Below are 57,671 nucleotides of genomic sequence, written 5' to 3' on the forward strand. Positions count from 1 at the left end.
TCCGGCATATTCGGCGTAGCCTTGGGAAAGTGGCTGGCCGTCGGCGCCCTGATCGAAGACGATCCGTGCCGGCATGCTGCCGCCCAGCGGCCCGAATGTCAGCTTCAGGTCCATGCGGCCCGGTCGAGGCCCTGCAAGGTCTATCCTGGCCATATATGTCGAGTTTCCACGGGGATTGGGCAGGGTCACTTCGCGCCCCGAGAAGACATTCAGACCGTCGTCGCTGAAGTTGGTATAGACTTTTTCGACTTTCTCCGGCGTGCGATCGTAGTCGATATGCCCGGAGGTCCGGCCGTAGACCCTGACATGGATGTCGCGGCTGGAATGCGCATAGGCCTTCACCGCAGAGAGATCGGTGATGCCGTAGGAAACCTTCGGAGGGGTGCGCCTTGCCGGAATGGACGGTCCGGGGCGGTAGTCGGGAAGGCGTACGATCTGGATGCGCTGTGTGCCCCCGTCTCGGCGGCCCTCCATCCACATCGCCCGTCGGCCGTCGGGGTGCCAGGACATCGGAGAATAGTAGACCCAGTCCGGGTCGGTGTTCAGGTTCGCGCCGAGATAGCCTGCCGTGGATTTCGATGCGGCGATGTCGATGAGGGCGGGGCCTACGTTGCCGGGCCGCTCCCGCCTGACGCCGGTGACGGAGTAAGTATAGGCGAACATGCTGAGCGCCATGTTGAGGCTGTCGGGATATGGGCGCGGCAGCAGGCCCAGCACCGCCAGGTCCGATCCGGCCGAGAAGCGTGTCGTCATCGTGATGCCGAGCTTCTCGTCGGGCGAAAAGATGGTCGTTTCCGTATAACCGGGGGTATCGGTAATGGCCTCGTTCCGGCCGGCGGGCAGGTCCAGCACCACCGATCCGGGCAGATCGCGGCGGACGGCCCCTACCGCCGATATCGCCGTGCCGCCGCCGACGAACTGTTTGACCTCGCCGCCCCGGATCGGGGAGGGCAGGACGCCGTCCGCATGGGCGGGATCAGGGCGGAATGGGTCGAGCGTGCTGACGATCTGGGAATTGACGATCACATAGCCCGCACCGCCGCGCTGCAATTCGCCCGTGAAGACGAGGGCGGCGTAGTTGGCCAGAAGCGAGGTCCAGGCGATGTGGCGGTTGTCCGGCGCCATAATCGGTTCCGACCAGCGATGTCCGACATGATCGCCGTCGGCTATCTCGGCGGGGTATTGCACCGGAAGCAGCCGGGCATCCGTGCAGGCCTCCAGCGGCGCCGTGCATTCGATTACGAAGTCGCCCATGAAGATGCGGCGATTGTCTGGAAAGACCATGTAGCGCAGGCCGTTGTCTTTCGGGCGTTCGGGGATCTTTCCGGTGAAGAAGACATGGAGCCCCGTGCCGTCGTCGTTCATGGTCGCCAGCGTGATGTCCCGCTCGGGCGCATCTGCCTGCTTCGCATAGCTTACCAGCACTTTGCCCGAGGGTGTGTAGGTGGCCGATCGCACGATCATGCCTTCGGGTGTGGGCACGGTCGATATCTCGTGCCGGCCGATTTTCAGGCCGGTTTCCGCCGAGGGGCCTTCCGGGTTGGGTAGGGGCGCTTGCGCGCAGGCGGGAAGACTGCCGAGCACGGCGGTGACCGCCAGGAGATTGCGTACGATTGCCAAAGATGCCGTCCTTCCGAGTGCCGCTTGATGCGTTCCGGCTCGTGCTGAAGGATTGCGGCTTGCAGACAACTGCAAATCCGTAACGTCGATTGTCGGCTACGTGAACGGCGCGGAATTGCGCGATCCGTTCGGTTCACGCTTCGCGAAATGGATCGCTTCTATAAGGATGAATACGGGATGGCGGGCAGGAGGGTGCCGATCGAGGATCGGTTTGCCCCCTGCCGGACCAAGAGCCTCAATGCGCTGCGATGGTCTCGATACGCAGGGTAGCGCCGCCCTCCGCGATCGCGATCAGCAGGTCTATGTTGGGATGGGCGCCGGGGCGTTGGCGGGCATCGGCGGTATGTTCGCCGAACACGGCCAGGCCGTGCTCCGCAGCAGCGGCGTCCAGTGCGGGAAAGCACTGGTTCAGGTATTGATAGACCGCCAGTGAGCCCTGTTTGCCGGGCTTGTTCTCTATCTCGGCAACCACGGCGCCCGTCTTGTCGACGAGGTCGATGCGTTGGAGGCCTGCGATGGAGGGCAATTGCTGGAGGTTGTCCTTGAACGCCGGGCCTTGTTGTATCGTCGATAGCATCTTGGGGATCTTCCTGAGTTCGTGGGGCGCGCGCCTGTAACACCTCGACGCGGGATCCGCCAAGGGAAGGGTCAGGCGATCCCGCTGCCCTCTCTTGCCGCGAGGCGCGCAAAGAACGCTACCGCCAGGAAGCAGGCGAGCGGCAATGCCATGGCCACCTGCAAGTCGGTCTTCTCGCTCAGAAGCCCCATGATCGGCGGAAAGACCGCGCCGCCCATCACCGCCATGACCACGAGCGACGAGCCCATCGCGGTTCCTTCGCCAAGGTCGCGGATGCCGAGGGCGAAGATTGTCGGAAACATGATCGACATGAAAAAGCTGGTGAATGCCAGGCAGGCTATGGCGGCAGGTCCGCTGAGGGACATTGCCAGCGCGACCATGACGATATTGGCGAGCGCGAAGACCAGCAGAAGCCGGGGAGGAGATCCCCGGTGCATCAATGCGGCTCCGGCGAAGCGTCCTGCCATGAAGAGAAAGAGACTGGCGGAAAGCAGGAAGGCGGCGGTGCGCTCAGGGGTTTGCGGCGCCAGATGCTTGGTGAAATCGACGAAGAAACTCCAGATGCCGACTTGCGCGCCGACATAGAAGAACTGGGCGAAGACGGCGCCCCGCAGCAGCCGATTGGAAAGCACGGAGCGCAGGGAGCCGGTTCCCTCGCCAAGGCTCCTCTCGATATGCGGAAGGCGCACGCGGGCAAGGCCCACACCAAGGAGCAGGACGAAGCCTGCCAGGCAAAGGTAGGGTATCTTCACCATGGCAGCCTCGGAGGCGCGCCAGGCCTCAAGCTGGGCATGGCTCATGGCGGAGAGATCGGCGGCGGTATGTTCCACCCCCGAAAAGATGAACAATCCGCCCAGGATCGGGGCGACGACCGCGCCGAGACCGTTGAACGCCTGTGCGAAAGTGAGGCGCTGCGGGGCGCGCGAAGGGTCGCCGAAGCGCGCGACGTAAGGGTTGGCCGAAGTCTCCAGGAACGCCGCACCGGAGGCGAGAACGAACAGAGCCAGAAGGAAGGCCTCGTATCGGTGCAGCGCCGCAGCCGGAAAGAACAGCAAGGCCCCCAGGGCATAGAGGCCCAGTCCCGTCAGCAGACCCGCGCGGTAGCCGAAGCGCCTGAGCAGGAGGCCGGCCGGAAGCGCCCAGACGAAATAGGCGAGGTAGAACACGAACTGGATGAACCCCGCCTCTCCGCGCGTGAGGGCGAGCGCCTTCTGGAACTGGCGAATGAGGATGTCGTTCAGGTTGTTCGCCAGCGCCCAGGCGAAGAAGACGCTGGTTACCAGCAGGAACCCCGGCCAGAACCCGGCGAATACGAACCGGGCGCGGCTATCGGATGCGCCGGAAGTCGGCGGCCGTCTGTCAGACTGGTCCATCGACAGGGACGTCGGCAAGCCTGCCGCCGGGATCGTCTCCATTCTCATCCTCTCCGTCCCGCTTCAGGGACCTTGGCGCCGACACCTTATTGTGTGCAACCGATATCGGAAAGATTGCGGCTTGCGCATGGTGCGATCGCTCGTTAGATTTTCACATATAGAATAAGCTGTCAAATACGGCAGTAGATGAGAGGACCGCCGATCGATGACATCGGGCGATATCGATGCGCACCAGCATTTCTGGGCTTACCGACCTGCCGATTTCCCATGGATCGGAAAGGGCTCCGGCCTCGACAGGGATTTCGCGCCGCAGGATGTGGGGGACGATCTCTCGGCTTGCGGTATCGTCGGCACGGTCGCGGTCGAGGCCCGGGAGAGCGAGGCGGAAACCCGCCGCCTGCTGGACCTGGCGGCGGACGATGACGGGATCGTCGGCGTGGTCGGTTGGGTCGATCTCATGGCCTCCGATCTGGCGGATCGACTGGAGGCCTTGGCCTGCGAGCCCAAGCTCGTGGGTTTTCGGCACCATGTGCAGGACGAGCCCGATCCCGATTTTCTGAGGAACCCGGTTTTCCGGCGCGGGGTGCGGCAGGTCCTGGAAGCGGGCTATGCCTATGACCTGCTGATCCACGCATCGCAGCTTGCCGAAGTCCCGGCGTTTCTGGATGCCGTGGGGCCGGGAACCCTGGTCATCGATCATGGCGCCAAGCCCCTGATCGCGCCCGATGCATGGGAGCCGTGGGCCAGTCTTATTGCTCAGGTCGCGAGCACTTACCCGGTATTCTGCAAATTGTCCGGGCTCGTGACCCAGGTGCAGCGCCGGGATGGGCGATCGGATGGGAACGAGCCGCCCATCCTGCGCTACATGGAGCACCTGCTCCAGTGCTTCGGCCCGGCACGCCTGATCTACGGCTCGGACTGGCCTGTGTGCAATCTCGCGGCCTCCTACCGCGAAGTTCATGCGCTGGCGCTGCGGTTGATGGAGCCGCTCGATCGCGGCGATCGTGACGCGATCATGGGCGGTAACGCGCGGCGCGCCTATCGTCTGGAGCCGGCATCCCGCCACAACGATCCGTCGATCTACCGGGAAACGGCGCCGGGCGGGGCTTCGTAGCCCTGCGCCGCCGACCGAATCCGATTTCATTCATGCGAGGTAACTGATGAGACTTGCCGGTAAAAGCGCGGTGGTTACCGCTGCGGCCGCGGGGATTGGCCGGGCGATCGCCGAAAGGTTTCTGGCCGAAGGCGCCGTCGTACACGCGGTCGACCGGGACGGAGAGGGGCTGACGACACTGGCGGGCGTGCAGGCTCACGTTCTCGATCTGACCGATCCCGAGGCGATCCCCGTGCTGGCGCGTACCACGGGTCCGTGCGACATCCTGGTGAACTGCGCGGGGATCGTTCACCCCGGCACCCTGCTCGACTGTACCGACGAGCAGTGGGCGCAGTCCTTCGAACTGAACGTTACTTCCGCCTTTCGGATGACGCGGGCCTATCTGCCCGCGATGGCGCGCAGCGGCAGCGGTTCCATCGTCAACATCGCCTCGGTCGCCTCCTCGATCATCGGCGTGCGCAACCGTTTCGCCTATGGCGCCAGCAAGGCGGCGGTGATCGGGCTGACCAAGTCCGTCGCGGCCGACTTTGTGGAGGCGGGAGTCCGCTGCAATGCCATCTGCCCGGGAACCGTGGAGAGCCCCTCCCTACTGGGCCGCATGCGGGCGCAGGCGGAAGCTACCGGCACGAGCTTCGAGGAAACGGTCGGCGCCTTTGCCGCACGGCAACCGATGGGCAGGTTGGGGCAACCGCCCGAGATCGCGGCGTTGGCGGTCTATCTCGCCTCCGACGAGAGCGCCTTCACGACGGGCACGACAGCCGTGATCGACGGCGGGTGGACAGTAGAATGAGCCGCATAACGGGCCTGCGCACGGCCGACATCCGTTTCCCCACCAGTCTTGCACTGGATGGGTCGGACGCAATGAACCCCGATCCCGATTACTCGGCGGCCTATGTGATCCTGGAAACGGACCATCCGGGAATCGAGGGGCACGGCCTGACGTTCACGATCGGGCGCGGCAACGAGATCTGCGTGGCGGCGATAGAGGCGCTGCGCCCCATCGTGGTGGGTATCGAACTCGACTGGGTAAGGGAAAACCCCGGCCGTTTCTGGCGCCGCATCACGGGCGACAGCCAGTTGCGTTGGATCGGCCCGGACAAGGGCGCGATGCACATGGCTGCCGGGGCGGTCGTGAATGCGGTCTGGGACTGGTGGGCGAAAGTGGAAGGCAAGCCGCTCTGGCGGCTGGTGGCGGACATGAGCCCGGAGGACATCGTCCGCGCCATCGATTTTCGCTACATGACGGATTGCATCGATCCGCAGGAAGCGCTCGATCTGCTGACGCTGCGTTCCGAGGGCAAGGCGGGGCGGACCGAGCATCTGCTTGAGAACGGTTTCCCCTGCTACACCACGTCCGCCGGTTGGCTGGGCTATCCCGACGACAAGCTGCGCCGACTGGCGCAGGAAGCGGTCGATGCGGGGTTCGATCATATCAAGCTTAAGGTAGGCCGCGATCTGGATGACGACATTCGCCGCGTCCGCATCGCGCGCGAAGTGATCGGCCCGGATCGGAGGCTGCTTATCGACGCGAACCAGATCTGGGAGCGCGGGCAGGCGATCGACTGGATCAAGGCACTGGCCTTCGCCGAGCCGTGGTTCATCGAGGAACCGACCAGTCCCGACGACGTCGAGGCGCATCGCGCCATTCGCGAGCAGATCCGTCCGATCCGCGTTGCCACGGGAGAGATGTGCCAGAACCGCATGCTGTTCAAACAGTTCATCATGCGCGAGGCGATAGACGTGGTGCAGATCGACGCCTGCCGGATCGGCGGGGTCAACGAGATACTCGGCGTGCTGCTCATGGCCGCGAAGTACGATCTGCCGGTCTGGCCTCATGCCGGCGGGGTCGGTCTCTGCGAATATGTGCAGCATCTTTCGATGATCGATTATTTGTGCTTTTCGGGAACGATGGAAGATCGGGTGATCGAATATGTCGACCATCTCCACGAGCATTTCGTGGATCCCTGCGTGATCCGCGACGCGGCCTATATGCCACCTGTCCGGCCCGGCTTCTCGATCGAGATGAAGGCGCAATCCATAGCACGATATCGGATGGACTGATGGACCTTGAACTGAAAGGCAAAGTGGTGGTCGTGAGTGGCGGCGGCGCCGGTATCGGCGGCGCGGTATCCCTCGCGCTCGCACGGGAAGGCGCGGTTCCCGCGATCCTGGGACGCAGCCCCCTGGCCGCCGGTTTCGAGGAGGAACTGCGCAGCGTGCAGCCGGAGGCTGTCTTCCATCTGCTCGATGTGTCGGACGATGCCGCCTGCCGCGACGCGATCGATCAGGTTGCGGCGCTGGGACGCGGCATCCACGGCCTCGTCAACAATGCCGGCGCGAACGACGGCGTCGGGCTGGAGGCCGGAACGGAAGCCTTCATGGCCTCGGTCCAGGCGAACCTTGGGCATTACTACGGCCTGGCCCATCATTGCCTGCCGCACTTGCGCGAGAGCCGCGGGGCCATCGTCAACGTATCGTCCAAGACCGCGCTGACCGGGCAGGGCAATACCAGCGGCTATGTCGCGGCCAAGGCGGCGCAGCTCGGCCTCACGCGCGAGTGGGCGGCGGCGCTGCTGAAGGATGGAATTCGCGTCAACGCCGTGGTTCCCGCCGAAGTCATGACCCCCCTCTATGCCCGCTGGATCGAGAGTTTCGACGATCCGCAGGCCAAGCTGGCGGAAATCACCGAGCGGGTTCCGCTGGGTCGCCGCATGACGACCGCGGCGGAAGTTGCCGACAGCGTGGTTTTCCTGCTTTCGGCGCGGGCCGGACATACGACCGGGCAATGGATATTCCCCGATGGCGGCTATACGCATCTCGACCGCGTGTTGACGTGATGCAGGAAGGACGAAAATAGTGGGTGGCAGTCGGTCCGGTCGAACGTCCGATGCGAAAGCGGAAAGCGGCAAGCGTAGTTATGCGGCGCCCGCCTTGGAGAAGGGGATCGAGATCCTCGAACTCTTCGCGCGCGATCCCGGCGGCCTCACCATCAGCGAGATCGCGCAGCGGCTGAAACGCTCGATCAGCGAAGTCTTTCGCATCATCATCGTGATGGAGCGGCTCGGATGGCTGCGCAAGGATCCGGCGAACGACCGCTACACGGTGTCCTACCGCGTGCTGGACGTGGCTTTTCGGGCCACACCTGCCCATACGCTCAGCAATGTCGCGGCGCCGATCATGCACCGCCTGTCGGTCGATACCAACCAGTCCTGCCATCTCGTGGTCCGTACCGGCGGCAACGCCACGGTGATCCACCGGCAGGAAAACATGGGGCCGGTCAGTTTCGGGATCAGGCTCGGCACCAGCGTCGACATGATGACGAGCTGCTCGGGGCATGTCCTGCTTGCCTTTACCCCGGTGGAGCGCCGCGCATCCGTGATCGCAGAATTGCCGGGCGCGGCCAGCGCGACGCTTCGCCGGTTGGAAAAGCGCCTCGAAGAGGTGCGCGGGCAGGGCTATGAAATGCAGCCCAGCGCCCGCGCCGCCGGCGTCACCGATATCAGCTTCCCCGTCTTCGGGTTCGACGGCCAGGTGAGCGCGGCACTGACCCTGCCTTTCCTTACCACCATCGACGGATCGCAGCGCAGCGACCTCGATGAAACGCGCCGGATGCTGGGTGAGGCGGCCCAGCGCATTTCGGAGGGGCTGGGGTGGCTGCCGCAATCGGGAAATGTGACAGACTAAAAAGCCTGGAGCGGCCGAGCCGATGCAATCGGATCGGCCGCTCCAGACGACGTCAGACCAGACGGTTCGTGCGGATCAGTTCCCGATACCAGTCGGCGCTGAGCTTGGGCGTGCGCTTCTGGGTCTTGAAGTCGACGTGGTGGATGCCGAACAGCTTGGTATAGCCGTCTTCCCACTCGAAATTGTCCATCAGGCTCCAGAGGAAGTAGCCGGCGATGGGATAACCTTCGCGCGCTGCGCGGTGCATGTGGGTGATATAGTTGCGCAAGTACATGACGCGGTCGGCGTCATAGACCTTGCCGTCCTTGGCCACCGGATCGTCTGCCGAGCATCCGTTTTCGGAGATGTAGAGCTTCCTGGGCTTCCACAACTCGCTGACCAGCCGGATCGACCAGTAAAGTGCCTCCGGGCTGACGTTCAGCCAGGGAGAGGCCATGCGCGGGGAGTTGGCGAGGTGGGGCAGGATCTCGTAGCCGCCCGGCGTATCCGCTGCGCGGACGGTGTTGGCGGTGTAGACATTGAGCGAGACGAAATCCAGCGCGCTGCCGATGGCCGCCATGTCTCCGGCCTGTACCTTGGGCGCATCCTTGCCCTGCGCCGCAAGGTAACTGTCGATATAGCGGCCTTCCATGATCGCGGTGAGGAACATGGCGTTCTCCTCGCGCATGGCTTTTCGGGTCGCGTCGATATGTTCGGGTGTCTCGATGGCGGGCACGAAGATCGTGGCGTTGTCGGCAAGGCCGACCTGGGTTCCGGCTTTCGCCTGCGCGCGGATCGCCTGTACGCCGAGACCGTGCGCCAGGACGCCGTGGTGCCGCACCTGGTTGACCTGGTCCATCGGCAGCCTGAGCGCCGGCGCCTTGTTGCCGTTCCAATAGGCGAGATCGGTGAAGCAGCGCAGTTCGTTCACCGTCATGAAATGCTTCACGCGGTCGGACGTCTTTCCTGCCATGAAACCGGCATAGTCGGCAAAGGCCAGCGCGGTGTCGCGCGATTGCCAGCCGCCCTTGAGGCCGGTCGGAAGGTCCCAGTGGAACAGGGTCATGTGCGGTTCGATACCCGCTGCGAGCAGGCCGTCGATCAGGCGGTTGTAATAGTCGAGGCCTTTCTGGTTCGGCTTGCCGCTGCCGCTGGGGAAGATGCGCGACCATGCGACGGAGAAGCGATAGGCCTTTACGCCCAGCGCCTTCAGCAGCGCGATATCCTCGGCATAGCGATGGTAGCTGTCGCAGGCGACATCGCCGTTGCTGCCGTCCGCGATCTTGCCCGGGGTACGGGCATAGGCGTCCCAGACAGTCTCGCCGCGCCCGTCTTCCTTCACGGCGCCTTCGATCTGGTAGGAAGCCGTGGCGCAGCCCCACAGGAAGTCGGCCGGGAAGGAGAGCGCGTCTTTCGCGGACGCCGCTGCGGTTCCGGGCCCGGTCCCAGGCGCCTGTGCCGCAGCCGCCCGCCCGCCGAGGGCCGCGCTCAGCGTGGCGGCGCCCAGTCCCAGCCCCAGTTCGCGGCGATTGATGCCCGTCATTGTCCTGCTCCTCGTGTCGTTTCGTTCGGGCTCATCACGCGGACCAGACCGGAAACCGACTGTCCGGTGGGCAATTTGCTCTTGCTGGTCAAGGTTCTTGCGGCCTGGTTCCACACCAGTTCCGCCTTGCGGCCGTCGTTCTTGCGATAGCCGTTGGTCGTGCCGTCATCGTCATAGAGCGTGAAGCGACCGTCCGCGCCGGGATAGACGCGGATGCTCTCGATCGCCTGGGTTTCGGCGGTGGACTTTACGGCAGCGCCCATGGGCACGATCGATCCGGCCTTCACGAACAGGGGAATGCGCGCAATCGAGGCATCGACTTCCACGCTTTGCCCGCCTTCGTAGCGCTGGTTCGTCCAGTAGTCATACCAGGCGGTGCCGACGGGAAGGTAGACCGTCTTGCGGGTCTGTCCCTGCTCGGTCACCGGCGCCACCAGGAAGGCGGGGCCGAACATGTATTCGTCGCCCAGCGTCGCGGCCTTGGGGTCGTTCGGGAAGTCCATGAACAGTGCCCGCATGAACGGCGTGCCGGTTTCGTAGGTATGCCGCCCCAAGGAATAGATATAGGGCATGAGCGCGTAACGAAGGCGCAGGTAGTCCGCCAGGATCGGCTCGGCCGCGGTGCCGTATTCCCAGATCGCGGTGGCGGGGCGCTGGCCGTGGATGCGCAGTGTCGGCGTGAAGACGCTGTACTGGAACCAGCGCACGAAGAGTTCGGGATAGTCGGGATAGTCCGGTGCCATCGCCGTCGCCCCGGCGGGGTCCACCAGCACGGGATGCTCCGCCTTGGGGCCGCTCGGCCATTGCCAGCCGCCGATGTCGCTGCCCCAGTAGGCCAGCCCCGAAGCCGTGAAGTTCAGCCCGGTCGGAACCTGACGGCGCAGCGCTTCCCAGGTCGATTTGACGTCGGACGACCAGAACAGGCTCCCGGTCCGCTGGGAGCCGAGATAGGCAGCGCGCGAAAGGATCATGTTGCGCAAGTTGGGCCGGTCCCGTGCCGAGCCTTCCGCTGCACCGGTCGTATGCACGAGCGGGAAGAGATTGTGATAGCGGTCGCCGGAACCGATGGAGTAGAAGTATCCGTCGGGGATCAGGTCGGGCTCGGTCTCGTCCAGCCAAAGCCAGTCGAAACCCTGGCTCAGGATGTTGTCGCGCACCGTATTCCAGAACCATGCGCGTGCATCGGGATTGGTGCTGTCGATCAACGCACCGGCACGGTCGAACCGCATCGGCAGACCGTCCACCGGCTTGCCCTCCTTGTCCTTAAGGAACCAGCCTTTGCCCTCCAGCGTGTCGAAATAGCGCGATTCCCGTTCGAAACGCGGCCAGACGCTGATGATCGAGCGCATTCCCAGCGATTTGAGGCGGTCGTTCATGCCCTTGGGATCGGGGAAGAAGGTGCGGTCGATGTCGATCTGGCCCATGCGCGTCCAGTAGAACCAGTCCAGCACCATCACGTCGAGCGGATAGCCGCGCTGGCGATAGCCGTCGGCGATGCCGAGCAGTTCCTGCTGGGTTTCGTATCGGGCCTTGCTCTGGATAAGGCCGAAACCCGCCTTTGGTGGCAGGGGCGTGGCGCCCGTCAGTCGGGCGTAACCGGCATAGAGATCGTCGCTGGTATTGCCGGTAATGACGAAGAAGGAGACCCGCTCGCCCACTTGCGATTGCCAGCGCGTGGCCGAGTGAAGTCCGGGCCAGACCAGGGTTCGGGACGGGTTGTCCCAGACGATGCCCCAGACTTTGCCGTTGCCCTTGCGGGTGACCATGAACGGCACGCAGACGGTTTCTCCGGCAGGCGCGTCATAGTAATGGGCGCAGTCGATCTGGCGGCCCTTCAGGTCCAGAGTGCCTTCCTGGTTCTGGCCAAGTCCGAAGTAGTGCTCGTCGGTAGCGGCTTCGAAAGAGGCTCCGACCTTGAAGGTCTTCTCGCCGTTGACGGTGACGGGGGCCATTTCCCAGCCGGACATCCTGGTCAGCAGCTCGCCCTGACCGTCACGGATGGCAAGGCTGACCGGCGGCAGCGAGGGCGCGAAGTAGCGCTCCATCTGGGTGGGTGCCTTGGGCCAGGGCTTGGTATCGACGGTCAGGCTGAGCGCGGCGGAGGAGAAGACATCGCCTTCGGAGGTGCTGCTGTGGTTCCAGCCGGCGTCGTCGGGTTTGGCATTGGGGCCTTCACCCGGAGCCGCTTCGGCCAGTTCGGGGTCGAGCGCGATGGTAACCCGCACGATATTGGGCGCGTAAGGCTCCACGGCCACGCGGGTGCCGTTGCGGTCCAGCAGGGCCATCGGCGCCGCGAATGCGGGTGATGCCAGGCCGAGGCAACATGCTCCCGCCACACCGGCCAGGATACGGGCCTTGAAGTTTCCTGCCATCATTCGTCTCATCCCGTTTTAATTGCAGTGTTCAGGAGCAGTCGGCGCCTGTCGATCGATAATGTGAGTAAGAAAGTACTGGGCCTTTACAGCCTCTTTCCGAGAGCCTTTTCGATGGCCGGTTCCGCAATGGGTGCCATGACGGCGCAGCCGTTGTCGAGAGGATGGACACCGTCTTCCGTGAAATGCGCAGCCATTACGCCCTGGCGTCGGTCAGGGGCGAACAACAGTCGGCATGAACGGTCCATCGATCCTCTCCGATTTCCGCTCCGATGTTCTTTGCCGACCGGTTTCGGAATTGCCATGCCTCATCCAACATAATCCACCTATGAAAGCAATTTTTATATTTCACAATATTTCGATTGGGAGTAATGAGTCGGACATCGTTCGCATCCGAGCTGCACGGAAAGACCCGCTAGCCGCAAAGGCCGGGCAAAGCGTCACGCCGGGCGGGCGATATGGATTGTGAGGATGCGCTCCGGTCAGGAGCCAGGGAGAGGAAGTCCATGAGGACGATTGTTCAGGCATCGCGCCGCGCGCGTCTGCTCGCCGGCATTTCTGCCGCGACTGCGGCGCTGGCAATGATCGCACCGGCGAGTGCGCAAGAGACCGCACCGGATCAGGGAAGCGGCGACGGCCCCGCGCAAGTGGGCGAGGCTGAGGCGCAGGACATCATCGTCACCGGTGTGCGTGCCAGCCTCAGCAGCGCGCAGTCCATCAAGCGCAACTCCGATGTCATTGTCGATTCCATCGTGGCCGAGGACATCGGCAAGCTGCCGGATCGCAACGTCGCAGAAGCGCTTCAGCGCATTACCGGCATCCAGATCCAGCGCAGTTTCGGTGAGGGCAGCTCGGTCTCCATTCGCGGTCTCAGCCAGGTGCGCACCGAAGTGAACGGCCGCGACGTGTTCACCGCCAACGGCGGCCGCACGCTGAGCCTGGAGGACGTGCCTTCCGAACTGCTGGCGGGGGTGGATGTCTACAAGAACCCGTCTGCCGACCAGATCGAAGGTGGCATCGGCGGTCTCATCAACCTGCGCACGCGCAAGCCCTTCGATTTCGACGGTTTCAAGGCTTCGGCCAGCGCCAGCATCAACTATTACGACCTTTACGGAAAATCGACGCCGCAGGCCAACCTGCTGCTGTCGGATCGCTGGGATACCGGCATCGGTGAAATCGGCGTGATGGTGGACTTCGCCTATCAGAAGACCGCATTCCGGCAGGACCAGATCTCCAGCCAGCCCTTCTACGAACTCGACCAGTCGCTCGACGCGAACGGCAATCCCAACGACGCGACAGACTATGCGGTGGCCGCCGGTCTGGGCCGTCTCGGCAAGGACACCTACATGCCCCACGGCGTGGGCATAGGACAGTATCTGGGCGACCGTCGGCGCCTTGGGATCGACGCGGCGGTGCAGTGGAAGCCGACCGATACCCTGCTGTTCACCGGCGAGTATGTTCGTTCCGATTACAAGTTCCAGTACGGCGACTACAGCTTCTTCGCCTATACCGGCGACAATCCGATCACGCCGGACTACACCCAGCCCTTCAGCTTCGATGACGACGGCAATTTTCGCAGCGGCACGTTCGTGAACGTGCCGATCGATTCCAACACCAGTCTCGAACGGCGCAAGTCGGTGACCAACGACTTCTCGGTCAACATGAAGTGGACCCCGACCAACAACCTTACGGTAAACGGCGATTTCCAGTATATTCGCGGCACGACGGACGGCCAGCGTTCGATCGTGATCCTTCATTCCAATGCCGAGCGACTCTACCAGGTGGTCGGCAGCGGGGTGCCGACCATGGACATCCTGCCGGACAACGACCCGACCAACGGCAACGGCTCGGTGACCGACGTGGCCAATTACGCACCGCTCGGCGGCGGTTACCTCGATTACATCGAACGTTCGGTAGGCAAGGAATATGCAGGCCGGCTGGATGCGGAGTACCGCTTCGACGGCGGATTCCTTCGCTCGATCTCGGCGGGACTTCGCTATACCGATCGCTCCGCCGTCACCGATTCCAGCACTTATGCCTATTACGGCACGACGGCGCTGGCCGACAATCTCTACGAAGTCCATCCGTTCCGTGGAGACCTCTATCGCGGCTATCAGGGCGTGCCGGACGGCGGCGTCTTCTTCAGCCGCGGCATCGTGCTGGACTACGATGCGACGCGCCAGGCCCTGGCACCCTATGTCAGCGATTCACAGCGGCAGGCCTTGCTCGACGGTGTCAGCTACGTCCCCAGCGACCGCAATACGCAGGGTGAGAAGACCTACACGGCCTACGGCCTCGCCAAGTTCGATTTTGCGGATTCCGGCCTCCCGCTGGACGGCAATATCGGCGTGCGGGTGATCAAGACCAAAGTCTCGACCGACGGGTTTATCGTCCAGACGCCGCAAGCCATCATCGATGGACAGCCTGGCAACGGCCCGATCTCCTATGTGCCGCTCGGCGTCAATTCCAGCTACACCAAGGCCTTGCCCAGCCTCAACTTGCGCTATCACTTCAACGACAAGCTGCAATTGCGCCTGGCCGCGTCGAAGGGGCTGACCCGGCCGGACTTCTCGCAGCTCAATCCCAACATCAATATCGTCGAGTTCAATTCCGGCAGCGGGCTGCGTACCGCTTCAAGCGGCAATCCGTTCCTGAAGCCGCTCGAGGCCAATCAGTTCGACGCTTCGCTGGAATGGTACTTCTCGCAGACGGGCTCGCTCTACGGCGCGGCCTTCTACAAGAAGGTGGACGGCTTCATCGCCAACATCACCAGCACCGAGACTTACGATTTCGGCAATGGTCCTTTCAACGTCGACGTGACACGCCCGCTGAACGGTGACAACGGCAAGATCAAGGGCTTCGAGATCGGCGGCAATACCTTCTTCGATTTCCTGCCCGGCTGGCTGTCCGGCTTCGGCGTCCAGGCGAACTTCACTTACGTCGATAGCAAGGCGCCAAGCCCCGATGCAGCCGATAATGAAGGCAACAAGCTGTCGGTGCCGCTCGAACTGCTTTCCAAATACAGCTACAACCTGATCGGTTTCTACGACCGCGGGCCGCTCTCGGCGCGTGTCGCCTACAACTGGCGCAGCAAGTATGTCGTGACCACGCGCGGCAACGGCAGCGGCAATCTGCCGATCTTCAACGACGCACGCGGCCAGCTCGACGCATCGATCACGTATACCGTGACGCCCAACTTCGCGCTGACGCTGGACGGCGTGAACCTGACGAATACCGAGAACCGGACCTACTACGGCATTGCAAGCAGGCCGCAGTCCAACGTTCTGAACGATCGCCGCATCAGCCTGACGGCGCGTCTGACTTACTGATCCGCCTTGCAGTGACGACTTCGCCTGCTACCGCTACGAACATGCCGGTAGCAGGCGAAGTGTGAGAAAGAGTGCCATGCGACAGGTTCTGCTCATAGATCTGGAGGACGAAGCCGAGGCCATTGCGCGCTATGAGGCCTGGCATGCTGCCGGCGCCGTACCGGGTGCGGTGGTGGGCAGCATATGCGCCGCCGGGATCTCCGACATGGAGATCTATCGCAGCGGAAACCGGCTGGTCATGGTGATGGAAACCGATCCGGGCTTCGATCCGGCTGCGAAGGCTGCGGCGGATGCGGCCGATCCTGCGATGCAGGAATGGGAGACGCTGATGGACAGCGTCCAGCGCCCGCTCTCCTGGGGAAGCGCCGAAAGCAAATGGACGGTGGCTACGCGCATCTTCTCCCTTCAGCAACAGACGTCCGGCAAAGGCTGATCAAGGCTCCGGCCGATCAGCGCCCCTGGCCCAGGCCGGTGGCCGCCCAGTAGATTCCGCCCATGAGGTGGGAAAGATACTGCGGATCGCGGTAGGCTTCGCCGTTGTGGCCCAGCGTCGTGACGAAGACGCGGCCCTTTTCATAGCGATGGAACCAGGCGACGGGATGGTCCTTGCCCATTGGCCTAGCGACTTGTCCGGGCCAGATGCGGGTCGGGTCGTAGCTTGTCTCGTCGACGCCCAGCACGGTTTCGATCCTTACGCCGTGCGGATTGGAGGTGACGTAGAACTCGTCGCTCCAGATCCAGCGCTGCGGCAGGCCGAAAGTGGCCGGGAAGCGGGGATCGACCGTGGTTACCACCCCGGTCTGGAGCATCGGATGTATCACGAAGCTGCGGCCGACCAGTTTCTCGTACCAGGGCCAGTTGTCCGGCGGCATTATCAGTGCGCGGTGAACGACGATCGCATTGCCGCCGCCCTGCATGTAGCGTTCGAAGTTCTGCCGCTGCGCCGCGTTCAGTTCCTCTCCGGGGGTGTTGAGGAACATCACGGCGGCATATTGTCGCAGGTCGCCTTCGAACTTGGTCGGATCGTTGGTGAAAGTCAGGTCGAAGTCGTGGATCCGGGCCAGATGTTCCAGGCTGTCGCGCGCGATCGGAATATATTCGTAGTGGTACTTGTTCGCGATGGCGAGCACGAGCAGCCGGTACTGCGGGTCTGCCCAGGCGCTTGCCGGGCACAGGAGTGCCAGCAGCACCAGCAGCGCGCGGAGGGCGCGCCTCACTGGCCGATCCTTGCGGCATAGAGCGCGTGGTGCGTCAGGATGTAGAGCGTCCCACGATCCGCGCCGCCCAGCACCAGCTGAAGGGGACGTTCGGGCACGTCGATCCGTCCGATTTCCTGTCCCTCCGGCGAATAGACGAAGACCTGTCCATTGGCGACATAGACCCGGCCCCGGGCATCCTTGGCCACGCCTTCGCCGCCGCGCTCCGCGAAGGGCTTGAGCCCGGTCAGGGTTCCACCCGCACCGACCACGCCGCTATAGGTCCGGTTTTCCGAGGCATTGGTCACGAACACGCGTTCGCCCGGCTTGCCCTGGATGAAACCGTAGCTGTCCAGCGAGTCCGAGAAACGTAGGCCGCGATGATCGGAGGGGCCTTGTGCGAACACGCGCCAGGCGGGAAGGACCACGCTGCCGTCCGGCGAGGCATATTCCTGGGCCTGGGGCTTGGCCATGTTGCGGGTGAACATCTCTGCCAGCGTGGTAAACTCGTAAGTTCGGGGATCGATCTGGTCCCTGAACTCGCCATTGATCCACCAGTTTACCGGAAGCACCGTGGCGGCACTGCCCGGTTTCCCGGCCGGGCGGGGCGCGATCATCGTCAGTTCGGTATCGGGCGATCCGGGCTTGAGGCTGTAGACCGTTCCGTTGCGCCCAAAGGAGGACAGGACGAGAAGATTGCCCGAGCGGTCCACCGTCAGGTTCACCGGATCGAGCGCGGCATCGCGCACGATCTCCAGCTTGCCGCCTTCCGACCAGCTCCAGATCCGCTGGAACTGACGGTCGATGAAGTAGAGCTTGCCTTGCGCATCCACGGCGCCGCCGCCGATGGAATGGAAGCCATCGGCCAGCTTGTCGACGCGCGCGCCTTCGAAGGTGACGGGCGCTACGGGCTCCGGCGCGGCCTTGACGTCCAGCACGGCGAACTCGCGTTCGCGCACGTCCAGGCCGTGCGTTACGTCGCGAAGTGCGTTCTCGAACGGGAACTTGGTCAGGCGCAGGAAGGTGGCGCAGCCGTTCTCATCGCAAGTGCCGAGCCCGCTTTCGGCATTCACATGGACGTTGCGGAAGCGGATATCCTGCGAATTGTAGAGCGTGACGGCGGCGGGCGCAGCCTTGCGGGTGCGGGTGACGCGATAGGCGTGGAGGTTGGCGACCAGGATATTGCTGGAATCGCGGATCTCCAGCGCGACCGCATCGCCGCTCTCCCCGGCTTCGCCTTCGGTCTGCGGGGCGAGCAGTTCCCAGTTGGAGACGCGGTTGAGCCCGATCTCGGTGCGGACGTGATGCTCGACGGAAGCCTGGATGATCCGGCCGGGGGTCGCGGTGTCGGAAATCAGGATGCCGGGATGGGCAAAGGTACTGGGGCTCCAGATATTGGCAAAAGTACCGCCGCCGCCCTGGGTGACCCAGAGGCTGGCATATTGGCCGTCCCAGCGGCGGGAGGCGTCGGGGTCGGCGGTGGCATTGTTGTTGTAGGGATCGGTGCGGGTGCCGTCGAAACGATTGGTGCCGTGGCCGCCCTGGAACTTGACGTCATTCACCATCGAACGGGCGCCCGCCTTCCACAGCAGGGCCGTGGCGCGGGGGTTGTTGCCATTGGTATCGAGCCCGATCCCGGCGACGATCGCTTCCCCGCCGGCCGCGCTTTCCACCAGCGCTTTCGGCGCGCCGATCCCGGCATAGGCAGGCGAACCGTCGGGCAGGACGATCTGGGTGAGGCTGGGATGGAGGCCGATCAGTACGCTATCGGGGCGCAGGCGCAAGGTCTCGCTGACCCTGTAGAACCCGGAAGGAAGGTAGACCACGCGGTGCGTGTCGATCGCTTTCTGGAGGGCGGCGGTGTCGTCGCTCCTGTTGTCGCCCCTGGCGCCGAGGCTGCGGACGTTCACCCAGTCGGAGACCGGCGGCAGCGCGCGGATGGCCGAGGTTGCGGCGGCGGGCAGGGCCGATATTGGTGCCGCGTCCATCTGCGTGCGATACTCGCCCATCTTGCCGAATGCCGGCAGCGTCAGTCCGTGCGTGAACGAGGCGACCTTGTAGCTCTGTCCCGTGCCGGGAACCGTTTTGCCGCTTTCGCGGAAGCGGGCGAAAACCGGCGTGCGCGAGGCCAGCGCATTCTGGAAGCCGACCTGGGTATAGACGTTGTTCTCGTTGGAGACGATCACGCCCGCCTTCGAGACGTTTTCGAACCGCACGTCCTGGCCCCAGAGCCAGTCGCCGTAGCCCTTGTCTATCTCGATGCCGACGGGCGTGTCGCGGATCGAGACGTTGAGCAGGGTCAGCCCGGCTTCATGCTCGCGAATGGCGGCGTCGCGCTGGCCTTCGAATGTGGAATCGACCAGGGCGAAGGGCCAGGCGGGGGAAGGCTTCTCCGCGAGGATGCCGTAGCGGCCGCCGCGAAAGTGCAGGTCTTCGGCCTCGTTGGCGACATGGTAGAGCCCGGCCAGACCGGATCCGATGTCGAAATCGGCATGGCTGACGAAGCTGTGCTGGGCCGAGTGGAAGCGGATGGCGGTGGCGGCGGGATTGCCTTCGAGGATGCGGAAATCGATATTGCCGAGCGCGGAGTAGAACGTGCCCGGATTGGCGTCTGCCACATCCTTGTTGAACGGCACGGAGCCGGGCGGCGGGAAGGCCACTTCGCGCGCGTCCTTGGGATCGCGTTCCCGCGCGGAGCCGGCAAAGACGAGCATGTGGCCCACCCCGCGCTGGAAACCTGGCGTCTTCGCGCCGAGCACGATGACCGGGCGTTTTTCGCCGATGCCGAAGATGCGCACGCCGGGCCAGAGGAACAGGGTGCGGCTGATGCGGTAGGTGCCCTGCGGCAGGAACACGATGCCGCCGCCTACGCCTTTGCCTGCAGGGCCTTGTGCGGCCTTGTCGATCGCCTGCTGGATCGCGGCGGTATCGTCCGTGCGTCCGTCGCCCTTGGCCGTCACGGTGACGGCGGAGGGATCGTCCGGCATGGCGGTATAGACGGAAGGGGATGCGGCAATCGGCGCGGCCGCCATAAGGGCCAGTATCGCCGTCGAGGCTCCCAGGATCGCGCGCATCGGTAGTTTTCTCCGTAGTATCGGCGGTATTATTATCGTCGTCCCGAGCTTGATCCGGGACCGCTGGTCGGGAACGGCCTCGCTCAGTCTGATAGCGCTATCACATTGACGCCAGCCCGCAAGGTGGGCTGTTCGCCGACAGCGGTCCCGGAACAAATCCAGGACGACGCCGACGGCAATGCAGGCTTAGAAATTGAAGCGGATGCCCGCGCGGTAGATCCGCCCCAGGGTGTCATAGAGGGCCGGGTTGACGTCGAGCCCTGTATTGGTCTGCGGCGAAGCCGTGGGATCCTTGTCGAACAGGTTGTCGATCTTTCCGTAGAGCTGCAGGTTCTCGTTGAACTTGAAGGTCGCGCCGATGTCCACGTAGAAAGCGCCCTTCATCGTGTTGTAGTCGATCGTCGGGTGGTTACCGGTGGAGGCCGGGCAGGACGTCTGGCAAACCACGTACTGGTTGCCGAAAGTACCGTCGCTGATCCAGCGTTCCTGCACGGTGAAGCTGAAGCGGTCGCTGTCGTAAGTCTGCACAGCCAGCCACTTCCAGTCGGGCGTGGCACCGGCGTTGTTGCCGGCTTGGTCGATCGGATCGACGCCCGCGATACCGGCGCTGACGATGAACTTCTGGATATGGGTGGCCAGCGCGCGAACGGTGAAGTTGCCCGGCAGGCCCAGCGGCTGCTGCCACTGGTAGCTGGCCTCGATGTCGAAGCCGCTGGTCTTCCACGAGGCGAGGTTGAACGGCTGGACGTTGACGAAGTTGGTGCCCTGCGGCCCGTCCAGCTGGAAGCCGCCGCAGAAGGCCTGGTTGCCGTCGAAGCAGAAGCGCACGATCTGGTCGGCCGAGAGGGTGGAGACCACGCCGTCCAGCTTGATGTGGTAGTAGTCGAACGAGAGGCTGAGGCCCGGCAGCCAGGAGGGACGCGACAGCACGATGCCGAGTTCGGTGTTACGCGCCACTTCCGGCTTCAGGTCTGGGTTGCCGATCGTGTTCTGGAAGATCTGCACCGCCTGGTTGCTGAACGGGTCGTTGAAGTTCGGCACCGTGGTGACGGTGGGCGCGGCGAAGAGTTCGGAAAGGTTGGGCGCGCGCACATCGCGCGAGGTGACCGCGCGCAGGCGGATGCCGTCGAGCGGGGTGTCCCAGGTGCCGCCGACCTTCCAGGTCCAGACGGTGCCCGAAGTGCTGTAGTGCGTGGCGCGCGCGGCGCCGTTCAGGTTGGCGCGGCCGAAGTCGTCGCTGTTGAGCAGCGGCAGGTCGACTTCGAGGTAGCCTTCGTAGACATCGTACTTGCCGCGACCGTTCTTGTAGTTGCCTGCCGCCCAGTTGCTGCCCAGCGTGGAATTGAGCAGCGGATCGGCCGGATAGTCCGGGCTGTTGGGGCTGATATCGGAAACGCCCGCGCCATAGGGGTCGGCGTTCACGCGGTAGAATTCGCGGCGGTATTCGCCGCCGAACGCTACCGAAACCGGACCTGCCCAGGAATCGAAGGGATTGCCCGAGAAGTTGGCGCTGAGAACGTCCTGCGTCAGCTTGGTATGCTGGAACGGGCCGTTTTCGTGCGGCGCGACATAGGCGAGGGCGGAAGCGGAAGGTGCGAAGTTGCCGAAGATGTTGATCGGCTGGCAGCCATTGGCCCGCGCCACCGGATCGGCACAGACGATGGCGCCGTCCAGCGCGATCGCATTGGTTGCGGCCACGTAGCGGTTCTGAAGCACGATGTCGCGGACGTTGATGTCCGAGATGGTGATGCCGTGTTCGTAATAGGCGTCGTAGTTCCAGTTCGTGCCCACCAGATCGAAGGCACCCTTCAGGCCGCCGACGAAGCGGTACTGCTTGCGGTTGGTATAGACGCGGGGATCGGGGAACGAGGCATTGGCACTCCCGAATCCGAAACTGGTGATCCCGGCGGTTGCGCAGCGGTCGCGCACGAGCTGCGGCAGGAACGGATTGGCGCACTGTACCGTCAGCGAACCCCGGTTGTATCCGGGGCTGGGCTGGTTGTTGGTCTTCACTTGCGCGATGTTGACGGTGACGTAGGCTTCGTTGTTGTCTGCGAAGTCGTAGCCGATGCGGCCATAGCCGTTGATGCGCTCCAGTGCGGACTTGAGCGAGGCGCCCGATCCCGGCGCGCCGGAAAGATCCCCGCCTTCGCAGAAGCTGTTGCCGCGGAAGCAGTTGCTGACCTGCCCGTTGCCCAGCGGCTGTCCGTTCGAGCCGTAGTCGAAATTGTAGGGCGTGCCGTTGGCGTCGAAGGCAATGCCCTGGAGCGGGCCGTTGTTGATCAGGCCGTAGCGGGCATATTGGTAGGGCTGCGCATAGTCGCGGTAGTTGAACTGGGGCAGGCCATTGTTGGTCTGACCGGTGTTCATCAGCGTGGTCGCGCGATACCAGTCGCGGCTGCCTGCAAGGTCGGTGCCGAAATCGCCCGCGCCGACGCCGCCTTCATGGTCGTACTCGCCGCTGACCACGACATGGAGGCGGTCGTCGAGGAACGACTTGCCCCAGGCCGCCTGGACGAGGGCGGTTTCGTCATCGCCGTACTTGGTGATGCTACCCAGGATATTGCCCTTGAACCCTTCGAACCGGGTGTCGGTGATGAAGTTGACGACGCCGCCCACCGCATCGGAACCGTAGGAGGCGGAGGCGCCGCCCGTCACCACGTCCACGCGCTTGACCAGCAACTGCGGAAACATGGAAATGTCGGGCACGCCGGTCACGTTGGCGCCGACCACGCGCTGCCCGTCAAGCAGGGTCAGGGTGCGGATCGGCTGGAGGCCGCGCAGGGAGAAAGAGCTGAGGCCCTGCTGTCCGCTCGACGTGCTGAAGGTGCCGGTGGAGGCGCCGGTAGAGCCCTGGAGCGAGGGCAGCTGCGCGATCGTGGTGAAGATGTTGGGCTGCGCATTGGCGGTGATCTGCTCTTCGCCGATCACGGTCGTGGGCGTCGGCGCGTTGAAGCCGCTGGTGGTGATGCGCGAACCGGTGACCACGATTTCCGAAGCCTGTCGCTCGGAAACGGGTTCGGCCGGAGTCTCTGTCGGAGCAGGCGGCTGTGGGCTCTGTTCCTGAGCGTGAGCCGCGCCTGCAAGCGAGACGGCGACGAGCGCGACGAGGCTGGCCCCGGCGCGCTGGTGGTGCATGATGGTCCTCATTTTCATCGATCCTTCCCCTCTTCCTTCCCGGCCGTCTCTTCCCAGGGCGGCCGTACTATTGTCGTGCGATCTGGTGCGGCGCGGTCACGGATGCGCGGCGTAAAGTGCGTTGTGCGTCAGGATGAACAGCGTGGCGCCGTCAGCGCCGCCGAACAGGATCTGGAGTGGGCGGTCGGGCACGTCGATGCGGCCCTGTTGCCTGCCGTCGGGCGCGTAGACGTAGATCTGGCCGTTCGCGACGTAGACCCGGCCCTGCCGGTCCACCGCGACGCTCTCGCCGCCGCGATCGGCGAATGGCTTGAGGTCCTGCAGGGCGCCACCCTGGCCGACCGCGGCGCTGTAGGTCCTGTTTTCGGAACCGTTGGTGACGAAGATCCGTTCGCCCGCACGGCCGGAGATCAGACCGTTCGCGTTGAGGCTGTTGGACCAGCGCCAGCCGACATGATCGGTGGGGCCCTGCTGCCAGACGCGGAAGGCCGGTAGCGCCAGGCTGCCGTCGGGCGAGACATATTCCTGCGCCTTGGCCGCACCGGCATCCTGCGCGAACAACTCAGCCAGAGTGGTGAACTGGTAGGTCTTGTGATCGAGCTGGTCGCGGAACTCGCCGTTGACCCACCAGTTGACCGGAACCAGCGTCCGGGCGGCGGACCCAGCCCTGCCGCGCACCGGGGTCGGGGAGATCACGGTCATCTGGTCCTTGGGACCGGCGGGATCTATCGAATAGACACCGGCCTTTGCGCCGAGCGAGGACAGCACCAGCAGGTGGCCGGATGCATCGACGGCCAGGTTCACCGGGTCGAGCGCATTGTCGCGCACCACTTCCAGCCCGCGCTCGCCTGTCCAGCGATGGATGCGCTGGAAGCGGCGGTCGATGAAGTAAAGCGCGCCCTTGGCGTCGGTCGCCGCGCCGGAGATCGACCAGAAGCCGTCGGCCAGTTTCTCCACGGGCACGGACGATACCGCAGCGGCGGCAGCGGTGCCGCTTTTTGCGACGTCGAGGCTGGCGAACTCGCGCTCGCGCACGACGCTCTTGCCGGTCACGTCCTCAATGGCGTTGTCGAACGGGTACTTGCTGGCGCGCAGGAAGGTGCCGCAGCCTTCGTCGTCACAGGTGGCATAGCCGCTCTCGGCATTGACGTGGACGTTGCGGAAGCGGATCTCGCCGGAGTTGAACAGCTTCGCGGCGCTGTGCGCCGGGTGATAGCTGCGAGTCACGCGGTAGGCATGGTAGTTGGCGAAAAGGAGATTGCGCGAATTGCGGATTTCCAGCGAGACGGCGTCCGGGCCGTCGCCCACTTCCTGTTCGGTCTGGGGGGCCAGGAATTCCCAGTTCTGCACGTTGTCGAGCACGATCTCGTTGCGGGCGTGATGCTCTACCGACATCTCGTAGACATGGCCGGGGGTGCTGGTATCCGTCACCATGAGACCGGCCTGCGCGAAGGTATTCGGGCTCCACACGTCCGCAAAAGTGCCGCCGCCGCCGTCGGTCACCCAGATGCTGGGATATTGCGCGTCCCAGCGCCCGTCCGCGACGGGATCGCCGCTGCGGGCGGAGAGGGAGCCCAGCGGCTTGCCGTCGGCGGTCGGGGTGCCGCCGCCGCCCATGATCTTCACGTCCTCGACCAGGCTGTTCTCGCCCGAGCGCCAGAGGAGGGCGGCAGCGCGCGGATTGACGCGGCCGGTGAACAGGCCGAGGCCCGAGACGATATTGTCGCCGCCGCGCGGGCTTTCGAGGATCGGCAGAACCGCGCCGAGACCGGCATGGGCGGCATTGCCGTCCGGGATGTAGAGCTGCGTCATTGCCGGATGGAGGCCGATCAGCACGCTGTCCGGCCGCAGGGTCAGGCGGTTCGTCACCTTGTAGAACCCTGCGGGGAAATAGAGCACGCGGTTCGCGTCGATGGCGCGCTGGATCGCGGCGGTATCGTCGGCCTTGCCGTCGCCCATTACGCCCTGGCTGCGCACGTCGACCCATTCGTTCATCGGCGGCAGATCGCGGATCGCACCCTTGCGTGGTGCGGGCAGGGCGGAAAGGCTCTCGATCTCCGCTTTCGTCGCATAAGCCCCGTCGCTGCCGAGCGCGGGCACGGCGAGGCCGTAGGAAAAGTCCGAAACCTTGTAGGCAGGGCCCTTGCCCGCAACCGTCCGCCCGCTGTCCCGGAAGCGGGCGAAGACCGGCGTGCCGCTGGCGAGGGCATTCTCGAAGCCGATCTGGGTGAAGACATTGTTCTCGTTCGAGATGACGACGCCTGCCTTGCTGACGTTCTCGAACCGGACGTCCTTGCCCCAGAGGCTGTCGCCGTAACCGCGATCGACCTCGATTCCGACCGGCGTGTCGCGGATGAGGACATTGACCATGGTCAGCCCCACCTCGTGTTCGCGGATGGCGGCATCGCGCTGACCGTCGAAGCTGGAATCGAGCAGGGTGAACTGCCAGGCGGGAGACGTCTTCTCGGTGACGATGCCGTAGCGGCCGCCGTGGAAGTGGACGTTCTCGATGACGTTTCCGGCCTGATAGACCCCGGCGAAGGCCGAGCCGAGGCGAAAGTCCATGTGGCTGAGGAAGGCGTGCTGGGCCATGCGGAAGCGCACGCCGGCAGCGGCCGGGTTGCCTTCGCCGATCTCGATGTCGAGATTGCTCATGGCGGAATAGAACGTGCCGGAATTGGCGTCCCGCACCGTCTTGTCGCGGGGAACCACGGTGGGCACCGGAACGGGCACGTCGCCGACCGCGTATTGGTCTCCCCCGGCGAAGACGATCATCGTCGAGACGCCTTTCTGGAAGCCGGGCGTGCGCGGTGCGAGAACGATGGTGGGGCGTTCCTGGCCGAAGCCGTAGACCCGCACGCCCGGCGGCACGATCAGACTGCGGGTGATGCGGTAACGGCCGGAAGGGAGCAGTACCATGCCGTGGCCACCCGAATCTCGCGCCCTGTCGGTCGCGGCGTCAAGCGCATCCTGGATTGCGGCGGTATCGTCGGTGCGGCCGTCGCCTGCGGCCTTCACTGTAACGGCACGAGGCTCATTGGGCGCGACGGGGAAGACGGAAATTCCGGCAGCGCGCGCGCCCGTGTGGGGGACAAGCGCAGTCGCCGCCAGCAGTGCCGTCATCAATGCGCCCCGTCCGATCATTGCCGTCTCCCTGCCGGATTCTCTTTGTCGATCCGTCCTAATGCGCGGGGTCGGGCTTGGCACTTGCGACAAAGGTCGTAGTTCCCAGCAGACAGTCTGCGCCCGTATAGCTCGGCCATCATCGCGATGGGCCTTGCGCCGTCGCCGGGCTGCAAGGACCCCGATTTGCCAAAATCCTCAGGAAGCGCCGCCGATGTTCCCGGCGCCATCATCGTCATGGGCGTCAGCGGTTGTGGCAAGTCCACGCTGGGCGCGTTGCTGGCCGAAGCGCTCGATTGCGTGTTCCTCGAAGGCGACATGTTCCATTCGCCGGAAGCGGTGGAGAAGATGCGCGCCGGCCACGCCTTGACCGATGCGGACCGCTGGCCCTGGCTGGACCGGCTGGGCGCTGCGGCGGCCGAGGCCGTTTCGCGGGACGGACGCGTGGTGGTTGCCTGCTCGGCTCTGCGCTTGGCCTACCGCGATCGCCTGCGGGCGGCGATCGGGGATGGAGCGCGGTTCGTGCTGCTGGAGGCGAGCCGGGAAAACCTGTTCGCGCGCCTCGGGAACCGTCCCGGCCACTACATGCCGCCGAGCCTGCTGGACAGCCAGCTCGCCACGCTCGAAGCGCCGATGGTGGGAGAACATGTCGTGGTACTGGCAAGCGAGGAAGCGCCTGAAATCCTGCGCGACCGGGTGCTGCGGGAACTGCGCCCTGCCTGAGCGGGCGTCGCGTCAACAGGCCTAGGGTGTGCGGGGATTCAGTTCAGGTGGAGCCGAGAATGGTGGCTTTTCGTGACCCGGAGCGCAGCGTACTTTCGGTACGTGAGCACCGGAAGCGCGAAAGGCCGCCGTTCGCAGGCCCGCATGAGCTGAATCCCCGCACACCCTAGGGCATCAGGCGGCGGCGGCCTTCCCATAGGTGCCAGCGCATGGCCAGGGCCGCGCCTTCGGCGTCCTGCGCCCGGATGGCGTCGACGATGACTTCGTGCTCGCGCAGCATGGCAGCGATGACTTCCGGCGGGCGCGAGCGGGAGATGTCGACCCCCGCGCGCATGATCTTCTCCACGTCCGACTCCAGCGCATCGAAGGCGATCAGGAAGGCGGGATTGCCGGTTGCGGCGGCGATGCGGCGGTGGAGTTCCATGTCTTCGGCATGGGCGGGCGCGTTGGACAGCAGTGCCTCGCGCAGCATCTCCATGCCTTCCTCGACATGGGCCATCTCCATCGACGTGCGCCGGGTGGCGGCGAGCCGACAGGCCTCCGCCTCCAGCACGAAGCGCACTTCGTAGCTGCCCAGCGTCGAGGGAAGCTCGCTCATCGGCATGAAAGCGGCCAGCCGGTCCGAAGGGCGGCTTTTCACGAAGGAGCCGGCGCCGCGCCGCGCCTCGGTGATGCCGTCGGAGGCGAGGCGCACCAGCGCCTCGCGCACGATGGCGCGCGATACGCCGAACATCTCCGCCAGCCGCGCTTCCGAAGGCAGGCGCGCGCCGACCTCCAGTTCCTTCGACTTGATGATCTCGACGATGCCCGCATAGGCATGGTCGGAAAGCCGCGCCTGGTTCATCGAAAGTCCTGCCTGCCCGTCATGCCCCCTCCTTAGTTAGATGACGCTGCTCGCCGCAAGCACCAGCAGCAGGCCGACCACGGCCACGACGGTTTCCATGATCGACCATGTGCGGAAGGTGCCGGGCATGTCGGTGCCGAGGTAGCTCTTCACCAGCCAGAAGCCGGGATCGTTGACGTGGGAGAAGAACAGCGATCCTGCGCCGATGGCGAGCACCATCCACTCGGGTTCGACGCCCGATGTGGCGACCAGGCCTTCCATCACGCCCGCCGTGGTGATCGTGGCGACCGTGGCGGAGCCGGTGGCGAGGCGGATACAGACCGAGACGCCCCAGGCCAGCAGCAGGGGAGAAATCGCGCCGTCGCCCGCGAGCCGCACCAGCATGTCGGAAAGGCCCGCGGTTACCAGCACTTGCTTGAGCGCACCGCCCGCGCCGATGGCCAAAAGGATGCCCCCTGCGGGCGCCATGGCCTCCAGCCAGATCGCGTCCTGGATGCGGCGCTCGCCAAGGCGTCCGCCGAACAGCAGGGGCAGGGCGAAGAGATTGGCCAGCAGCAGGGCGATGACCGGATCGCTGACCCAGGTGAGCCAGGCGAAATGGGCGGCAACCGCAGGCGGGGCGATCGCGACCGCCTGTCCTGCGGCGATCAGTACGACCGGCAGCAGCACCGCGGTCAGGGCGCGCAGGACAGAGGGCGTTGCCACGTCGATGGTTTCGGGTGCGAGGAGCGGCGGGCTGAGCTTGACCCCGCGCGCGGTGAACCGGGCGAGCAAGGGGCCCGCGATGATGGCCGTGGGAATGCCGACCAGCAGCCCGTAGGCCAGCGTCAGCCCGAGATTCGCGCCGAGGGCGTTCACCGCCAGCAGCGGGCCCGGATGCGGCGGTACGAGCGCATGTACAACCGAAAGGCCGGACAGCGCGGGCAGCATCAGCCGCAGCTTGGATTCGTCGTCGTCCATGCCCTTGGGCAGGGCGGCGGCGGCGGAAGCGACGATCGGCAGCAGCAGCACCAGGCCGGTCTCGAAGAACAGCGGCAGGCCGATCAGCAGCGCGGTGAAGAGGCTTGCCCATGGCGCGCCTTTGATGCCCGATACGCGCAAGGCGGCATGGGCCAGCCCGGCAGCGCCGTTCGACAGTTGCAGCATGGCGCCCAGGCCCAGCCCCAGTGCCACGACCAGTCCGGTGCCGCCCAGGATCGTGCCTGCGCCTTTCTCGACGGACTTGGCGGTTTCCTCCAGCGGGATTCCGGCAAGGATGCCGACCGTGAAGGCGCCGCAGAGCAGACCCACGAACGGGTGAAGCCGTCCGCGCACGATCAGCGCGATGGAGAGCGCGATGCCGATGACGGCCGACAGGATGAGCCTGATATCCTCGGCAGTCATGACTTGACCGATTCGCATGAGGAAGACCGGATATTGCTGCATGGGCCCAGCGGCCGCGCTCGACGAAATGACGGCGTCATTCCTCGCCTCTCCCTTGTCCTTGCTTTGTGGTTGGGCTGGCGGTGCTGCCCAAATCTGTTGGACAGGTTATAGCTGCAAGATCGGCTTATTCTAGATATTTTAGTGTTAGCGGTACGATTTTGCTTGAACCTGTCTGACTGATTCCAGTATCACCATGATCAACGAACTCCGGTGCGGCGGGGCTTTCATCCCTTGTGCGGCGCCATAGAATCGAGTCACCAAGGGAGAGAGATATGCACCTCGTTGCAGATCTGTGTACGGTTCCCGTCAGCCAGGATGTCGCCGCGCGCGCGGCCCCGGTCGAGACGCTCCATTTCACCCCGACCCAGCTCAAGGTGCTGCGCTGCGTGCGCTCGGGCCTGCTCAACAAGCAGATCGCCTATGAGCTGGGCATGGCGGAGGCGACGGTGAAAGTTCACATGACGGCGCTGATGCGCAAGTTCAACGTGCGCAACCGCACCCAGGTCGCCATCGCGGCCGGGCGTCTGGCTTAGGTCCGGGAATATGGGGTCCGGGAATATGGGATCTCGGCGCGAAGTTCTCGGCATCGGCGCGGGTATGGCGGCTCTGGGGCTTGCCCCCGGTCTTGCGTCCCGGGCCTTCGCGGCCGATCGCAAGATCGGCTATGCCCCGGCCGATCGCAAGATCGGCTATGCCATCGTGGGGCTGGGCTATTACGCCACGCGTCAGATCATGCCGAACTTTGCCGGTTGCGAAAACGCGCGGCTTGTCGCCCTTGTCAGCGGTACGCCTGCCAAGCTGGAGCAGTACGGCAGCGAATACGGTATTCTACCCAGTCATCGCTACAGTTACGATCAGTTCGACCGCATTCGCGACAATCCCGATATTGACGCCGTCTACATCGTACTGCCCAACAGCCTGCATGCCGAGTACAGCATTCGCGCCGCGCAGGCGGGCAAGCACGTCCTCTGCGAAAAGCCGATGGCCACTTCCGTGGCCGAATGCCAGGCGATGATCGCGGCCTCCCGCAAGGCGGGCAAGAAGCTGATGATCGGCTATCGCTCGCGCTTCGAGCCTTACAACCGGCTGGCGATAGAACTGGCGCGCGGCGGCCATGTCGGTCCTACCCGGCTGATCACGGCGGAGCATGGCTTTCCGATCCAGCCGGGACAATGGCGAATCGACAAGGCGCTGTCCGGCGGCGGATCGATGATGGATATCGGCATCTACAGCCTCAACGCGGCGCGTTACCTGACCGGGGAAGAACCGGTCGAAGTGAGCGCGGTGGAATCGACGGACCGCAGCGATCCGCGCTTCCGCACGGTGGAGGACCGTATCAGCTTCGTGCTCCGCTTCCCCTCCGGCATCGAGGCGAACTGCATTTCAAGCTATAGTTCGGCGCACAACGGCTACCGGGTGATCGGCACGCAAGGCTGGATCGCGATGGAACCGGCCACGCCTTATGTCGGGCAGACGATGACGATCCGCAAGGACGGGGTTACCGCTCCGAGAACGCTGCCGCCGCCAGCGCGCAACCAGTTCGCAGGGCAGCTCGATCATCTGGCCGAGTGCATTCTGAAAGGGACGACGCCGATCGTCGCGGGCGAGGAAGGTCTTGCCGACATGCGCGTGATCGAGGCCATTTACCGTTCGGCCGCAGAGCGCCGACATATCGAGATGACGACATGATGAACCGACGCAGCCTGTTGGCCGCACTTTCTGTCGCGCCCTTTCTGGATGCCGCGCGGGTGGCGGCCGAGGAGCCTGCATTCGGTGCCGTGCGCCGCCTGGACCCCGGTCTTGATCGTATCGTTGCGCCGGGGGCATCCGTCAGGCGCCTGGCATCGGGATTCCGCTGGGCGGAAGGGCCGGTCTGGGTCCCGCGCGAAAACTGCCTGCTGTTCGGCGATCCGCCCAGCAACACCGTCCACCGCTGGTCCGCGAAGAACGGTGTCGAAGTGTTCCTGCGCCCTTCCGGGCTTCAGTCGCCGGTCCCGTCCGCGATCCGCGAGGCCGGGCTCAATGGCTTGGCGCTGGATGGGCAGGGCAGGCTGATCGCGGCGGACAGCGGATCGCGCGGGATCGTGCGTATCGATCTCAAGTCCCGCGCGCGCGAGACACTGGCCGACCGTTTCGAAGGCAAGCGCTTCAACAGCCCCAACGATCTTTGCGTGGCCAGATCCGGTGACGTCTACTTCACCGACCCGACTTACGGTTTTGCCGAAGGGGACGAATCGCCGCTGCGCGAACTGCCTTGGTGCGGGCTCTACCGCCTTTCGCCCGGCGGCAAGGTCGACCTGCTGGACCGCAGCCATCGCCGCCCCAACGGAGTCGCCCTGTCGCCGGACGAGCGCACGCTCTACCTCTCGCTGTCGGACGAGAAGCAGCCTGAAGTCCTTGCCTATGCCCTAGACGCGGACGGCATGCCGGGAGATCGGCGCCTGTTCCTCGATTTGCGCGCCGATCTCGCCGCCGGCAAGCCGGGCCTGCCGGACGGCATCAAGACCGGCGCCTCGGGAACTGTCTTCGCCACCGGCCCCGGCGGTGTCCATGTCTGCACGGCCGCAGGGCAGGCGCTGGGCGTGATCGAGACCGGCAAGGCCGTGGCCAATTGCGCGATCGGGCAGGGGGGCAAGTCCCTGTTCCTGACCTCTGCCGACAGTCTGGCCGTGATCTCGCTGCGCAGTTCCTAGAGCGAATTGCGGGCGGCAATGCCCCCCAACACTCGCGCGGATGGCTTGGCCGTCCGGGCGAAAGTCTTGCGGTCCAGCGTGTGCAAGCCGAACTGGGGCTTGTATCCGAAAACCCATTCATAATTGTCCACCAGCGACCAATGCATGTAACCGAGCACCGGCACGCCTTCGTCCATGGCCCGCTTCAACTCCGTGAGAGCGGCCGGGATCAGGCGGGCACGTTTCCCGTCATCGGATGAATTTATGCCGTGCTCGGTGACGATGACCGGTACGCCGCTGACCTGATGGGCATAGCGCACCGCTCCGGCGAGAGAGGGGGGATACACTTCCGAACCCGCATCGTTGGTTTCGGCACCCTTGGGAGCCGGCAGGCGTCCCTTGTCGTTCCACACCGAGCGTTCGTAGTTCTGGACGCCCACGAAGTCGTTGCCGCGTGCGGCCTCCAGCCAGGGCTGGTAGAGTTTTGCCCGCATCGCGTCGCGCAGGCTGTTCCTGCCCGCTTCCTGATCGTCGATGATGGCCAGGCTGACGCCAACGGGAAGATCGGGACGGACCGCCTTGATCGCCTCGCGCCCGGCCTTGTGGCCGGCGAGAAGGTTGGTCTGCACGACTTGCGGATCTGCGACATAGAGCGGGTTGCCCGGCAGGTATCGTGCCACGCCGTGTTCCCTGGCAGCCGCTTCCTGCATGGCCTGGTCCGCACCGAGCAGCCTTTGCCCGATGTCGCCAGGCAGCACCACGTCCAGCAGACCACTGAGATTGGGTTCGTTCAGTGTCAAAGCCTGTCCGATCCCGGCTGACAGATGGCGTGCTGCCCGGTCGCAGTACCGCGCGAAAAGCGCGGGGGCCTCGGCGTTCGACCAGCCGCCTTGCGCGGCGAACCAGGAGGGCGTGGTGAAGTGGTTGAAGGTCACCATCGGGTTCAGGCCGCGTTCCCGGCACCCTTCGATCATTGCCTTGTAGTGTTCCAGCATCGCGATCGAGAATTCGCCCTTGGCAGGCTCGATCCTGGCCCATTCCAGGCTGAAGCGATAACTGTTGAGACCCAGTCCCTTCACGAGATCGAGGTCGGTGCGCCACAGTGCGAAACTGTTCGCCGCATCTCCTGAAGGTTCGGCATAGACCGTGGGCTTGGCGTGTTCCATGGCCCATACATCGCTGTTCACGTTGTTGCCTTCGACCTGATAGGCCGCGGTGGCGGCACCCCCAGAGGAAACCTTTCGGGAATGCCGGGGCCACGGGCCTGGCCGTGCGCGCCAGCGCAGGTGTCGTTGCAGGTGCCAATGCAGTCAGGCCGGAGATGGCGGCGCCTGCCAGAATGGAGCGTCGGTCGATCATTGTTCTCTCCCCTGTTTCGTAACCGCGATGCGATTCGATGGCTCATAGTTAGAATCTATATTCTAAAATGGGAAGTGCCCTAGCAGGGGGCGGGATGGAACAGGTGTGGAAGGCGTTTGCGGCCTCCCTACCTCGCAAATTGGCATCGAACGATCTGCTTGACGACCGATTGCGCCTCCATTAATTAGAATGCGTATTCTGGTTTTATAACGAATGCCCATAAGGGCCAGCAGACGCATTGGGGAGGATTCCATGAAATTGAATTTCCTGCTTGTTTCCGTGTCCGTGTTCGCCATGCCGACAATGGCTCTGGCGCAGAACGCGGCCGACGAATCGCAGGAGCAGGCGAGTGGGCTTGGCGACATCATCGTCACGGCAAACCGCACTGCATCGAATGCACAGGACACGCCTACCGCGCTCAATGTCTATTCCGGCGATGCGCTGCGCGATGCGGGTATCGCCTCGGTTCGTGACCTTGCCTCGATCGACGCCAGCGTGAACATCTCGCCCTCGGCGGGCGCGGCCTATGTCGCCGTTCGTGGCATCGCCTCTACCGATGTGACCGAGATCGGCGATCCTTCGGTTCCGGTCGCGCGGGACGGTTTCTACACCAACCGCTCGTTCTCGCTGAACTCCTCGATGTACGATCTTGCGCGTATCGAAGTGTTGAAAGGACCGCAGGGTACTTTGAACGGACGCAATTCAACCGGCGGTCTGGTCAGTATCATCACCAATCGTCCCAAGTTCGAGAATGGCGGCTACAGTTCGGTGGAAGTCGCCAATTTCGGCACTTTCAATGGTGAGATGGGTGCCAACCTGGCGATCAGCGACACTTTCGCGATCCGCGCATCGGGGACCTATCTCAGCCACAACGGCTATCGCAAGATCGACGGCCCCACCAGGAGCGGCGACGACGAGGATTTTGCCTCTGGCCGTATCCAGGCGCTCTACAACTCCGGGGGGCTTTCGGCGTGGGTTTCCTATCAGCACGATTCCCGCGTGGTGAACGGCGACGCGATCCTGCGCGGCACGCTGGGCGGACCGAAGCCGAGCTTCAGCGATCTGGGCGCTTTTCCCGGGAATTCGCCGCAGAAGACCACCCTTGAAGGCGATCGCATTCGCTGGGAACTGTCCTATACGACCGACAGCAATCTCAACTTCATCTACGCGGGCGGCTACGACAGCCAGAACTGGGTCAACGTGCTCGACGCGACCGGCCCGGAATATCCCGCCAACCGCCAGTTCCGGCAGAATGAGCGACCGAAGACCTGGAACCACGAGTTCCGCGTAAGCAACGACAACAGTTCGCGTCTGTTCTTCCAGGCCGGATACTTCCGGTTCAGCGAAAACAACAAGGTCGACTCCGGGCTCTACAACCGCGAAATGACCGGGCCTTTCGCGGTTGGCGGTCCGCTCGAGGCGCTGGGGCAGCCCGATCAGTACGGTATCAAGTTCGACTACAAGATCCGTACCCGCTCCCAGGCGGTCTTCGCGCAAGTCGATTATGACCTGACGGATCAGTTGGAGATCAGTCTGGGCGGCCGCTATACATGGGACAAGAAAGTACGCAGCGGGCAAGCCCTGCTGGATCTTCAGGCGCTGGCCAGCCCCTTCGCGCCTGCCTCGACCTTCCCGGTCGAAGGCAACGGCAGGCTGAGCGACAGCCAGCCGACCTGGCACGCCGGCCTCAACTATCGGCCGGCACCCGATACGCTGATCTATGCCAAGTACGATCGCGGCTACAAGTCGGGCGGTTTCAACTCCAACGGCAGCTCGGCACCGGTGCCCTACGATCCCGAACAGCTCGATGCCTTCGAAATCGGCACCAAGAACTCATTGCTGGGCAATACGCTTCAGCTCAACGGGGACGTGTTCTACTCGAACTATCGCGGTTACCAGGCTTCGCAGACTTCCGATGTCCTCCAGGGCAGCGGTATCTTCAACGTGGGTTCGGCGAAGATATTCGGGGTCGAGGGTGAGGTGAAGGCGCTGCTGGGGCAGAACACGCGCCTCGGGCTGAACGCGGCCTACCTGCACACCAAGTTCGGGGACGGCATCGTCGTCAACGATGGTGACGGCAATCCGGCGGATATCAGCGGAAATCGCCTGCCCAATGCCCCATCGTTCACGCTGACAGGGTCGATCGACCAGGACATCGTTCTGGGGTCCGGCAAGATCACCGCGCATGCCGATGCCAAATATTCGTCGAAGTACTACTTCTCCGCCTTCAACCTGGACGACATCTCGACCGGCAGCTTCGCCATCGCCAATGCTTCGCTGGGTTACGAACCGAACCATGGCGGTTGGAAGGTGATCGCCTTCGTGCGCAACATTTTCGACAAGAACGTGCTGTCCTATGCGCAGCAGAACTTCGTTTCGCATACCAACAATTATCAGTTCCAGCCTCCGCGCACTTATGGCGTGCGTGCGAGCGTCAATTTCTGACGCAGGGGCAGGTCCAACCGCATGGCCGCGCTTTCTCCTCCTTGCGGCCATGCGGCAAACTGAAGGGGCGCGGCATTCTTGCCGCGCCCCTCTATGTTGAAGCGACGCTGTCGTCAGTCTTCGGTCAGACGTCCGCCTTCAGGTAGGCCAGGCACATCCGGCCGAGTTCCTTGTTCAGCTGTTGCCAATCATGGGAATAGGCGGATTCGGCTGTGGAGCCGAGGCTCAACTGGCGGGCCAGGGTGGCGAAGATGATCTGGTAGGCGGCATCGGCCTTGAGTTCGTGATCTTCGCCGCCGAATTCGTCGCGGTATTCGAGCATTGCTGTCGTACCCATCGCGGCGGCGCGATTGGCGCTCTGTTTGCCGGGTTCGGACACCAGCGGATCGAACGAGGCGCGCTGCATGCTGAGGCGCAGCAGCGGGGCGTGGTCGCGCAGAACTTCCGCAAATGCCTGGACGTAGCGGGGGACGAAAGTGTCGAGCGATGTCGCTTTCGCCTTTACCGAGGCCATCATCGCGTCCTCGTCTGCGGCCATGCGTTCGAGGTGGTTGGCGATCACCGCCCTGACCAGGTTCTCCTTGCTTTTGAAGCGCAAGTAGATCGAGCCGATCGAGACGTTGCCCGATTGGCTGACGTCCTGAAGCGTGAATTCTTCGCTCCCGCGTTCGAGCATGAGCTTTTCCGCAGCGACCAGCATCCGTTCGAAGGAAGCCTTGCTGCGCCCCTGCTGCGGGGTGCGGCTGACCGTATCGACGGCCAGTTTTTTTTCGGAGGCGCGAGGCCTTGGACGAGTTGACATAGCAGCAATAAACACATTATCGAAATAAGAACGTCAATTCTAATTTGTCGGCATATCCGTGCCGCGATGATTCCCTGGGAGGGTTACATGCGCTTTTCCGTCTTTCTGAACGCCCGCTCGCTCGGTCCCGATCAGGACCGCAAGCTGATGAAGGATCTGGAGGCGCATGCGCGCCTTGCCGCGACGCTCGATTACGACGCGATCTTTCTGCCCGACCATCACTTCAACGGTTACATGCCGCTGGCAAGCGACAGCTTCATCTTCGCCGCCTATCTGGCCGCCCAGATGCCTCACATGCATTTCGGCTTCTCGGTCGTATCGGTGCCGCTGCATCATCCCGTGCGTTTCGCGGAGCGGATCAATCTCCTCGACCAGCTGACCGACGGTAAGCTGCTTGTCGGCGTAGGGTCAGGCACCACGCCCGAAGAGATGATCGGCTTCGCCGTGGACTATCGCGACGCGGGCGCGATCTCGGAAAACAATCTTGCCATTGCCGAACAGCTCTGGGCGAAGAAGATGGAGGATCCGGCCGTGACCATCGCGAACGGCCCTTACAACGGCCGCGTGCTCCAGCGCATCACGCCGGCGGCCTACACGCCGGGCCATGCGCGGCTGATGCCGGTGGCGATGAAGGAAGCCAGTTCGCGCCGCGCGGCGGAGAACGGATGGCCGGCCTTCATCCCGGCGTTCACGCCGCCCAAGATCGGTGGCACCGAGCCGTTCGCTCACGTCAAGAAGTGGTTCGACATCTACAAGGGTTTCCTGCTGGAAGCGGGCCACAGCAACGAAGTTGTCGCTGCCGCGCTCGACTGGACTACCCACACCTATCAGGTGGTCCATGTCGCCGAAACCGACGAGCAGGCGCGCGATGAGCTTGAGGTGATCCTGCGCTCCTACCAGGAAGCCGTGGAGCGTGAGGCGGAATTCAACGCCCGCGCGGAAAGCGACGATGCCAATCGCAAGACGGATCGTACACCGAACGCCCTCACCGAGGACTGGATCGGCACCTGGTGCCTTTATGGCTCGCCCGACACGGTGATCGAGCACCTTACGCCCTATCGCGATCTGGGTATCGGCAACATCCTGTGCGGCACCACGACCGGCCCGTTGACCGAAGAACGTCTCAGGCTGGGCAACCAGACGCTGAACCTCCTTTCGGAACGGGTCATGCCTGCTCTCAAGGGATGAGTGCGGACGGATGGAAACGATAGAGGCCCCGAAGGACAGGGCGGGCCGATCAGGGAGAGTGCAATGACAGCAGATCCAATGCCACGCCGAAAGCGGGTGGTCGGCCTTGGTGGAACCTTCCGCCCGGCGTCGTCCAGCGAACGCCTCGTCCGCGCCGTGCTGGCCGCGTGCGAGGCGCTGGGCGCCGAAACGGCGATGTTCGACGGTCCTGCCCTCGCGCGCCTGCCGCATTTCAACCCGGAACATGCCGAGCGAACCGTGGAAGAACGTGAACTGGTCGATGCCGTGCGGGCCTGCGATGCTCTGGTGATCGGCAGTCCCGGTTATCACGGCGGTTATTCGGGGCTCGTGAAGAACGCGGTCGATCTGCTGGAAGACTTGCGAGCCGATACGCGGGTCTATTTCGACGGCATGCCGGTAGGCCTCGTGGTGACGGCGGCGGGCTGGCAGGCCTGCGGCACGACGCTGTCCGCCCTGCGCGACGTCGTCCACGCGATGCGAGGCTGGCCGACGCCGGTGGGCATCGCCGTCAACTCGGTGGAGCAGAGGCCGTTCGGAGCGGACGGCGTTGTCGCCGATGAAGGCATCGCCAGCGCCGTGCAGGCGCAGGCGCGCCAGATCATGGGCTTTGCATTCGGATCTTCGGCATGACGGACATTACGCTTTCCCAGGCCAGTGCGCTTACGGCGGGCGGGGCGATGTGGTCTTCCGTGGCTTTGCCGGAAGCCGATATTCCGGCCTTCACGATGTCTGATGGCCCGCTCGGCATCGCCAGCGGCCGGGTGGACGAGCGCGACATCGCGCTGCTCAGTCCCTGTGCGACGCTGCTCGGTGCGACGTGGGACCGCGACTTGTGCCGCCGGCTGGGGGAACTCGTCGGGCACGAGGCCGTGGCGCGCGGCGTCGATGCGGTGCTGGCGCCCAATCTCAATCTGGCACGAAGCCCGCTGGCAGGGCGCGCCTTCGAGTATTTTTCCGAGGATCCGGTATTGGCCGGGGTCCTCGGTGCGGAATGGGCGGCGGGCCTGCAGTCGACCGGCACCGGCTCGGTCGCCAAGCACCTCGTGTGCAACGATAGCGAGACGGCGCGCGATGAAGTCGACGTGCGCGTCGATGAGAGGACGCTTCGCGAAGTCTATCTGCTGCCTTTCGAATATGCGGTGGATGCCGGGTGTGTCGGTCTCCTGGCTGCCTACAACCGCGTGAACGGCGCGTGGTGCGCGGAGCAGGCGGAAGTGCTGACGAATATCGTCAAGGGCGAGTGGGCCTTCGGCGGTCTCGTGATGAGCGACTGGTTCGGCACGCATTCGACCGAAGGCTCGATCAATGCCGGGCTCGATCTGGAGATGCCCGGACCCGCGCGGTTCCTGGGTTCGAAAGTCGAGGCGGTTGTGGAGGCGGGATCGGTCCTGCGCAGCCGCGTGGAGGATGCGGCCGCCCGTGTCACGGCCGTCGCAAGGCAGCTCAATGCCGCGAAGTCGCTGCCGCCCCCAGCGGAGGAGGCCGAGGCTTTGCTGGTAGAGGCCGCCGCAGCGGGGTTCACCCTGTTGCGCAACGAAGGCGCCATGCTCCCGCTGGTACCGGGCACGATCGGACGGCTGGCGGTGATCGGGCCCAATGCCTACGCCCCGTGCTTCCAGGGCGGTACGTTCGCGAAGATCTCGATCTCTCCCGACGTGCCGACGCCGCTGGACACCCTGCGCGAAACCTACGGAGCGAACTGCGATCTGGTGTTCGAACCGGGCGTGGATCCGCAGCCCCGTCTACCGGCAATGCCGGTGGTTCCGGCGCAGGATATCGGAGACGGCTGCACGCGGGGCATGACGGTCGCGTATTTCGCGCAGCCGGGTTGCAGCGGCGAACTCCTGATGCGGGAAACCCGCGACACCAATTCGCTGGTGTGGTTCGTCGGTGTCCATGAGCAGGCGATATTTACCCGGCCCGGCTCGCTGCGCGCCTCCGGCAGGTTCACTGCCGAGAGCGGTGGACCACACGCGGTCTATCTCGGCTCCACCGGCAAGGCGCGCATTCTGGTGGATGGGCGCGAAGTGCTGACCGCGGGAGGTGAAGTACCGGCTTCCGAGATCATGGGCGTGCTCAAGCGCGGCGATGCGGACGTGGCGACGATCGAACTTGCCGAAGGGCAGGAAGTGGTCGTTACCGTGGAGTTCGACTGGGTGGGCGGCCGCGTGCAGGGGCTCTGGTACGGGTTGCGCAGGCCCGACAGCGCCGAGGCCATGCTCCACCGCGCTGTCGAGGCGGCGCGCGGTGCCGATGCGGTGCTGCTGGTGGTCGGGGAAACCTCGGATTCCAGCGTCGAGAGCAAGGATCGCACCGATACCAGGCTGCCGGAATTGCAGGAGCGCCTGATCGCGCAAGTTTGCGCGGTCAATCCGCGCACGGCGGTGATCGTCAATGTCGGCCATGCGTTCGACTGCAGCTGGGAGCAGGGCGCCGCTGCCGTCCTCTCCGCCTGGTATCCCGGACAGGGTTTTGCCCAGGCGCTTGCGAATGTCCTGTCGGGCCGCAGCGAACCTCGCGGCCGCCTGCCGGTCACGATCGCGGCGCAGGAGGCGGATTACCCCGCTTATGCTCTTGCACCGGCGGACGATGGCACGCTGACTTATTCCGAAGGCACGCGGTTCGGTTATCGCGGGCTCGTGGCGGCAGGACGTCCGGCGCACCATCCCTTCGGCAGCGGCCAGGGCTATGCGCGGGTCGAATGGTCGGAGCCCGAGGGCGGGGAGGGGGCGCTCTCCATCGTCCTCACCAACACCGGCGACCGCGAGACTTGCGAAGTCGTACAGGTCTATCGCGACGAGCCGGAATGCGCGCTGGTGGGTTTCGCGCGGGCCATCCTGACGCCGGGCGAGAGCCGCCGGGTGCGGGTTCCCCTTGAGCCCAAGGCACTGCGTCTCTGGAGCGATGCGGGGTGGAAGCCGGTCGCGGATCGTCTGACCTTGCGTCTCGCCAGGCATTGCGAGGACGCCGGTTTTCTTATCGAGTTCGCAGTTTCCGATCTCTTCTGAGGACCCCGCAAGGAAAAGGGCCGGCAGGACGTTGTCCTGCCGGCCCTTTTCTGTTGGCGTCCCGGGTTCAGGCGGTGCGGGGAAGCGCGGGACTGGCGCGCAGGGCGATCACGAGCGCGGCCACCATGGCGCCCACCGCAGCGCAGCCGCTGGCAAGGAAGGCACCCTGCATGGAGCCGCTGGCCAGATTGAGCTGATGAACGATCCAGGGCGAAGTGAACTGACCGAAGAAGAAGGCGCCGGTCCAGATGCCCATGCCGCGTCCGCGATGTTCGAAGGGAAATTTGGTCTGGGCCCAGGCGACCAGCATCGGCACTGCCATTCCGGCCCCGGTCTGCTGGATGCACAGTCCCACGACCATCTCTCCCGGCGTGCGCGCTAGGCCGATAACGGCTAGGCCCGTGCCCAGGATCCCGAAAAAGGCCGCCAGCTGGGCTGCGTTGGACCGTCCTGACAGGACCCGGAACAGTAGCGCGCCAAGGATCACGAAAAGACTGGGCAGAAAGCTCATGCGTCCCACCGCTGCAGGGTCCGTCACGCCCACTTCACCGAAGGCAATGCTGCCATTGACGATGAACACGTAGTAGAGCGCCGAGGAAAACAGGGTGACGACTGCCACTGCGGCAGCTGCTGCGAGGGGAAATGCCGTTTTCGCGCTGCTGGACCTTTGGAGATCGGCAGAAGCAACGTTTTGCTTCGACCGCGCTCCGCCGGGTTCGAACATGAAGGCCAGCATGGAAAGGAAAATCGGGAAGGCTACCAGATAGACCAGAAAACCCCCGTTCCAGCGTAGCGATGCGACGGTTCCCGACAGCAGGATCACGCCCGAAGCCAGGAACGGCCCGACGACGCCTTGCAGGAAAAGCCAGTCGCGGCGCCCGGTATCGTCCCAGTAGTCCGCGATCAGCGTGTTGACGATGGTGAGGATTCCCGCCTCGCAGACGCCCAGCATCAGGCGGGTTGCGAAGATCTGGTCCAGATCGTCGAGGAAGAACGGTGCGGTGCCGAACAGGCCATAGAAGAACGTACAGCCCAGCAGCAGTCTGCGCCGTCCGAACTTGTCCACGAAGAATCCGGCGAATGGCGCAAGGACGGCCACCGTAAGGCCGGGCGCGGTGACCATGAGCGGCACTTTCGACGCTGCGGCAGGGTCTGCGGCGAAATGCCGGATCATCGATGCGACGATCGGAAACATCGAGACGATGGCGAAAATGGGCAGAAACGCCGCTGCTACCAGGGTCACGCCCTGCGGTCGCATCGTCAGCCTGCTGAAGAAACGGGATACCGGGTTCATGCTACTCCCAACTGCGCTCTGCGAACGGCGCATATTAGAATTTGTATTCTCGTTTGGTATCGATCCCCGGGCTTTCGGTCAATGCACTTGTTTCCGGCAGAGAGGCTTGACGAGGCGAAGATTCAAAAATTAGAATGATAGTTATAAAAATGGTGAGGATGCGGATGAAACGGCGATTGCAGATGGGTATGATCGGCGGAAATCCGGGCTCCCTCATAAGGCTCGACAGAACTAGGGCCGACTCGATACATTTGGAAATCGGCACATGATCGGGGCGAAGTCCGGCTGGAATCGCCGCGAATTCGGTGCCGGAGCGGCACTGCTGGCGCTGGCGCTGGGTATTCCCGCGGCGGGCGTAAAGCTCACGAATCTGGATGCCGAAGATCAGCCGAGCGAGCGCCAGCGCAGGCTGCTCGCGGACGTATCCGACCTCGTCATCCCGCGCACCGATACGCCCGGCGCGATGGACCTCGGTGTGGGCGATTTCGTGGTGCTGGCCCTGGCCCACGGCCTGTCCGGTACACGCGCGCCGATGGCCTCTGGCGCGGTGACGGCTGCCATCGAACCCTTCCGTCGGCGCGACGGTTCGATACGTCATCTGCCCTGGCTGGAACGCGCGCTGGACCATGCCGCGGGCGGCGACTTCCTGCGGTACGAGCCTGCCGAACGCGCGCGCCTGCTGGCCGCGCTCGACGAGGCGGCATTCGCACAAGGGGCGCCGCCTTCGCCGTGGACGGCCGTCAAGGGTCTGATCCTAACCGGGTATTACACCAGCGAAGCGGGTGGTTCGCAGGAGCTTCGCTACGAACTCGTCCCCGGCAAGTGGGAATGGGACATCCCGCTCACCCCGGACATGCGCGCTTTCTCCAGCGACTGGACCGCAGTGGATTTCGGCTGACAATGAAAAACGACACCCAATTCGACGCGCCCCGGTTCGACGCCCCCCGGTTCGACGCCATCGTCGTCGGCTCCGGCATCACCGGAGGCTGGGCGGCAAAGGAACTGACCGAGGCGGGACTGACCGTGCTGATGGTCGAGCGCGGGCGCAATATCGAGCATCAGACCGGCTACGAGACCGAACTCAAGGCCCCATGGGAAATGCCTTTCCGAGGTCAGGGCGATGCCGCGCTCTATGCCCGTGAATATCCGGTGCAGATGCTCAACCGGCACTTCAACGAATTCACCGAAAGCCACTTCGTCAACGACGCCGAGCAGCCATACCAGAAGGCACCGGGCAAGGACTTCGACTGGTTTCGGTCCTATCAACTGGGCGGCCGTTCGCTGACCTGGGGGCGGCAATGCTATCGCTGGTCGGACTACGATTTCGGCGCCAACAAGCGCGACGGTTTCGGCACGGACTGGCCGATCCGTTATGCCGATCTCGCCCCATGGTACGACAAGGTCGAGGAATTCGTCGGCGTTTCGGGCGCGGCGGAGGGATTGGCGCAGCTTCCCGACGGGCGATTCCTGCCGCCGATGGAGCTTAACTGCGTCGAGCAGGCCGCGCGCGAACGCATCCGTGCCAAGTACCCGGACCGGGTCATGACCATTGGCCGCACCGCCAATCTCACCGAAGCGCGCCCGGAACAGGGCCGCGCGCATTGTCAGTACCGCAGTATCTGCGCGCGCGGCTGTTCCTACGGCGCTTATTTCTCCACCCAATCGGCAACGCTGCCGGCCGCCAAGAAGACGGGGCGGCTGAAGGTCGTCACCGATGCCCAGGTCCACAAGGTGGACTACGACGCGAAGACCGGCCGCGTTACCGGCGTGCGCTGGATCGACACGAAGACCGGCGAGCACAAGGTGGCTTTTGCCCGTGTCGTGTTTCTCAATGCAGGCGCCTTCAATTCGGTTCACCTCATGCTGAATTCGGCCAGCGAGGCCATGCCGCAGGGGCTTGCCAATTCCAGCGGTGTGCTCGGCACGCATATCATGGATCATGCCAACACGATGGCGGCCATGGCAGTGATGCCCGGTTTCGAAGGGCGTACCAGTTTCGGCAACCGGCCGACGGGCATCGTCATCCCGCGCTTCCGCAATCTCGAAACTCTGGACGGCGAAGGCTTCACGCGCGGCTATTCGTTCCAGGGCGGCGCATTGCAGGGCACCTGGACGCGCGGCAAGCGGATGGGCGGCATCGGCAAGGCGTACAAGGAGGAACTGCACAAGATCGGCCCCTGGACGATGGTGCTGGTGGTCTTCGCGGATTCGATGCCCCGCGCCAGCAACCGCCTGACCCTGAGCAAGCGCACCGACCCGCGCGGCGTGCGCCAGCTCGAGATCGCCTTCGCGCACGGCAAGGAAGAAATGGCCGCGCTGGCCGATGCCCACCGCGAGGCCACCGCGATGCTCACCGAAGCCGGCGGGCACGTCATCATGGGCTTCGACCGGCCGGGCCACGGCGGCACTTCGATCCACGAAATGGGCGGCGCGCGGATGGGGTGGGATCCGAAAACCTCCGTGCTCAACCGGTTGAGCCAGGCCCACGACATTCCGAACCTGTTCGTCACCGATGGCGCGCAGATGAGTTCGTCGGCCTGCCAGAACCCTTCGCTTACTTACATGGCGCTTACCGCGCGGGCTTGCGCGACGGCAGTTTCGATGTTGCAGGAAGGCGTGATTTGACGCCCGGCGTCTCGCTTCAACCAGCCACACGATATGGAGCAGGGCTGACCGCACGCCGAAAGTCGATCGCCTATCTCACCCTGATGGTGGCGCTGGTTCTGGAGATCGTCGACGTGACGATCGTGAACACGGCACTGCCGGTGATAGAGCGGGATTTCGGCGCGGCTGCGGCGCAGGCGCAATGGGTGGCGGCGGGGTATTCGCTGGCTTTCGCCCTGTTGCTGATGCTGGGCGGACGGCTGGGAGATTCGCTGGGTTATCGGCGGCTCTTCGTGGGAGGGGTGGGCGGCTTCACGCTGGCTTCGGTGCTCTGCGGCCTGTCGGAGAACCCGGCGCAACTCATCGCCGCGCGGGTGTTTCAGGGTGCGGCGGGTGCGATGATGGCGCCGCAAGTCATGGCGCTGGTGCAGGTTCTGTTCGAACCTCGGGAACGGGTGGCCAAGCTGGCATGGGTGGGCGTGATTGGCGGTCTCTCCGCGATCTGCGGACCGATCCTGGGGGGCATCCTCATCCATGCCGACCTGTTCGGCCTGGGGTGGCGTAGCGTGTTCCTGATCAATGGTCCGGTAGGTCTCTTCGCCATGGCGATCGGCTGGCGGCTGCTGCCCGATGCAAGTTCCCCAAACGCGCGCGGAATCGACTTCGGCGGTACAGTGCTCTTTGCGGGGGCGATGGCGGCTCTGCTGATACCACTCGTGCGGGGCGCGGACTTCGGCTGGCGGCCGTGGCATTTCGCGCTACTGGCCGCTGCTCCCCTTCTGCTGGCACTGGTCTGGCGGCGCACGCGGACGAGATCGGACAGCGGCGCCGCAACGCTTTTCGCGCCGGAGCTTTTCGCGGAGCCGCAGTTCGCACTCGGCCTGGCCATTGCCCTGGGGTTCGGCGCGGCGACCGGCGGCTTCCTCTTCGTCTTCGCTTTCGGAGCGCAGAAGCTGCTGGGCTATTCGCCCTTGCAGACGGGCCTGCTGCATATCCCGTTCAGTGCGGGCGTGATGCTGGGCATAGCCTTTCTGGGACGCAAGCTGGTGATGAGCCGGGGCAAATGGGTGCTGGTACTGGGAACAGGGTTCATGGCCTTGTTCGCGTGCGGTTCTCTGGCATGGATCGCGGTGGGCGGTTCCTGGTTCTGGGTCCTGCCCTGTCTGGCGCTGGCGGGAACGGGTATGGGCATGACCAGCGGGCCGTTGACTCCGGTGATCCTCGCCCGCGTCGACACGCGGCACGCGGGTGCAGCCAGCGGGTTGATCAAGACCGTGCAGGAACTCGGCATGGCGCTGGGCATAGCGATGGTCGGCACGGCCTTCTTTGCCGGTGCGCCGCATGGCGAAGGCGGTGCCATATGGCCTGCGGTCGCCATGATCGAGGCGCTTCTGGCGGTCTGCCTGGTGCTTGCCGTCCTCCTGCCGGAGAGCCTGTTTCCCGACAGCGAATGATGCTTGACTGGAATTTTGATTCCAATTATTTTCGAAACCGAGCCTGGTAACGATCCCTGCGATCGTTTGGGAAGGCGGCGTGATCTCGCCGTCGGCTGCAGGCCCCATGTCCTTCGGGACGATCCCGATCGGGATGGGGCAATGCAGCGCTCAGGGCGCGCTCTCCACCGATCGATGACGGAAAGGGAGAGCGATGTCGGAATACGTGCGCAATTTGTGGTACATGGCCGCCTGGGATCACGAAATTCCCGAAAGCGGCATGCTTTCGCGCACCTTGCTGGACGAGAAGTGGCTGATCGTGCGCCTTTCGGACGGCGCTTATGCCATGCTGGCCGACCGGTGCCCTCATCGCTTCGTGCCGCTCAGTCGGGGGAGGCTGGAGAACGACCTTGTCCATTGCCCCTATCACGGGCTTGGCTTCGATCGCACGGGAGCCTGCGCCCACAATCCATTCCCGGCAGCACCGCCTTCCCATGTGAGGGTGCGCACGATGCCGGTGGTGCATGCCCATCGCGGACTGTGGTTCTGGCCCGGCGATCCGGCGAAGGCCGATCCGGCCCTGATCCCCGACTTCGCCTTCGTCGACCGCACCGGAATGCAGCGCAGTTCGCTGACGATCCGGGGCAATTACGAGCTGGTGAGCGACAACCTCATGGATCTGACCCATGCCGAATTCCTTCATGTCACCAGCTTCGGCGTCAACGGTTCGATATTCCGGGGCGCGCAGTCGGTGCTGAACGAACGGGACGGCGCGATCTGGAACAACTGGGACATGCAGGGCGTCACGCCGCCGATCTGGGCCGCGGCCATGCTGGCCGAGGGGGATCGGGTGGACCAGTGGCTGCACATGCGCTGGCATGCCCCGGCATCGATGGCGCTGACTGTGGGTCTTGCCCGGGCGGGAACGCAGTGCGCGGATCTTGTCGTGCCGCAGATGGTCAACCCGCATATCATAACGCCCGAGACGCAGACGACCTCGCACTACTTCTACGACCACGAAGCCACGCCCGAGGCGGAGGCACTGGCGCGTCAGGTCTTCGTGGAGGAGGACGAGCCGATGATCGAGGCCGCGCAGGAGGCGCTTGGCGCAATGGACTTCTGGGAGGCGCGTCCGGCGATCCTCGAAACCGACGCGGGTGCGATCCGCGCGCGGCGGCGGCTGATGCAACTGCGGCGCGCGGAAGCGGCATAGATGGGAAGCGCGAGACCTCCTCGCGCTTCTAGCTTTTCCGTGCGTGAAGCATCAGCAGGGCGAGGAAGTCGTCGAACGCCAGCCGTGCGTCGATGCGGGTGCAGACCCGCAGACGGCGACCGGGAATGACGGCGCCGTAGCTGCCGTCGTCCTTGATCTCGTGCGCTGGGACCGTCTCGAACGTGGAACTTTCCGGTGACAGCGTGCCCAGCACGACGGTCGGCGTATCGCCCATCGGCCATGCACCGCCGACATCGACGAAATCCGGCGGCGAGGTGAAGCGGTCGTAGAGCCACTGGGTGAAAGGCGATATCGGGCGCAACCGGACCTGCATGTCGGCGATCGACATCTGCATCTGCCGATAGGTCGATTGCGGTACTTGCGTGAGTTCGAGCGCTGGATCGCCAAGCACGCGCTGTGCAGCGGGCAGGTCGGCCATCAGGTTGTATTCCCATCCTCCCGAGGAATAATCGCCGCCGCCGATCCAGAACACCTTGAGGCGTCCGGCGATGCGGGGCTCCAGTTCCAGCGCCGCCGCCAGATTCGTGAGCGGCCCGCCGCAAGTGAAGACGAGCGGCAGCTTGTCCTCACGCATGGCCTCGGCGACGATCGCCCTTGCGGCGGGCGAGGGGCCGAGGTCGCCCAGGGTCTCGGAACCCGCGACGGTCGGGATGGCAGGCAGTCCAAGTCGCGCGACCAGTTCGGTGGCGACGCCGGCACCGATCCGCGCCGTCTGGTCGGCGGGGACTTGCGAGGGAAACTTGCGATCCAGCGCGGTCCCGGTGACGAGCACCGTGCGTGCCTTGGGGCTGAGCACCTGATGGGCCAACGCCACGAGCGAGTCGGGGTCGCCCGCATAGTCGTTATCCGCGATCACCCGCACCGAGGGTCGCTGCGGGATAGTCTTGAAGTCCGCTGCCGAGGCCGTGCCTCGCAGGGCAAGCATCGCGCCCGCCCCCATCGTAGCCGCCAGTATGCCGCGCCTGTCGATCGTCATGCCTCAGCCCTCCCTCATCCCCGGTTCAGGGCACGGTAGCGGTAGTCGCGAAAACGCGCCACGCCCGTGCCGCTGGCGAACAGCGCCGGACGCAGGCTGGCGAGATCGTCCATGGTGTTCGCGTGGTAGCCCGAGACTTCGCTGCGCACGGCGTGACGTATCCATTCGCCGCCGGGCACCCGGTGGTACATCGTCACGATATTGCGTGCGTTGACGATGCGCAGGTCGATTTTCCGGCTCTTTGCGACGGGCTCCTGCCAGTAGCTCGCCTTGCCGCCGCGATAGCTGATCATGCGTTCGCCGTCGCAGCCCATGCCGAGGAACAGCCGGTCGTTGAAGAACAGCAGGAGTCCGCCCTGCGCCTCGCCTTGCAGTTCCAGCGATACCGAGCATTCGTAAGCCCGGTCGCCGGTGAGGTGCGTAAGCGGCGAAGCATCGTTCGGGCCGCGACCCTTCGCGGTGAGTTCCAGCACGCCGCCGCCGATCCGTGCCCGTGCCGCTTCGGTCGGAGCCTGATTGTAGAACCGCCAACGGGTGCCCAGTGCCGGCGTAGTGAAGTCGTCCGACCATGCCATTCCGTGCGCTTCCGCCTTGCCGCCGCGCGGTGAAGGCAGCGGTTTTGCAAGGTCGCCGCCCATGGCGCGGGGCCAGCCTTCCGCATCCCAGCGGATCGGCTCCAGCAGGGTCTGGCGGCCGAGCGTGTGGAAGCCGTTCTCATATCCGTGATAGACGGCCCACCAGTCCCCGCCCGGACCTTCGACGAAGCTGGCATGTCCGCGCGACAGCCATTTGTCCGCCGGGTTCCATGTACGGACGATGGGATTGTGCGGACAATCCTGCCATGGCCCGTCGATCGAGCGGGAGCGCGCGACGGTGACCATGTGGCCGGTCGGCGGGCCGGCAGTACCGCCCACGGCGGTGACGAGATAGAACCAGTCCCCACGCCGCATCAGTTTCGGGCCTTCGAGCGAATAGGCTTCGGTTATCCAGTCGTCAGGGTATTTCCAGCCGTCGTAGACTTTCTCCACCGGGCCGTCGGTGGCGAGGCCGTCGTCGCTCAGGCGAACGCGGTTTACGCCGCTGAGGAAAAGATAGCGTTTGCCATCCTCTCCCACGACATGGCCGGGATCGATGAGACCGCCGATGCCGAGGTCTACAGGGTCGCTCCAGGGGCCGCGGATGTCGTCGGCGTGGATGACGTAGATGTTGGCGAAGCTCTTCAATCCCTTCGACCACGGCGCCGCCATGAACGGGATGTAGATGTAATAGCGCCCATCATGCTTCACGAGATCGACGGCGAATACGATGCCCAGAGGGTTCTGCAGTGCAGGGCCCATAGGCGTCCAGTTCACAAGATCGCGTGAATGCCAGATCAGCAGGCCGGGGGCCGCCTCGAAGGAGGAGTGGGTGAGGTAGTAGTCCTCTCCGTCCTTCAGGATTGTCGGATCCGGGAAGTCGCCCGCCAGGACCGGGTTCAGATAGGTCCCGTTGCCAAGATCAGGGCGTCGCTGGCCCTCGATGCCTGCGGGAGGCTGTTCCGTTGTAGCGCCCAAGGCCGGCGCGACGCTCCCCGCAGCCCCGGCAAGACCTGCGCTGGCGAAGGCACCGAGGTGCAAGGCGCCGCGCCGGTCGATCATGCGGGCACCGCCACGGTCTTGCTGTCGGTATTGATCGAAGGGAACGGCAGGTAGGAGACACGGAGTTGTTGCAGCAGCGAGAGTTCGTGCTCGCCGGCGGGAAAGCCGCCCGGATGATCCACGAGGATTGTCGCGGGCATACCGAAAGGCCAGCGCCGGTCGTAGGCCAGTTCCATCTCGTCGAGCGTCAATGGCCCGGCGCCTTCGTCGAAACGCACGGCATCGCGGGCGACAGGTTCGCCGTCGATGGCAACGTCCAGCTTTTCGATCATCGAGAGGCCGAGGCCGCGATAGTAGCCCAGCTTGGCTTCGAAGGCGAAGCCGGTGGGTGCGTCGGCCGGGCCGGTATTGCGCAGACTGGCGGCGTCGATGAGGTACTTGTCGAACATCAGGCGGTCTCCAGCGCGGCTTCGGCCTTGGCGATGAGGTTCTCGAACATGACGTGCTGGCGGCGCACCTGTTCGCGGCTGTTCACTTCCTCCACGTCCTGGATCCAGCGGTTGCCTTCGTATTCGCTGGAAAGCGTGCCTTCCCAGCCGCACTTGACCAGTTCGGGGATCACCTCGTCATAGGCGATGGTCGGGTCGGTGCAGTCCTCGGTCATGCCGTAGAACTTGGCCTGGATGTGGCGGAAGTAGGGGGCATAGTCCTTGATGCGCTTCGGGTTGGCATAAGGCGCATGGCGCAGCGTTTCGGCCATGGCGATCTCGGCCTTGTTGCCCCCCATCTTCACCGCGACCTCATAGATCGTGTATTCGCACATGATCTTCTGCTCGTGCTGGTCGACGATGAACTGCGTGACTTCGGGGCGAGCGCCTTGCCGTTCGAACCGGGCGCGGAATTCGGGCGGATAATGCTTCATGAACACGCCCATGTCGGGCAGGATGCCGAGATGCTTCGTGCCGAGACGGTCGGCGACCTCGATCGTGCGCAGGATCCACGCGTGTTCCAGATGCCAGGGTGCGTGAACCTCGACCCCCATGTGGATGTCGAGCTGCTCGGCATAAGGCACGCACTTTTCCAGGATATCGGGGCGCACGAAGATCAGCACGCGCATGTTGCGAATGCCGAGGCGGTTGCACAGGGCCAGGTCGCGCCGGATGCTGTTCACCTGCTCCTCGTCCGACAGGACCTCACCCTTGCGCAGCTTGGTGTCCAGGAACATGTCGTAGCAGGTGAAGTGCGCATCGTGACGGGCCAGCATGTCCTGCCATTGGCCGACCTGGGCATCGGTGATGTCGGGGAACGTCGGCATGTTCTGTTCGGGCAGGATCTCGATGCCGGGGGCACCGATCGACGCGGCGAAGGCGACGACGTCTTCCACGTTCATCCGCCCCAGGAACATCTCTTCCTGGAAACTGTAGAGGCTCACGCCTCGCTGGATCTTGGACATAGTGACCCTTTTCGAAGGGGCCGTTCGCAGCGGCATACGAAAGCGCTCTGGCCAGGGCCTGTCGCTTCTCCCGGATACGCGGCGTTGCGGCCGTCTATATTAGAATAGAAATTCTTATCTGGACTCGGATGGGGGCGCTGTCAATCTCTTGACGGCGGGCAAATCCATAATTAGAAATTTCGTTCTAATTTGTTTGCGCATGACGCAAAGTCGTGCGGTTTGGGCCATGAGTCCGGGAGAGAAGCATGCGGCGTTTCCATCAGATTGCAGGGATGAGGAGTACCCGGCGTGGATGACCTGAACGTTCTTGTCGTGGGCGGCGGCATCGGAGGTCTCTCCGCCGCGATCGCACTGGGCCGCGCGGGGCACCGGGTCACGGTGATCGAGCGCGATCCCGAATGGTCGGTCTACGGCGTGGGCATCATTCAACAGGCCAATGTCGTGCGGGCGATGGACGAGCTTGGCGTGCTCGACGCGTTCCTGGATGCGGCTTGCGGGTTCGATGCGGTGGAGATCTACATTCCCTCCGGCGAGCGCGTCGCAAGGGTGCCCGCGCCAAGCCTGGTGCCGGGGAGGCCCGCCAATGTCGGCATCGGCCGCCGCGCACTCCAGAAGGTGCTGGGCGACAGTGCCAGGGCGCTTGGTGCGGTTATCCGGCTGGGCGTGACGGTTCTGGACCTCGACGACGACGGCCGGGGCGTGTCGGTGCGCTTCTCGGACGGCAGCACGGCGCGTTTCGATATCGTCGTCGGCGCGGACGGAGTCTATTCGCAGACGCGCGAGACGATCCTGCCCGATGTTGCAAAACCGGAATTCACCGGGCAGGGCGTCTGGCGCTACAACTTCCCGCGTCCCGGCGATCTCGACGCGCTGCACGTCTACAACGGCCCGGTAGGAGTCGGCCTGGTGCCGATGAGTGCCGAGGGGATGTACCTTTTCGCGACTAGCCCGGAGCCCGGAAACCCGCACTATCCCCGCGATGGGCTGGCCGCTGCAATGCGCGCAAAACTGGCCCATGCCGCGCCCCGGATCCAGGCGCTAGCGGAACAGATCACCGACGATGCAGGCGTCGTCTATCGTCCGCTCGAAGGGCTGATGGTCGGCGGCCCCTGGCACAAGGGCCGCGTGGTCCTGCTGGGCGATGCGGTCCATGCGACCACGCCGCATCTGGGGCAGGGCGCGGGCATGGCCATCGAGGATGCGATCGTTCTGGCCGAGGAACTCGGCCGCCACGACGATCCCGAAGCCGCTTTCGCCGCCTATCACGGCCGCCGCTACGAGCGCTGCCGCTACATCGTCGAGAAATCGCTGGAGATCTGCCACGGCCAGATCGGCAAGGGACCGCAGGTCGACAATCACAAGGCTACTGCGGAAATGTTCGCGGTGGTCTCGCAACCCATCTGAACAGCCATCCGTGCAGATATTCGACTTTTCAAGGACAGACCCATGACCCGAGTGACCGAGATCCGCTACGTCGGATATGGCGTCGAGAATTTCGACGCCGAACGAGCCTTCTATGTGAACGATTGGGGCCTCGTCGAAGTGGCGGCGGAGGACGGCCTTGCCTGGTTCAAGACCCACGGCCATGACGAGCATCACGTGGTGCGCCTTCATGAATCGGACGCCAACCATGTCGAGGTGATCGCCTTCGCTGCCGATACCCGCGCCGATGTCGATGCGCTGCACGAAAAGGTCGTGGCGGCGGGATGCAGGATCGTCCATGCCCCCCGTGCCCTCGAAGCGCCCGGCGGCGGCTATGGCTTTCGCTTCTTCTCGCCGGACGGCCTGCCTTTCGAGATCTCCGCCGAGGTCGCGCGTTCGACCAAGCGGGCGATGGCACGCTGGGAAGGCATGCCGGTCAAGATCAGCCACATCGTCGTCCATTCGCCGGATCATCAGGCGCTGGTGAGGTTCTTCACCGATGTGCTGGGCTTCAGGATCAGCGACTGGCTGGGGGACTTCATGTGCTTCCTGCGCTGCAACGAGGCGCATCACCGCGTCGCCATCCTGCCCGGACCGCCCTGCCTCAACCACGTCGCCTATGACATGCTGACGGTGGACGACATGTTTCGCGGCGCACACCGGCTCAAGCAGCACGGCACCGACATTCGCTGGGGACCGGGGCGCCACACGGCGGGCAACAACACTTTCAGCTACTTCGTGACGCCCGGCGGCTTCGCGGTAGAGTATACGTCCGAGCTGGAGGACGTGGATTTCGAGAACCACGTCCACAAGGTCCACACGCCCGCCCCGCTCGTCATGGACCAGTGGAGCATCGGCGTCGGCGGTCCGCAGACGATGCCCCACCCAAAGCCCGACGCGAAACTGTTCCAGCCGTCGGAGGTCTGAGCGGTGGCCCTCTTCGAATATTTCCCGAACTATATCTGGAACCTCTCGGTCGCGATCGCGATGGAATCGGGCGCCCAGCTCGGCGAGATCGTCGATATGTGCAAGCCGATCAGGGATGCTGCCGACAGCGGGGCCGACGCCGGCACGCTGCAGTTCATGAAGGCCTGGGCTGCCATGGGCGACAAGCTGCTGGACCTTGCCGCCGAGGACGAGGCGAAGGGGCGCGCTTTCTCCGCCTCCAACAAGCTGGAGCGGGCGTCGCTCTACCTGATCACGGCGGAGCGGATGCAGGGGCACGGCGCCCCTGGCCGCGAGGCGACTTACGCAAAGGCACGCGCCGCGTTCGACCGCTCGACCGGGCTCGGCAGGATCAACCGCGAACGCGTGGAGATTCCGCTCGACAGCGGCACCATGCCCGCGCTGTTCACCCGCGCGCCCGGCGATGGCAGGAAGCCGGTCGTGGTATTCTGCAACGGTCTCGATAGCTGCAAGGAACTGCTCTACTGGACGCGCCTGCCGGAAGAACTGGCCCGGCGCGGCATTTCCACACTCTGTGTCGATCAGCCCGGCTCGGGCGAGGCGCTGCGTCTTCAGGGCCTGCCGGTCGATCCGCATTCGGAAAACTGGGCAAGCAAGGCGGTCGACTGGCTGGAGCAGCAGCCAAACGTCGATCCGATGCGCATCGGGATGACCGGAATCTCGCTCGGCGGCCACTTCGCACCGCGCGCGGTGGCCTACGAACCTCGCTTCGCAAGCGGCGCGGTCTGGGGCGCCAATCACAACTGGCGCGAAGTACAGGACAAGCGCATGGCGCGAGAGGGCGAGAACCCGGTGCCGCACTACTGGGGGCACGTTCACTGGGCCTTCGGCGCGAAGGATCAGGACGATTTCCTCGCCAGGTCGGAGGCGATGAACCTCAATGGTCACATGGATTCGATCCGTGTGCCGTTCCTCGTCACCCATGGTGCCGAAGACCGCCAGATCAGCGCAGGCTATGCCGATGACCTCTATGACCAGCTCGTCAATTCACCCCGGCGCGAGAAGGTGATCTTCACGCCCCGCGAAGGCGGCGTGGAGCATGTCGGCGCCGATAACATGGCTTACGGCCGCGACCTGATCTCCGACTGGTTCGCCGAAACGCTTGGAGGAGCAACCGCATGATCACCCATTCCTCAAGGCGGCGCTTCATCGATCTCTCGATCACGCTGTGCAACGACGTGGTGAGCGATCCGCCGTTCCTGAAGCCCGAGATCACTTACCAGAACCACATGGACACGGCGGGCGAACTGGACATGTTCTTCCCTGGCGTCACCGCCGAGGATACCCCGGACGGCGCCGGGTTCGCCGCCTCGGAATGGGTCAGGCTGACCACCCACAGCGGCACGCATCTCGACGCGCCCTATCATTTCCACCCGACGATGAACGGCCGGGACGGCGAGCCCGAACGTTCGATCACCATCGATGAAGTACCGCTGGAATGGTGTTTCCAGCCCGGCGTCAAGCTGGACTTCCGGCACCTGCCCGATGGCCACGTGGTGACCGCCGCCGAGGTCGAGGCCGAATTGGCGCGGATAGGGCATGACCTGCAACCGCTCGACATCGTTCTCGTCAATACGGCCGCGGGCAAGGCGCTTGGGCGGCCGGACTTCGTGAACGTCGGCTGCGGCATGGGGTATGAGGCGACTATGTACCTTACCGAGCGGGGGGTGCGCGTGACCGGCACCGATGCCTGGTCATGGGATGCGCCATTCTCGCATACGGCCAGGAAAGTGCAGGAAACCGGCGATACTTCGCTGATCTGGGAAGGCCACAAGGCGGGGCGGGACATCGGCTATTGCCATCTCGAAAAGCTGCACAATCTGGAGGTGCTGCCACCGCACGGCTTCACCGTCAGTTGCTTTCCCCACAAGATCAAGGGCGCGTCGGCAGGCTGGACCCGCGCCGTCGCCATCATAGAGGGCTGATTTCGGCATGCGTCTGGGAACACTGGCCGATGGCACGCCCGACGGCAGGCTGGTAGTGGTTTCGCAGGACGGCACGCGTTGCCTTGCTGCGTCGTTGCCCAATCTGCTCGGCGCGCTGGAGAGCTGGGCTGCCTGCGAAGCGGAATTGCGCGATCTGGCGGCCCGACTTGCAGCGGGGGAAGGGGCGCCGCTCGATGCAGCCCGATTGCGCGCGCCCTTGCCGCGTTCGTGGCAATGGCTCGACGGTTCCGCGTTCGGCACCCACGGCGAACTCATGCAGATCGCTTTCGGCCTGCCTCCCGTCGAGACCGATCGTCCGCTGATGTATCAGGGCATGTCCGATCGTTTCTACGGCCCCACCGATCCTGTGCCCTTTCCAAGCGAGGCCGACGGCATCGATTTCGAGGGGGAGTTCGGCGTGATCGTCGATGAGGTGCCGATGGGGGTGACCCCGGAACAGGCACTCGGCCACATCAAGCTGGTGGTCCAGATCAACGACTGGTCCTTGCGGGCGATCGCGCCGGTCGAGATGAAGACCGGGTTTGGCTGGGTGCAGGCCAAGCCGCCCTGTTCGATGGCGCCCTTTGCCGTCACCCCGGACGCTCTCGGCGATGCCTGGCATGACGGGCGGGTGTGCATGGACCTGCATGTGGACTGGAACGGAGAGCGGTTCGGACGGGCCGACGGCGGGGCGATGGACTTCTCGTTTCCTGAACTTGTCGCCCACGCCGCGCGCACGCGCGAACTCGTGGCCGGTACGGTGATCGGCTCCGGCACGGTGTCCAATGCGAATTACGGCGAAGTAGGTTCCAGCTGCATTTCGGAAGTGCGGGCCATCGAAATCATCCGTGACGGCAGGCCTAGCACGCCGTTCATGTCCTATGGCGACAGGATCCGCATGGAAGGCAGGACGGCCGAAGGCTTTGCGCCGTTCGGAGTCATCGCACAGACGGTCGTTCCCGCTGCACTTTAGCGGTCCGCGGTCATGCGTAGACAGGCCATCATTCGTAGACGGGATCTTCGAGCCGGTTCATCCACTCGGGGCACCCGTTCTCGGCATCGCCCCGGAATCCCTGGCTGTTGAACGCCATGAAATCGGATGCGGCATCGCGCGCCGTCATGTTCGCGGGGATGCGGTAGCTTGCAGCCACGGCGTCTCCGCAAGTTGCGGTCCAGCCCGCGATGTCCCGTTCGCGCTGGATCCAGAGCTGGACGAGCCAGAGAAAATCATGTCGTTTGTCCTGCATCGTCGGCATGATCGATCCTTTGGAAGTGATAGTCCGGCATGGCTTGCATGGGAATCGCCCGTCCCGCAACTGCCAAAATCTCAAGGACTTGGCTCAGTCAGAAGCGGAAATTGCTTTCGAGGCCGAGCATGTGGATGGTCTTTGCCGAGCCGGTCTGCCTGATGAAGGCGCCCGGTGCGAAGGCGGAGAGCGAGGCGGAAAGTTCGAGTTCGGCGGTCGCCTGCCAGGCCAGGGTGGCCTCCACTTCCTTGCCGACGAATTTCGCACGGCTGTCTCCCGCGTCGCGGATCAGGTTGCCGGGAATGTCGTAGATCCCGTCCGCGTTGGAAGCGCGCCAGTAGGCCATGGCGGCGAGGCTGGTGGAGACATCCGGCGCCAGTTGCAGGCCCAGCGAAGAATAGGCGTTGACGATGTTGTAGGGACCGACCGGCGAAAGCTCGCCGAAGTACTTGCCCTTGGGAAACAGCGCGTTGAAAGTGCCGAGGCGGTTGTCGCCGCGCTTGCCGTCGCCGCTCACGATATTGACCCGCACGGTGAGATCGGGCGCGAGCGGGGCGTCCGGGAAGGCGTGGCCAAGCTCGGTGCCGAGCGTCCAGGCCGAGATCGGACCGCCTGCGAAGCGGCCGAACTGATAGACACCTTCGACGTTCCAGTGCCAGTCACCGCCTGTGCCGTGCCAGCGTGCGCCGAGGCTGTGGCGGGTTTCCGTGCCTTCGCGCATGCCCCAGCGCGCGGCATCGTTGCGATAGCCGAGGTAATAGAGATCAAGGTTCGGCATTGCGGCATAGGCACCCCACAGCGCCTTGTCGGGCGAAGTGCGGTCGTTGAAATCACCCTTGCGCGCCTGCACGGGCTTTACCGCCAGCAGGCTGAGGGTGCCCGCGCCCAGCTTCACGTTCGCGCGCACGCCGTCGAACGCGATCGGCACGTT

43 protein-coding genes and 1 pseudogene (2 of these 44 running past the window's edge) are annotated in these 57,671 nt (G+C 64.4%); 24 read left to right on the plus strand and 20 right to left on the minus strand.

Annotated features, from left to right (window positions below):
• The 3 genes from NTCA1_RS11095 to fucP all read right to left on the minus strand — a co-directional run.
• On the minus strand, positions 1-1,620 hold the 5' portion of the coding sequence (locus NTCA1_RS11095) for a hypothetical protein (protein ID WP_159830540.1). Its footprint begins 33 nt before the window's first position; the window shows 1,620 of its 1,653 coding nt (coding positions 1-1,620); its start codon is at positions 1,618-1,620; the stop codon falls past the left edge of the window.
• Between the two features lie 235 nt (positions 1,621-1,855).
• Positions 1,856-2,197 (minus strand): DUF2322 family protein, encoded by a 342-nt coding sequence (locus tag NTCA1_RS11100; RefSeq protein WP_159830541.1) that lies wholly within the window; start codon positions 2,195-2,197, stop codon positions 1,856-1,858.
• Between the two features lie 71 nt (positions 2,198-2,268).
• Positions 2,269-3,612 (minus strand): L-fucose:H+ symporter permease, encoded by a 1,344-nt coding sequence (fucP, locus tag NTCA1_RS11105; protein WP_201282464.1) that lies wholly within the window; start codon positions 3,610-3,612, stop codon positions 2,269-2,271.
• A 163-nt stretch (positions 3,613-3,775) separates the two neighbouring features.
• Between fucP and NTCA1_RS11110 the strand changes: the two genes are divergently transcribed.
• The 5 genes from NTCA1_RS11110 to NTCA1_RS11130 all read left to right on the plus strand — a co-directional run bounded on the left by NTCA1_RS11110 (position 3,776) and on the right by NTCA1_RS11130 (position 8,368).
• On the plus strand, positions 3,776-4,684 hold the full coding sequence (locus NTCA1_RS11110; RefSeq protein WP_159830542.1) for an amidohydrolase: 909 nt from the start codon (positions 3,776-3,778) through the stop codon (positions 4,682-4,684).
• Positions 4,685-4,730: 46 nt separating this feature from the next.
• On the plus strand, positions 4,731-5,474 hold the full coding sequence (locus tag NTCA1_RS11115) for an SDR family oxidoreductase (protein ID WP_159830543.1): 744 nt from the start codon (positions 4,731-4,733) through the stop codon (positions 5,472-5,474).
• On the plus strand, positions 5,471-6,745 hold the full coding sequence (locus tag NTCA1_RS11120) for an L-fuconate dehydratase (RefSeq protein ID WP_159830544.1): 1,275 nt from the start codon (positions 5,471-5,473) through the stop codon (positions 6,743-6,745). Before NTCA1_RS11115 ends, NTCA1_RS11120 begins: the two co-directional genes overlap by 4 nt.
• Positions 6,745-7,521 (plus strand): SDR family oxidoreductase, encoded by a 777-nt coding sequence (locus NTCA1_RS11125; RefSeq protein WP_159830545.1) that lies wholly within the window; start codon positions 6,745-6,747, stop codon positions 7,519-7,521. The genes NTCA1_RS11120 and NTCA1_RS11125 overlap by 1 nt, the downstream gene beginning before the upstream one ends.
• A gap of 94 nt (positions 7,522-7,615) precedes the next feature.
• Positions 7,616-8,368, plus strand: coding sequence for an IclR family transcriptional regulator (locus NTCA1_RS11130; RefSeq protein WP_236549242.1), 753 nt, complete (start codon positions 7,616-7,618; stop codon positions 8,366-8,368).
• Between the two features lie 52 nt (positions 8,369-8,420).
• Here the strand turns inward: NTCA1_RS11130 and NTCA1_RS11135 are convergent, their stop codons facing one another.
• Both NTCA1_RS11135 and NTCA1_RS11140 read right to left on the minus strand, forming a co-directional pair.
• Positions 8,421-9,890, minus strand: a complete 1,470-nt coding sequence (locus NTCA1_RS11135; RefSeq protein ID WP_159830547.1) for a GH1 family beta-glucosidase — start codon at positions 9,888-9,890, stop codon at positions 8,421-8,423.
• Positions 9,887-12,265 carry a TIM-barrel domain-containing protein gene (locus NTCA1_RS11140; RefSeq protein WP_159830548.1) on the minus strand — a complete coding sequence of 793 codons (2,379 nt, stop codon included), beginning with the start codon at positions 12,263-12,265 and terminating at the stop codon, positions 9,887-9,889. Before NTCA1_RS11140 ends, NTCA1_RS11135 begins: the two co-directional genes overlap by 4 nt.
• Positions 12,266-12,768: 503 nt before the next feature.
• Here NTCA1_RS11140 and NTCA1_RS11145 point away from each other — a divergent pair.
• Complete coding sequence (locus tag NTCA1_RS11145) at positions 12,769-15,591, plus strand: TonB-dependent receptor (protein ID WP_159830549.1); 2,823 nt, start codon at positions 12,769-12,771, stop codon at positions 15,589-15,591.
• 76 nt (positions 15,592-15,667) lie between these two features.
• The gene (locus NTCA1_RS11150) at positions 15,668-16,024 is read left to right on the plus strand and encodes an L-rhamnose mutarotase (protein ID WP_159830550.1); all 357 of its coding nucleotides are present in this window, start codon (positions 15,668-15,670) and stop codon (positions 16,022-16,024) included.
• 16 nt (positions 16,025-16,040) lie between these two features.
• Here NTCA1_RS11150 and NTCA1_RS11155 read toward each other — a convergent pair whose 3' ends face one another.
• From NTCA1_RS11155 to NTCA1_RS11170, 4 genes are all read right to left on the minus strand, one after another.
• Positions 16,041-16,808, minus strand: a complete 768-nt coding sequence (locus NTCA1_RS11155) for a ThuA domain-containing protein (RefSeq protein WP_159830551.1) — start codon at positions 16,806-16,808, stop codon at positions 16,041-16,043.
• Positions 16,805-19,861, minus strand: coding sequence for a glycosyl hydrolase family 28-related protein (locus NTCA1_RS11160; protein WP_159830552.1), 3,057 nt, complete (start codon positions 19,859-19,861; stop codon positions 16,805-16,807). The genes NTCA1_RS11155 and NTCA1_RS11160 overlap by 4 nt, the downstream gene beginning before the upstream one ends.
• Before the next feature lie 186 nt (positions 19,862-20,047).
• Positions 20,048-23,011, minus strand: coding sequence for a TonB-dependent receptor domain-containing protein (locus NTCA1_RS11165; RefSeq protein ID WP_374705182.1), 2,964 nt, complete (start codon positions 23,009-23,011; stop codon positions 20,048-20,050).
• 84 nt (positions 23,012-23,095) lie between these two features.
• Complete coding sequence (locus NTCA1_RS11170; RefSeq protein ID WP_159830554.1) at positions 23,096-26,143, minus strand: glycosyl hydrolase family 28-related protein; 3,048 nt, start codon at positions 26,141-26,143, stop codon at positions 23,096-23,098.
• A 216-nt stretch (positions 26,144-26,359) separates the two neighbouring features.
• On the opposite strand from NTCA1_RS11170, the gene NTCA1_RS11175 reads away from it, so the two are divergent.
• On the plus strand, positions 26,360-26,845 hold the full coding sequence (locus NTCA1_RS11175) for a gluconokinase (RefSeq protein ID WP_159830591.1): 486 nt from the start codon (positions 26,360-26,362) through the stop codon (positions 26,843-26,845).
• 166 nt (positions 26,846-27,011) lie between these two features.
• Here NTCA1_RS11175 and NTCA1_RS11180 read toward each other — a convergent pair whose 3' ends face one another.
• Complete coding sequence (locus NTCA1_RS11180) at positions 27,012-27,689, minus strand: FadR/GntR family transcriptional regulator (RefSeq protein ID WP_159830555.1); 678 nt, start codon at positions 27,687-27,689, stop codon at positions 27,012-27,014.
• Between the two features lie 36 nt (positions 27,690-27,725).
• On the minus strand, positions 27,726-29,072 hold the full coding sequence (locus NTCA1_RS11185) for a GntP family permease (protein ID WP_159830556.1): 1,347 nt from the start codon (positions 29,070-29,072) through the stop codon (positions 27,726-27,728).
• A 314-nt stretch (positions 29,073-29,386) separates the two neighbouring features.
• Between NTCA1_RS11185 and NTCA1_RS11190 the strand changes: the two genes are divergently transcribed.
• Genes NTCA1_RS11190 through NTCA1_RS11200 form a run of 3 tightly spaced genes read left to right on the plus strand, consistent with a single transcriptional unit; the run spans position 29,387 to position 31,807 of the window.
• Positions 29,387-29,647, plus strand: coding sequence for a helix-turn-helix transcriptional regulator (locus tag NTCA1_RS11190; RefSeq protein ID WP_086489843.1), 261 nt, complete (start codon positions 29,387-29,389; stop codon positions 29,645-29,647).
• Between the two features lie 25 nt (positions 29,648-29,672).
• Positions 29,673-30,803 (plus strand): Gfo/Idh/MocA family protein, encoded by a 1,131-nt coding sequence (locus NTCA1_RS11195; RefSeq protein WP_159830557.1) that lies wholly within the window; start codon positions 29,673-29,675, stop codon positions 30,801-30,803.
• Positions 30,800-31,807: an SMP-30/gluconolactonase/LRE family protein gene (locus tag NTCA1_RS11200; RefSeq protein WP_159830558.1), complete on the plus strand. Its 1,008-nt coding sequence runs from the start codon at positions 30,800-30,802 to the stop codon at positions 31,805-31,807. Before NTCA1_RS11195 ends, NTCA1_RS11200 begins: the two co-directional genes overlap by 4 nt.
• Here the strand turns inward: NTCA1_RS11200 and NTCA1_RS11205 are convergent.
• Positions 31,804-33,145: pseudogene (locus NTCA1_RS11205) on the minus strand (family 1 glycosylhydrolase). The gene NTCA1_RS11200 and the pseudogene NTCA1_RS11205 sit on opposite strands and share 4 nt — an antisense overlap.
• A 252-nt stretch (positions 33,146-33,397) precedes the next feature.
• Here NTCA1_RS11205 and NTCA1_RS11210 point away from each other — a divergent pair.
• Positions 33,398-35,590 carry a TonB-dependent receptor gene (locus NTCA1_RS11210; protein ID WP_159830559.1) on the plus strand — a complete coding sequence of 731 codons (2,193 nt, stop codon included), beginning with the start codon at positions 33,398-33,400 and terminating at the stop codon, positions 35,588-35,590.
• Between the two features lie 124 nt (positions 35,591-35,714).
• Here the strand turns inward: NTCA1_RS11210 and NTCA1_RS11215 are convergent, their stop codons facing one another.
• Complete coding sequence (locus NTCA1_RS11215; RefSeq protein ID WP_086489848.1) at positions 35,715-36,392, minus strand: TetR/AcrR family transcriptional regulator; 678 nt, start codon at positions 36,390-36,392, stop codon at positions 35,715-35,717.
• 87 nt (positions 36,393-36,479) lie between these two features.
• Between NTCA1_RS11215 and NTCA1_RS11220 the strand changes: the two genes are divergently transcribed.
• The 3 genes from NTCA1_RS11220 (at position 36,480) to NTCA1_RS11230 (ending at position 40,609) form a co-directional block, all read left to right on the plus strand.
• Positions 36,480-37,580, plus strand: a complete 1,101-nt coding sequence (locus NTCA1_RS11220) for an LLM class flavin-dependent oxidoreductase (protein ID WP_159830560.1) — start codon at positions 36,480-36,482, stop codon at positions 37,578-37,580.
• 63 nt (positions 37,581-37,643) lie between these two features.
• Positions 37,644-38,231, plus strand: a complete 588-nt coding sequence (locus tag NTCA1_RS11225; RefSeq protein WP_159830561.1) for an NADPH-dependent FMN reductase — start codon at positions 37,644-37,646, stop codon at positions 38,229-38,231.
• Positions 38,228-40,609, plus strand: a complete 2,382-nt coding sequence (locus NTCA1_RS11230) for a glycoside hydrolase family 3 protein (protein ID WP_159830562.1) — start codon at positions 38,228-38,230, stop codon at positions 40,607-40,609. The genes NTCA1_RS11225 and NTCA1_RS11230 overlap by 4 nt, the downstream gene beginning before the upstream one ends.
• A 67-nt stretch (positions 40,610-40,676) precedes the next feature.
• Here the strand turns inward: NTCA1_RS11230 and NTCA1_RS11235 are convergent, their stop codons facing one another.
• Positions 40,677-41,936, minus strand: coding sequence for an MFS transporter (locus tag NTCA1_RS11235; RefSeq protein WP_374705178.1), 1,260 nt, complete (start codon positions 41,934-41,936; stop codon positions 40,677-40,679).
• Between the two features lie 232 nt (positions 41,937-42,168).
• Here NTCA1_RS11235 and NTCA1_RS11240 point away from each other — a divergent pair, with 232 nt between their 5' ends.
• The 4 genes from NTCA1_RS11240 to NTCA1_RS11255 all read left to right on the plus strand — a co-directional run bounded on the left by NTCA1_RS11240 (position 42,169) and on the right by NTCA1_RS11255 (position 47,153).
• Entirely contained in the window at positions 42,169-42,801 is a 633-nt protein-coding gene (locus tag NTCA1_RS11240; RefSeq protein WP_159830563.1) for a gluconate 2-dehydrogenase subunit 3 family protein, read from the plus strand.
• A gap of 2 nt (positions 42,802-42,803) precedes the next feature.
• A complete protein-coding gene (locus NTCA1_RS11245) occupies positions 42,804-44,528 on the plus strand; it encodes a GMC oxidoreductase (RefSeq protein ID WP_159830564.1) in 1,725 nt (574 codons plus the stop codon).
• Entirely contained in the window at positions 44,525-45,961 is a 1,437-nt protein-coding gene (locus tag NTCA1_RS11250) for an MFS transporter (protein ID WP_236549244.1), read from the plus strand. Before NTCA1_RS11245 ends, NTCA1_RS11250 begins: the two co-directional genes overlap by 4 nt.
• Positions 45,962-46,154: 193 nt before the next feature.
• A complete protein-coding gene (locus tag NTCA1_RS11255) occupies positions 46,155-47,153 on the plus strand; it encodes an aromatic ring-hydroxylating dioxygenase subunit alpha (RefSeq protein ID WP_159830565.1) in 999 nt (332 codons plus the stop codon).
• A 28-nt stretch (positions 47,154-47,181) separates the two neighbouring features.
• Here the strand turns inward: NTCA1_RS11255 and NTCA1_RS11260 are convergent, their stop codons facing one another.
• From NTCA1_RS11260 to NTCA1_RS11275, 4 genes are read right to left on the minus strand one after another with little or no spacing between them, the layout of a single operon-like run.
• Positions 47,182-48,150: a nucleoside hydrolase gene (locus NTCA1_RS11260; protein WP_159830566.1), complete on the minus strand. Its 969-nt coding sequence runs from the start codon at positions 48,148-48,150 to the stop codon at positions 47,182-47,184.
• A 14-nt stretch (positions 48,151-48,164) separates the two neighbouring features.
• Entirely contained in the window at positions 48,165-49,787 is a 1,623-nt protein-coding gene (locus tag NTCA1_RS11265; protein WP_159830567.1) for a family 43 glycosylhydrolase, read from the minus strand.
• A complete protein-coding gene (locus tag NTCA1_RS11270) occupies positions 49,784-50,176 on the minus strand; it encodes a DUF6379 domain-containing protein (protein WP_159830568.1) in 393 nt (130 codons plus the stop codon). The genes NTCA1_RS11265 and NTCA1_RS11270 overlap by 4 nt, the downstream gene beginning before the upstream one ends.
• Positions 50,176-51,180 carry a sugar phosphate isomerase/epimerase gene (locus NTCA1_RS11275; RefSeq protein ID WP_159830569.1) on the minus strand — a complete coding sequence of 335 codons (1,005 nt, stop codon included), beginning with the start codon at positions 51,178-51,180 and terminating at the stop codon, positions 50,176-50,178. The genes NTCA1_RS11270 and NTCA1_RS11275 overlap by 1 nt, the downstream gene beginning before the upstream one ends.
• Positions 51,181-51,468: 288 nt before the next feature.
• Between NTCA1_RS11275 and NTCA1_RS11280 the strand changes: the two genes are divergently transcribed.
• Genes NTCA1_RS11280 through NTCA1_RS11300 form a run of 5 tightly spaced genes read left to right on the plus strand, consistent with a single transcriptional unit; the run spans position 51,469 to position 56,466 of the window.
• On the plus strand, positions 51,469-52,584 hold the full coding sequence (locus tag NTCA1_RS11280; RefSeq protein ID WP_159830570.1) for an FAD-dependent oxidoreductase: 1,116 nt from the start codon (positions 51,469-51,471) through the stop codon (positions 52,582-52,584).
• Between the two features lie 42 nt (positions 52,585-52,626).
• Positions 52,627-53,529: a VOC family protein gene (locus NTCA1_RS11285; protein ID WP_159830571.1), complete on the plus strand. Its 903-nt coding sequence runs from the start codon at positions 52,627-52,629 to the stop codon at positions 53,527-53,529.
• 3 nt (positions 53,530-53,532) lie between these two features.
• Positions 53,533-54,690: a S9 family peptidase gene (locus tag NTCA1_RS11290; protein WP_159830572.1), complete on the plus strand. Its 1,158-nt coding sequence runs from the start codon at positions 53,533-53,535 to the stop codon at positions 54,688-54,690.
• A complete protein-coding gene (locus NTCA1_RS11295) occupies positions 54,687-55,493 on the plus strand; it encodes a cyclase family protein (protein ID WP_086489861.1) in 807 nt (268 codons plus the stop codon). Before NTCA1_RS11290 ends, NTCA1_RS11295 begins: the two co-directional genes overlap by 4 nt.
• A 7-nt stretch (positions 55,494-55,500) precedes the next feature.
• Positions 55,501-56,466 (plus strand): fumarylacetoacetate hydrolase family protein, encoded by a 966-nt coding sequence (locus NTCA1_RS11300; RefSeq protein WP_086489862.1) that lies wholly within the window; start codon positions 55,501-55,503, stop codon positions 56,464-56,466.
• Between the two features lie 28 nt (positions 56,467-56,494).
• Here the strand turns inward: NTCA1_RS11300 and NTCA1_RS11305 are convergent, their stop codons facing one another.
• Positions 56,495-56,749, minus strand: a complete 255-nt coding sequence (locus tag NTCA1_RS11305; protein WP_086489863.1) for a hypothetical protein — start codon at positions 56,747-56,749, stop codon at positions 56,495-56,497.
• 88 nt (positions 56,750-56,837) lie between these two features.
• Positions 56,838-57,671, minus strand: the 3' portion of a protein-coding gene (locus NTCA1_RS11310) for an alginate export family protein (protein WP_236549245.1). It continues 510 nt past the right edge of the window; the window shows 834 of its 1,344 coding nt (coding positions 511-1,344); its start codon lies beyond the right edge, outside the window — the gene reads right to left on this strand; the stop codon is at positions 56,838-56,840.

It is taken from the genome of Novosphingobium sp. TCA1, assembly GCF_009811895.1.
Taxonomy (GTDB): domain Bacteria; phylum Pseudomonadota; class Alphaproteobacteria; order Sphingomonadales; family Sphingomonadaceae; genus Novosphingobium; species Novosphingobium panipatense_A.

Coding starts and splice junctions, on each gene's coding strand:
- NTCA1_RS11125 (WP_159830545.1), top strand. CDS start 6,745: ATGGACCTTGAACTGAAAGGCAAAGTGGTGGTCGTGAGTGGCGGCGGC.
- NTCA1_RS11300 (WP_086489862.1), top strand. CDS start 55,501: ATGCGTCTGGGAACACTGGCCGATGGCACGCCCGACGGCAGGCTGGTA.
- NTCA1_RS11270 (WP_159830568.1), bottom strand. CDS start 50,176: ATGTTCGACAAGTACCTCATCGACGCCGCCAGTCTGCGCAATACCGGC.
- NTCA1_RS11165 (WP_374705182.1), bottom strand. CDS start 23,011: ATGAGGACCATCATGCACCACCAGCGCGCCGGGGCCAGCCTCGTCGCG.
- NTCA1_RS11225 (WP_159830561.1), top strand. CDS start 37,644: ATGACAGCAGATCCAATGCCACGCCGAAAGCGGGTGGTCGGCCTTGGT.
- NTCA1_RS11150 (WP_159830550.1), top strand. CDS start 15,668: ATGCGACAGGTTCTGCTCATAGATCTGGAGGACGAAGCCGAGGCCATT.
- NTCA1_RS11170 (WP_159830554.1), bottom strand. CDS start 26,143: ATGATCGGACGGGGCGCATTGATGACGGCACTGCTGGCGGCGACTGCG.
- NTCA1_RS11185 (WP_159830556.1), bottom strand. CDS start 29,072: ATGACTGCCGAGGATATCAGGCTCATCCTGTCGGCCGTCATCGGCATC.
- NTCA1_RS11235 (WP_374705178.1), bottom strand. CDS start 41,936: ATGCGCCGTTCGCAGAGCGCAGTTGGGAGTAGCATGAACCCGGTATCC.
- NTCA1_RS11145 (WP_159830549.1), top strand. CDS start 12,769: ATGAGGACGATTGTTCAGGCATCGCGCCGCGCGCGTCTGCTCGCCGGC.
- NTCA1_RS11135 (WP_159830547.1), bottom strand. CDS start 9,890: ATGACGGGCATCAATCGCCGCGAACTGGGGCTGGGACTGGGCGCCGCC.
- NTCA1_RS11285 (WP_159830571.1), top strand. CDS start 52,627: ATGACCCGAGTGACCGAGATCCGCTACGTCGGATATGGCGTCGAGAAT.
- NTCA1_RS11230 (WP_159830562.1), top strand. CDS start 38,228: ATGACGGACATTACGCTTTCCCAGGCCAGTGCGCTTACGGCGGGCGGG.
- NTCA1_RS11255 (WP_159830565.1), top strand. CDS start 46,155: ATGTCGGAATACGTGCGCAATTTGTGGTACATGGCCGCCTGGGATCAC.
- NTCA1_RS11160 (WP_159830552.1), bottom strand. CDS start 19,861: ATGCGCGCGATCCTGGGAGCCTCGACGGCGATACTGGCCCTTATGGCG.
- NTCA1_RS11100 (WP_159830541.1), bottom strand. CDS start 2,197: ATGCTATCGACGATACAACAAGGCCCGGCGTTCAAGGACAACCTCCAG.
- NTCA1_RS11195 (WP_159830557.1), top strand. CDS start 29,673: ATGGGATCTCGGCGCGAAGTTCTCGGCATCGGCGCGGGTATGGCGGCT.
- NTCA1_RS11140 (WP_159830548.1), bottom strand. CDS start 12,265: ATGATGGCAGGAAACTTCAAGGCCCGTATCCTGGCCGGTGTGGCGGGA.
- NTCA1_RS11220 (WP_159830560.1), top strand. CDS start 36,480: ATGCGCTTTTCCGTCTTTCTGAACGCCCGCTCGCTCGGTCCCGATCAG.
- NTCA1_RS11110 (WP_159830542.1), top strand. CDS start 3,776: ATGACATCGGGCGATATCGATGCGCACCAGCATTTCTGGGCTTACCGA.
- NTCA1_RS11245 (WP_159830564.1), top strand. CDS start 42,804: ATGAAAAACGACACCCAATTCGACGCGCCCCGGTTCGACGCCCCCCGG.
- NTCA1_RS11240 (WP_159830563.1), top strand. CDS start 42,169: ATGATCGGGGCGAAGTCCGGCTGGAATCGCCGCGAATTCGGTGCCGGA.
- NTCA1_RS11120 (WP_159830544.1), top strand. CDS start 5,471: ATGAGCCGCATAACGGGCCTGCGCACGGCCGACATCCGTTTCCCCACC.
- NTCA1_RS11295 (WP_086489861.1), top strand. CDS start 54,687: ATGATCACCCATTCCTCAAGGCGGCGCTTCATCGATCTCTCGATCACG.
- NTCA1_RS11210 (WP_159830559.1), top strand. CDS start 33,398: ATGAAATTGAATTTCCTGCTTGTTTCCGTGTCCGTGTTCGCCATGCCG.
- fucP (WP_201282464.1), bottom strand. CDS start 3,612: ATGGAGACGATCCCGGCGGCAGGCTTGCCGACGTCCCTGTCGATGGAC.
- NTCA1_RS11305 (WP_086489863.1), bottom strand. CDS start 56,749: ATGCCGACGATGCAGGACAAACGACATGATTTTCTCTGGCTCGTCCAG.
- NTCA1_RS11265 (WP_159830567.1), bottom strand. CDS start 49,787: ATGATCGACCGGCGCGGCGCCTTGCACCTCGGTGCCTTCGCCAGCGCA.
- NTCA1_RS11200 (WP_159830558.1), top strand. CDS start 30,800: ATGATGAACCGACGCAGCCTGTTGGCCGCACTTTCTGTCGCGCCCTTT.
- NTCA1_RS11180 (WP_159830555.1), bottom strand. CDS start 27,689: ATGAACCAGGCGCGGCTTTCCGACCATGCCTATGCGGGCATCGTCGAG.
- NTCA1_RS11190 (WP_086489843.1), top strand. CDS start 29,387: ATGCACCTCGTTGCAGATCTGTGTACGGTTCCCGTCAGCCAGGATGTC.
- NTCA1_RS11215 (WP_086489848.1), bottom strand. CDS start 36,392: ATGTCAACTCGTCCAAGGCCTCGCGCCTCCGAAAAAAAACTGGCCGTC.
- NTCA1_RS11115 (WP_159830543.1), top strand. CDS start 4,731: ATGAGACTTGCCGGTAAAAGCGCGGTGGTTACCGCTGCGGCCGCGGGG.
- NTCA1_RS11175 (WP_159830591.1), top strand. CDS start 26,360: ATGGGCGTCAGCGGTTGTGGCAAGTCCACGCTGGGCGCGTTGCTGGCC.
- NTCA1_RS11275 (WP_159830569.1), bottom strand. CDS start 51,180: ATGTCCAAGATCCAGCGAGGCGTGAGCCTCTACAGTTTCCAGGAAGAG.
- NTCA1_RS11260 (WP_159830566.1), bottom strand. CDS start 48,150: ATGACGATCGACAGGCGCGGCATACTGGCGGCTACGATGGGGGCGGGC.